This window comes from Mesobacillus sp., from assembly GCF_057785455.1.
The window spans coordinates 1-57671 of sequence record NZ_JBYNSB010000020.1; the positions used below are offsets into that span (position 1 = coordinate 1).

The window sequence follows — 57671 nt, forward strand, 5'->3', positions numbered from 1 at the left end:
AAGTAGGGGGCAAACTGTTTAGCTGACGGGATCCAGGTCCCACGGGCAGTTACGTTTTACCCCGGCTACCGTTATAATAAGACCATATAAAAAAAGGTCAACCAGAAATATTTGCATATCTGGATGACCTTATAATACGAACAGGGCAGGTTAGTTGAAGGAGTTTAAGCTAAATAGATGTAAAAAACATTCTTGAAGGAGTTTACCCATGTTTGAAATAAGAACGTTCTTAGAGTTACATAGTTATAACTATACAGATCCTTATTATTCAAAAAATCCTGAAGCAAAATATGTATCCTTGAATGACTCCATAAAATTTAGGGAGTATATTCAGCATAGAAAATTCACCCCAAGACATATTCAAATGCTTATTACCATTACATATAAGAATGAAATTATTGTAGGAACAGATGGTCTAAGTGGTTTAGATTTATGGGAGGATTATATGGCTGCAATTGAGACCTATATAGACGGTGAAAAGGTAGAGATTATGTATGGTATTGACCCCATTTTCATTAAAATGAAATCATTAGACAGTCATTTTTTAACGTTTTCCATCGAAGATGAATGGGCACCTAATAAGGTTCATAGTCATGCTGTACTACCTAAAAGAGAGTTCCTTCAAGCCATTTTAGATGGGGCAGAACATTTTTGGAATACATTGAACGATTATAAGGTATTTGAAGAAGAGGCAGGAGGAAAAGTATCAAAAGAATATCCAATAGTAATGATTAAAAAAGTTGGTGGTCTAAGGGAGAAAGTTGAAATTTTGTTTAACTAACAGGTGTGTTGATCCTGGAAGGATTAACCACCTTTTTTGTTGAACTTCTTATTGAACAAACGGGGCAGGTTAGTTAAATAAGGATTGTTGCATGAAGGTCGTCATTTAAAGGCAATCCTTTGATTTAACTAAAAAAGCCCCTAAAACCATTACAGTCTTAGGGGTTTTTTTGTTCGATTAAGAACCCTGGTTAGGTTTATAAGCTTTATAATTACTCGGAATTTCTTTAGATAAATCTTTCACTTTTAGGTCGTCATTAATTTTGATATCCACTGTTTCTAGCTTATCCGTTACAGCACCTTTTTCATCATAAAGTTCATATTTAAGTAATATGCCGGTATTCTTATCCATCCAAAGGCTAAAAAGAAAAGCACCCAGCTTTTCCTGATAGTAATTTGCGAATTTTCCTCGAATAACTACCGCTTCTCTGTCTAGAAGTTTTTCTGTGCCAGTTACATTCCAAAGTTCATGGTCTTCTAGGAAACCAACAGCTATCTCCTTAGCATGAAGGGATTTCTCAGCCAAACCAAGGTTGATATTCGTTAATGGATAATAGTACTCTTTTGTTCCGTCAGAGTTGAGAACATAAACATCTTCAATTTCCTTGAATTCTCCCTTATTAGGAATATCCCATTTGAACGATTCGAAGGATTTTCCTCCATGATCTACACTAGTAAACTGTGCATTTGAGAAGCCTAGTTCGTGACCAATCTGACCATCAACATCAGCGACTTTGGTATGGTATTGCAATTTTTTGTCATTCCACTTTAGGTGATAATCTACTTTGACATTCATCCCACTATTTTTCGTGAAGAAAGTAAAAGTACCTTTGGCTTTATCAAAGAAGTGGTAGCTGTTAAGCAATCTTTCCTGAACATCTTTTTTGCTTTCTAAATTAAGTGGGTTTTCAATTTCTTTGGTCTTTGGTTCAAGATTTGTGCTTTGAGCACTCACCTTATAGCTTTCTTTTTTTACGATTGGTTCGCTTTCCTGCCATACGGCAGCACCTAAGATACCAACGATTCCAACAATACCTGTCAGAGCGACTCCAGCAAGAATTTTTCGCATTTAATTTCCCCCTTAGTTTGTACTATAATAAACCTTTGCAGCATCTGCTCCAATTCCGCCGGATCCATAAGAAGCTGAAGAATAAACTTGGATTTCTAAGTGGCCTGTTTTAGCTTGTGAGCTCTTACCAACTACATTCCATCCTCCTGGAGCGGTACCTTGATCTAAATAAGCATTCATTACAATTGTTCTATCATAAGTGGTTGCTCCAGTAGCATACCAATATGAGTTGCGGTAGTGGACATTTGGGTTGTAAAACTTTGTGTTCCAAATATAAACAGACATTTTCCCGTATAAAGAAGCGCAATCTTTAAATTGCCATTCGTAATTGGAAGTCGATGGAGCTGGAGCGACAATATAGCGGTGATCCCCGTTGTATGAGTTACTTCCACTTTCGTAAGTCCACGGACCATTATACCTGTTATATGTTGAATTAATAGCCCCGTGGTCGTTATCCATAATGTAAGTTGCGCCACTCGTGCAGGATCCAAACTGTGGGTGTGTGCCATGATCCTGAGCTCCAACTGGAGAGGATACTCCAAGTAAGGGTAGAATCATAAGTATTGCTAATAATCTTTTCATACATATCCTCCTAGATGGTTGGAAATTTAACAAAAATTTTCCACCATCAAAAATTTGTCGTAAATAAATTACAAAAGGTTACAGAAACAAGTTTTAGTTTTTTGGCTCAGGCATGTTAGATGTGAGTTTACTAATCCTCAATGTCTATTCAGTATTCTTTATAGATTGACCATAGACTGATAAGAAGGATAAGTTCCTGGATATAGTCAGGAGATTCCACGTTTGTAATGCTTAAGAATAAGAACATTTACCCGTACTGTTTATTAACACTCCTCACTTTCACAGATTACCCTAATTATACTAATTTTGTAACTTTATACCAATTATTTTCTTATTATACCAAACAGATAATCTTGTACTGAGTTAAAGCCTTCACTTATCGAAGATATTAAGAGTAAAATCTCTTGAAGATCTTTATTATAAAACTGGACCTTTCCTAAAGAATTGGCTACTTATTACGGTAGCATTTTCTTTTGAACTAAAGGGGCAGGTTAGTGGAAGAAGAAATATTATAATAACAGTTTTTTTGGGGGGGAATTCCTTTGAAGCATATATATCTTTTACAACATAGATATGAATATCAATTTGAAGGTGAAATGTTTGAAGAAGTAAAAATAATAGGTATGTATTCCTCAAGAGAAAAAGCTAAAAAAGTGATGCAAGAATTTAAAAAACTGCCTGGATTTAAGGACCACCCAATTGATTGCTTTTATATTGATAAATACGAAATCGATAAGAGTTATTGGGAAGAAGGATTCGGTTTATGAAGCTAAAGGAGCAGGATTGTGAAACAAAGGGGTTGGTGTTGATGTCCTATAATATTGATTTTCAATATAAATACACTACTGGTGATACCTGGGCTTCAGGCTTTATTGCTACTGATAAAAATAAATTTGAGTTTGTATGCTCCTACCTATTCAATAATCCTTTAGAGGAATTACTAAATGCTGTTTATCAGATAGTACCGAATCTGTCTTTATTTCCGAGGAAGGACATTAATTTTGCTATGTTAGATGAACCCATTGAATACAGATGGGAATTTAAATTAATCGATGATAAAAACGTGACCATTAACATTTATGAAAAAGGGTACGATTTGAAAACAGAATTAATTTTTGAAGAAAGTTGCAAACTATACAATTTAATAAAAACCCTTGAACAATGCATTGGTAGCAATCCTAAACTCATATCTAATGGAAAGATTGAACATATTTATAAGGAATTTAAACTTTACCTGAAAAACCACTGAGATACACCCCTCTTCAACTAACAGGTACGTTGATCCAAGCAGGCTTAACGGCCTTTTTTGTTGAACTCCTTATTGAACAAACGGGGCAGGTTAGCTCAACAAGGAGGCTGATAATAATGCCTGTTCATGAATTTGGAATAATTGATCATGTTGTTAATATAAAAAGCGAATATGTTTATGAACCACTAAAACACAAATGTATTTCTGTTGATGATGAGATTATTGATTCCTTATATGACCAATTATCTAACGTAAGGACCTACTTTCATTCGCTTGATCGCCCAGGGAAAGGTTTAGCTTATTATGGAATTACAATCATCCCTCTAGAATCTTTATCATTATTCTATTACGTGGTTACATCCTCACCATTATATAAAAAGTCAGATGTACATGTTGAATTGGCTGCAAAGATAATACAGGCAAAGGAAGAAAATAAATACATGATACATTTTGGAGTATAATTCTTTTTGTGTTCATTTCTAATTTAACAACGATGCAGTATTGTTTCACTTTTACGATAACTACTAAAAATAGCTAATAAAGTAGGTGTGTGAATTGATTTCTTGGAGGGTAACTAAATATAATCCTTTAAACCGGGATGAAAGTGGTAATTATCTAGATGAGAAGGAATGGACTAGTTATTCAGAGGTAGGAACTAAAGTTAGTGAAGAAGACTACTTATTAACGGAATTAAACTACGTGAACGCCATTATTTCTTTTATGGAGGAGTTGGGAATTAACCGGGTTCACTTAAGTGATTTGGAGTTATGGTCCGAGGAGGTTCGAAATCAAAACGCTTCAAGTTTTTTAACCAAAGTGTGGGTGGGCAAAGGAGTATCAACTCATGAAATTAGAGAGTTAGCAAAATTAACATTGCGTAATGCAATTTGGTGCAAATTAAGCTATAAAAAAGATTTCTTTGTTCATTTTGGATACGATTATTATATGTACATTGGAGCATATAAGGATTGTCCTAGAGCTCATAAAAAGGTTCAAGAAACTGGGTTATTCGTTGAGAAAGTCAAATCTCCTTACCTTGACTAACTAAGTTATAGGGATGAGACTCATAATCATTATAGTTGCTGTGTTAATCCAGGAGGATTAACGCTATTTTTTAGAATCATCTTCTTAAGCAAAACCAGCTAATAGTTTGTCAATATTTTTCATTAAAATAACGAAATTCAACGTGATATACTAAAAAAGGGTATACCAAATAACCTTCATATTCTTTGAATTGGAAGGTTTTTCGTTATTTAGTTAGATGTTGTTTCTAAGCTATATCTTGGAAAGTTGTTCTGTTTTTTAATAGGGCAAATATCCAGTGTAAGAGCTTATTTACACAAGCAATGACTGCTACTTTAAATGGTTTTCCTTCCTCGCGTTTCTTTTCATAGAACTGTCGTAATTTCTTATTTCGAGGAATGATTTCATCGCTTGTTTTGCTCTTGCGACAGTCGCGTATAGCACAACGAACAGCCATATATAAAGCGTGGCGCAGCCTGCTGGAACCTCTTTTGGTGATTCGATTTTTGGTGGCAGTAAACTTGCCAGATTCGAAAACACTAGGGTCTACTCCAGCGAAAGCCACGAGCTTTTTAGGGTCAGTAAATCGATCTATCTCACCAATTTCGGAAATAATCGTTGCCGCGATCTTTTCACCGATACCAGGGATAGATTTGATGATATTATATTCTTCAACTTCTTTAGCGAGGGCATCTATCTCAAACTCCAACGTGGATAGGTGCTCTTTGTATTGAAGAATAATGTCAATGTACAAACCTAAGCTTAAAATATGACTCTGATAGACTGTCTTTTCAAAGGGATTACGAGCTGCCGCCACTTTTAGTTGTAAGGCTTTTTCATTGGCCCATCTGATTGAGCGGCTTTTACATAATTCCTTGATCCTATTTGAGAGTGTGTCATCACTTGCCTCTAATATGTCCTCAGATGACGGAAACTCCTTTAATGTTAAGAGGGATACCACAGAATATAAATCACCGAAGACTCCTCTATATTCAGGAAATACTTGATCTAGAATAGCCTGGAACTGAAGCTTTGTCTGAATCATGACTCCTGAATATTCTTGTGTTGTCTTGTAAGGTTACGAAGGTTTAAAAGCTGAACCCCTCGCTTTTTATACGGCTCTAACTCCTCTTTGTAAAACAACTCACAGAGGTGGTAAGCATCCACGGCATCAGTCTTAACTTTCCTTAAGCTTGAACTCTTTGCCTTGTAAGAAATTAAAGGGTTAATAATGATTAATAAATACCCACGTTCCTCTAGATATTGGACAACTGGTGTTTGATAGTGCCCGGTTGCTTCTAGTATCACAGGAGGCTTCTTGCCTGTTTCATTTTGCACAAGTTCTAGAAATTCCACAAGTAACCCAAGCCCCTCAAGAGTATGAGATACTTTAAAGCTCTTACGAAATGGTTTGCCTTTATCTAAAAAAGCTTGAACCTGACTTTCCCCCTTTGAAATATCCAGACCTACGACTGGATTCATCCTGTATCATCTCCTAATCTCTTATTTTGCCGGTACCCCTTTTTCTTCTTGCAGTGTCACAGCTTCGCTTGTTATACGAGATCTATGTCCCAACCAGCCTCAATCATGTTTCTACAAGTAGGGGGCAAACTGTTTAGCTGACGGGATCCAGGTCCCACGGGCAGTTACGTTTTACCCGGCTACCGTTATAATAAGACCATATAGAAATAGGTCAACCAGAAATATTTTCTTTTCTGGATGACCTTATAATACGAACGGGGCAGGTTAGTTGAAGAAGGAGTTTACTTTAAATTGCTGAATATATAAAAAGTAGATATAAAACTAAGAACAAAGGAGACTTTGGATGTCTAATACGGGATTAAAGGTTGCAATTGAATATGGAAAAAAGCTTCGTCAATTCGAAGATATAATAGAAGCAGAGACCTTTTTTATTAATTATAAAGATGAATTATTAAAGCAACTCGAATTGATTAGCCGAGATTTCGGTATTTTCAAAGTTGATTATAAAGTTGAAAGCTTAAAAAGCTTAGAAAAATGGTACTTTGAGCTATACGAAAAGGATGAATTTATTAGGATTGGATTAGATAGAAATGAATTTGAAAAAGTAATGGCAATATATTTTGGAGAAGTAGTTGTGCAAAATAAGAAAGATGCAAAATGGGAAGTAGGGGAATTCCCTTTTGTCCCAGGAACATACACCTTTGGGGTAAGAGAGGGATTGGGGAGAATATCTTTAGATACCGGGTTCACAGACCATTATAAGGAACCAAGTAACAAAAGAAAAAACTCTTTGTTTAGAAGGTACAATTATCTCTATGGCAATTAACGGGTGCGTTGATCCAGAACGATTAACCGCCTTTTTTGTTGAAGTCTTTATTGAACAAACGCCCCAGTTTAGTGTCATAAGGTGGCAGGTAAATAAAGGTTGATTCTAGAATTTGGCAAGAAACGGAGGTCTTATTTATGAAACAATATGTGTATCATATGGTACCTAATGATATGGAAGGAGACAAATTGATCCCCTTAAATTCTTTGAAGAATCCGTATCCTCAATTGTATGAAGTATATATTAAAAAGTATTTTGACCATCCTGAGAGATCCAAACTGCTTAACAGACAAGTTCCTAAACTAAATTGTTTATGGAATGATGTTTTACATTTCCTGCCTTTGCATCCTCATTACGTTTATCAAGAAATTACAGCTTTAGGAATTAATACTAAAAAAAAACAGCCCTTTTTTAAAATTCCTATTCAAAATCTAAAAAACAATCAAAATGCTATCTATTTTTACTCCAAAGAAAAATATAAAGGTCCAGCGGAACCTATCGTGGAAGATCAAATTAAGATAGTGGATCTTGAAGATTATAAAGAACTTACCGGAGTACCATCAGCTACATCAGAATATTACAGAGAAGAAAGCAGAAAAGGCAAGAGATTCGGGTTGTTTCATTACGTACCACATTTTTTAAGCCTTGGAGAAGTTGAAATTGGTAATGTCGAAATAATAACTTGGAATGAACTCAAATAGTTAGATTGTGAATAATAGTACTTAAACTATAGGGTGCGAATGCTAAATAAAATATTGTACGAAAAATGCTTGGAGACAATCCAAGCATTTTCCTATGTTAAACCTACTTACTAAATTGATTGCGAGTTCAAATGTGAAATACTGTGTGAAAAGTAGTGTTAATACGAATTTATTAGTCCAAATTTGAACCCTTTATTGAGAGTTTTCATTGCCTTTATTGTGACACATGCAGGATTTTATATATGACACCATCGAAATCCTTTACATGTTCCAGGTCGTTTAAAAAATAAACCACATCATATTGCCATTTTTCAGGGTTGTAGATGACGACATTTTCAGCTTCAGCTATTTTTGGTATGTGCTCTTGGATGTATTCTCTGACTGTAGTCAGACTTTCATGAGGCTTTATGGTATTGGTTGTTTGAAGACAGTATTTCGCCTCAGAAATTTTAGCTGTTGTAGTGTCAAAAAGGGGGATTCCAACTTCAACGCGCTGCCAGCCGAATGAGCGGAGGACATTGTCATAATAGCCATTAAAAAGGAACTCATTAAGCCCCTCATTGCTCTCCCATAAATACAAAGGGCAATAGCTATTTTGCAAATTGCCGTTCAGACCTTTTTCCGTGATCAAATAGAGCTTAAACTTCAAATCTTTAAAACCATCCGTCTTATGGCCATTGTTCCTGACCCGTTCCCTGATGATTTCCATATCATAATCCGCTGGTAAACTGATTTTATACTGTGTCGCAATCATGTAATATCACTCCTATCCTTTTTACATAATACATAATATTCCTTAAAAGGTATATTTAGGTGATATAATTAAATTAATCACTACACGAATAGGGGGAAGTGAAGCTTAAACCCAGTTCATACCCTCATGGAAGAAAAATACTGAACAGTTGGTGAATCAGTTGTTTAAAATAAAGGCCGAATATCTAATATCTCTATTGTTTTTTTCGTCCATTATTTTTACCTCCTATAAAATGTGGATATTCGCTGTAATCATGCTTTCCTCAGTAATCTTAATCTACTTAAAAAAAGGGAATTCACGTTTTCTTTCTTCTATTCTTTTAGCATTTCTAATCAGTTTTTCGCTATTTCAAATCATGGATAGTGTGATAGACAAATTTGACATTACTAAGGAAATTAAGATTCTTTTAAACAGATGTTTGCTGCTTATAATTATTGTTTCATTAGTGGCAGCCCTTCGTTTGGGTAAAAAGGAGATTTCTATCTATCATCAAAAGCCCAAATGGAGGGAGAGGATTAAACTCCCTTTTCATACTGTGAGTGTCCTGAACTTTTGGTTAACAGGAATATTCGCTGCGGTACTCGTGTTTGCACCGTTTATTTTTCGCCAGGAGTTTGAAGAGTTAAAAGCTCTCTTGCTGTTTGGATTATTCTTTTCTCTGATTAATGCTTTATGTGAAGAAGTAATCTGGAGAGGGCTGTTATTATCAAGTCTGCAAAAATATGTATCTCTTCATTTTGCAGTGATTGTTACGAGTATCGGCTTCGGATTACTGCATCTTGCCATAGGAATGCCGATGATTGTGAGTCTTTCCTTTTCCTTTGCAGGATTATATTATGCACTTCTTGTCTTAAAGTCGAAGAGTATATACCCTGCAATCATCCACCATTATGTAATAAATATGGGGATGGTTTTAAGCGGCTGGATTGTTTAGTTTTTGCATAGTTAATTAGCGAACATTGAATGCATAACCAAATTAATGTAATGATATATCTCGTTTATTAATCACTCTAATGATTCCAATAATCGATCTGCAAATTAACAGCTTTAATACCAAGCTGAATAATGAGTGGTACCAGGTCCAGCCTTTTCTCCAAGTAATGAGCCGTGTTTTTTTCGCAGCCAAAGTTTCTAACAATATTTGCGGAAGGACGAAAGGAAAAAGCTTTAGAAGCATACCAGCAAAGTTGCTGTTCAATGTCCATTGATTATAATAAAGCAGCATTAATGGGTAATGGATAAAATCGAAGGGAAGATGGATTTTGTATTTCGGGAACAGCTTCTCTTTGTATTTTAAGTATCCCTTTGAAACAAGGTAATGATCCGCCATATAATTTCCAATAAAACTTACTAAATACACGATGACCCAGTCCTTGAAGGGACGCTTTACGATTGCAAAAGGAAGCAGAATAAGCCCTGTTATGGATGTTAGAATTAAAAAGTAAAATGGAATATTCTTTGTTCGCACATATACTCCCCCTTTGTCCTGAGTCAAAATCTATAATAATTTCCCCTGCTATTCCACAGCCTATTCGCCAAAATAAAAATAGCTAAGAAATGGATTTTTGAATCTGTTATGTAATTGAAACATAGATACCATTAAAAGGAGGGGGTTGGAATGAGAAGAACTCCAACCTTTATATTTTCGCTGCAAGGGTCGGATTTAAGAAAGGTGAAGAGAAAGAGAAAACAGCTAATGTAAAAGGTGAAGTCCGCCTTTCTGAAAAAGAAGAAGGTAAAATAGAGACATTTAAATAGATATTTTGAGGAAATAAGTAATCATTGATATAAATGAATGAATGCTTGGAGTGTATACTCCAAGCAGTTTTTTGTTTACTCAAACCAAAAAAATAAAGGACAATGTCAATTGCGTAAATTGCCATCCTGTTCCTACAGTATTATCTCTGTACTTTCATCTTGATTTTTGCAGTGAAAATCAATGATTTATATTTCGATGATATTTTCGTTATGTACATGACAGGTTCTGAGTGAATAATTTCTTTGAAATGGCAAAAATTATCTTTATTAGTTAAAGAGTGGGGTCTCCTATGAAATTTTCAAGGCTGCAAATATCTTTCTTGATTATATTATTTACAGGTATTTCAAACCATGTGATGATTCTTCCTCACCTTTTAAGAGTGGCGAAGCGTGATGCCTGGCTGAGTGTCATTGCTGCTTATGCAATCATTTTAATTTGGAGTTACTTGCTCATTTTCCTTTTCCGAAAGATGAATGGGGAGAAATTTTTTAAGTGGGTACAAGAAAGAGCGGGGAAGCTGATTTCAAGAGGGATCATCCTGATTTTTTCTCTTTATTTTTTGGTTTCTGGCACTCTTTCATCTTATGATTTTATTCTCATGATTAAAATATATTTTCTTCCTAATACTCCTGGTTGGATTGTCACTTTTTGCTTTCTTTTTCTTTGCATATGGGCCGCTTACAGTGGTTTTAGGACAATTTTGTTTTCAGCGGTTATCTTACTGCCAATTGTGTGGTGTTTGGGTTATTTTGTAGCATTATCGACATTATATAAGAAGGAATATTCGCTGCTTTTCCCGATAATGATGCATGGGTTGCATCCAGTTGTTGAGGGTACCGTTATAGTCCTTGGCGGAAGTATGGATTTGCTCGTATTGTTCCTGATACAGGATAAACTTCAAAAGCAATTTAAGTATTCGCATTTACTCATTTTAATGACGGTGGTTTTAATGCTTGTAGGTGGTCCTACAACTGGCTCGATTGCCTCTTTTGGCCCCCATGTAGCAGCGAATTTTCGTTTCCCGGCATTTGAGCAATGGAGGCTTGTTCAATTGGGAAGACAAGTTTCACATCTGGATTTCTTGGCAGTTTTTCAATTTTTATCAGGTTCGTTCGTTAAAGTTTCCTTAAGTTTGTTTTTGTTGATTGATATATTGAATATTAAATCTGGAAAAATAAAAATGTTTTCTTTATTTGCCAGTGGAGGTCTATTTTCGGTTATTTCAATCGTTCCAATGAGCGATCTATTGCTTCAAAGGATTGTCGGCAGTTATTACTACCCTGTAATGTTCGTAAGTGGATTGGTCCTATCTGCTATTTTCCTAATTATTGGGTTTTTGCCGAAAAGGAAGAAGGTGTCTATGTAATGGAGCTGGATCAGCAGTTATCTGAAAAAATATGTATTGCCGAAAAAGCATTGGCCTCGGAAAAAATGGATGGAATTTTCCTTCAGGAATTCTTGAAAAGTTATTCTGATGTAAAGGTAACAAAATTTATGCAAATTGAGCAATCCTTCACGGTTATGTATTGTGAAGGAATGGTAGATGGAAGCCAGTTAAATGATTATTTTAATAGTGTCTACACCTTTTTGTTGGATAAGGGGAAACCGCTGGATCAACAAAGGGATTTGCCTCCAGTATTGGCGATTTACAGTGTGTCGGCAATGATTGAAAAAGTATTTTCAGGCTTCCTTGTTTTCTTTCAGGAGAGAAAAAAGCACTTTTGGGCAATTGACATCGCCAATATTCCAAAGAGAACCCCTGAGGAATCTAAAACAGAAACTTCAATCAAAGGACCTAAGGATGCTTTCACAGAGGAGATTAACACAAATATTTCTCTTATTAGAAAAAGGATTAAAAGCCCCAGGCTTTACAACGAATCTTTTTTAATAGGAACATTGACGCAAACAAAGGTTTCGCTTCTATATTTGACTAACAAAGTAAACCAGGATGTATTAATGGAAGTAAGAGAACGCTTGAGTAATATTGACACTGAAAGTGTGTTAAGTGCAGGACAGCTGGAGCAATGGCTTTCGGATCGTACTCTTTCCTTATTTCCATTATTCGATTACATATCTCGTCCGGATTTTGCAATCGAATCCATGCTTCGGGGAAGGTTTATTATCGCAGTTGATGGTTCACCAATTGTCTTGATAGGACCGGTTAATCTAACAGAATTAACAAAGTCACCTGAGGATCTTCATTTTCCGTATTATTTTGTTTTATTCCAGAGAATGTTGCGGTTGGTAGGGCTTCTTATTGCGATTTTCCTTCCAGGATTTTGGATTGCCATTGCAAGTGTTAATTTAGATCAGCTGCCTTTTCCGCTTTTGGCGACCGTGGTTGTTTCTAGACAGGGATTACCTTTGCCAGGAGGATTGGAAGCATTTTTAATTCTGATTTTATTTGAAATACTAAGAGAGGCGGGAGTCCGGATGCCCACAGCAGTCGGACAAACTATTTCAATTGTAGGCGGTCTTGTAATTGGAGACGCTTCCATCAGGGCTGGCTTGGCTTCACCAACCGTGATTGTGATCATTGCGCTAACCGCGGTAGCGACATACACTCTCGTCAATCAGTCATTATCAGGGACTGTAACAATTCTTCGTTTCTTTACTTTGATGATTTCCACCTTTTTAGGAGTTTATGGGCTATTTATCAGTGCTTTTGGAGTCCTGATTTATCTGTGTCAGTTAGAGTCGTTTAAGCTTTATTATATGGAGCCGCTTGTCTCCCTAAAGCCAAAAGAGATTCTATCCGCTTTACTGATCAACCCATTCAAAACACACAATTTCACTGCATCAATGCTAAAAAGAGGGAGAAAGTGATATTGGCCATGCGCAGACCTATTGTTCTTACGTTTGTATGTCTGATTATTTTCCTGCAGACAGGATGTACTGATATAAAAGAAACCCAGGATATGAACTATGCTACTGCAATAGGCGTAGATTATAAAGATGGGAAGTATTACACCTATATACAATTGGTAGACTTAATGAAAGTTGCGAAAACAGAAGGTTCGGATACATCTCCAGCTAAGATGTGGGTTTCTGAGTCTGAAGGGGAAATATTTATTGATTCCTTTTTTGAAATATACAGGACAGCTCAGGAAAGGTTTGTATGGGCACACGTAACAGCAATTGTTCTTACTGAAGAGGCATTAAAGCAGGGATTTCAGGAAATTTTCGATGGACTGACCCGTTATCATGAGTTTCGATTGACACCATGGGTTTATGGTACGAAGGAACCGATAGAGGATATCCTCTCAGCCAAAGGATTTTTTGGACAGACTTCTTTGAATACTATATTGCATAATCCAGAATCGATTTTTCAGCAAAGTTCCAGACTCTCCCCTAAACAGTTTTATAAATTTTCGAGAGAGCTTTATGAAACCGCGTATACTGCCTATCTTCCTTCATTATCAATTAATGAAACCCAATGGAAAGAAAGTAAAAAAAACGAACCAAAGTTATATTTAAATGGTGCATATTTTATAAAAAATGATCAATACAAAGGCTTTTATTCGACTGAAGATTTGAGGGGCATAAGGTGGACTCTTCCAAGAATGCAAAGGATTCAAGTATTGATTCCCGATGAACAGGGCCCATCATTTTTAACCGTTTTTGAAGACCCGAAAGTGACATTTAAAACTAAGGGTTCAATGGTTGATGTGTTTGTGCATGTAAAAGGAAATCTGGCGAATAGGGACAAGAACAAGGACATTAAACTGGATAGGATGAAGCAGTTGTGTGAAACAGTTATCAAAGAAGAAATAGAGGGCCAGTTTGAATTAGGGTTAAAAGAGAATACAGATTTCTTGAATCTGGAGCATGTTCTATTTCGTGAAAATTGGAGGGATTGGAATAAAAACCCTGTTCTTTCTAAGGCAACTTTGCATGATGTAAAAGTAGATGTTGAAATCAATCATTCAGGGGCCCTGAAAAACAGGATGATTGAAATGGATGACTTGGATTGAATCTTTGTCTGGCTGTCGTTGACAGTTAGAATTGCCACATAGTAAGGAGAGCAAGTGAGAAAGGATAGGTTTTTACGATAATTGTAAAGGGTTTTTGCTTTCCTTTGAATCAGTGTTTTCTGGAAAAAATCCGCCTGAATTTCCTATTCGTCGATATAATTGAAAATTCGCCGATAAGCGGGTGGTTTTCGTCGATATAATTTAAAAATCGTCGATATAATTCGTTTTTCGTCGATATGTATACCAGATTCGTCGATATAATAAAAACACAGCTCGATGTGCACTAGTTTTCACATCAGCAGACGAGATATCCTAAAGGACTGAGAACGAAATGAGGAAAATTTAAGAGAAAAGGGAAAAAATTGGAGTCAAACTGTCATAATTGTGATCCTTATTATTCCAAGAAAAAACGGGTATGAATTCAGTGTGAATTCATACCCGTTTTTATTTTTCCCGCATAGAACGGGCGCACTTTTTAGGCCAACATTGTATTTACTGGCGGATTAACATAGATAAGTCTGGGTTTAACCATTCTGCCATCTCTTCAAAGGCATTCTTCGCATCCTCATACCCAAGTTCAAACAACTGTGTAAGCTTAACTGGATTCCGCTCTGTCCGGCCAACCTTCATGATCTGGGAAGGCCTGATGACAAGCACCTCTTTTTTCGCTTCTAGTTCTTCAATATAGTCCAATGTATCATTGTATAGCTGATAGCGTGTTTCTAGCGCTCTTGTCAATCCTGGATATTGTTTAAAAGCGTACCTCGGTATCCAGCCAAATGAGGATTTCTTTTTACGGTATCCTCTCGGCTTGGTCAGGACGATCACAGGCTTTTCAATGCCATCGCTTATTGTTTTCCTGATTGGGATAGGGTCAGCGATTCCGCCGTCCATCAGGATTCTGCCCTCGAATTCAATAGCCGGTGCCATGAATGGAAGGGTACTGGATGCCCTGATCAGCTTTAGGTTCTCCTCAGGATAATCGCTTTTATCAAAGTAAACCGGCTCGCCAGTGAAGCAATCTGTTGTTCCAATCAAAAATCGGTCGGTAGAGCTGTTAAAGGTATCAAAATCGAAGGGTACTAATTCCTTTGGCAGCTTATCGAAAATAAAATCCATTCCAAAAAGTTCTTTTTTCAAAAGAAGGTTGCGATAGGAGATGTAATCGCGATGTCCCACATAATCAATGGTCACCTGGCGGTTGCGTCCATGCTGCCTTGCAACGTAAGAAGAGCCATGGCACGCGCCTGCAGAGACACCTATGACATAGGGGAAATATAATTCTTTCTCTAAAAAATAATCCAAAACGCCAGCAGTATAGACACCTCTCATACCGCCGCCTTCAAGAACCAGACCGCTGTTTATCATCCTCAATCCCCCCGATAAAAAATTCTTTGTATACAAATGAATTGAATAAAGAACAGTTTAACACAAGTCAGCGAAAAAAAAGAGGCAAATGCTTAAAAATGGAAGTTAAAATGAATAATGGTTCATTCTCTCGATATTTGTGGTATATTTTGGTGTAAAGGGGGAGAGGCATTGTTAGTAAAGAAAAACGCAGTTGAAGGACAGGTAAATGGCGTTTCCTATTTGAACGGGCAAGTGAGTTTCCAAAAAGTCCACTTGAATGTGTACAGTTTTTTAATTGACGGAGTTTTGATCGACACAGGATCGCACTCTTTAAAAAAATATTTCAAACCCTTTATATCTGAAGCAGACTTTGATCAGGTCATGCTGACGCATCATCATGAAGACCACACAGGCTGTGCCGCCTATATTGAAAACAATGGGAAAGCCCCCATATACTTAGATGAAAAATCAATACAGTATTGCCAGCAGTCCGCAGATTACCCCCTCTATCGCCAGCTTTTCTGGGGAAGGAGGAAGCCTTTTTCTGCCCAGCCAATTCCTGATACTTTTACATCAAGGAATGCCAGTTGGGAAGTGATCGATACTCCCGGTCATGCACATGATCAAAAGGCATTTTTGAATAAGGAAACAGGCCAATTGTTTACAGGGGATCTCTTTGTGAATGAGAAAATCAAAGTGGCACTGGCAGAGGAAAGCATTCCGGAAACCATTAAATCCCTGCAGCGGGTGCTGGCATTTGATTTTGCCGAGGTATTCTGCAATCATGCCGGATTTGTAGAAGAGGGCCGAGCTGCATTGAGAAGGAAGCTTGAGAATTTATTAACGATTCAGGATCAAGTTCTCACCCTACACAAGCAAGGTGACCCAGCTAAGGAAATCAGGGCTAAACTATTCCCGAAAAATTACCCGATCCACAAATTTTCAGGCGGGGAGTGGGATTCGCTTCACATCATCACTTCAATCTTGAATGGAAATTTGAAGGGATTTTAATTTAGCTCTATATGAGCTTAGAAGATTTTTTCTAAGTTATACTGTTACCATATGTTAAATTCTGAAATCGTTGATTGTAGTGGAAGGCGCGCAGACTCCTTCGGGATGTAGCGGGACAGGTGAGACCCCGCAGGAGCAAAGCGACGAGGAGGCTCACCGCACGCCCCGAGGAAAGCGAAGCGCCTGGAACGGAAATCAACAGTCTAATTAATAAAAATTTTTATTAATGAAGTTAATAGTTGTATAAATCTTCATTCTCCTATATTATCTATTAATATAACACGATATATTGTGTTACATTCGTATCTAATAACTACATATTGAATATGCCGGTAAGCATGGTGCCTGAATAAGGCTTAATAGGGAATCTGGTGAGAATCCAGGACTGTTCCCGCAACTGTAAGTGCTGACGAAATAAGCAAGGACCACTGTCTAACAAATAGATGGGAAGGGCTTAAAGTAGAGTGATGCACAAGTCAGGAGACCTGCCATGTTTATGCGTATTATCTTCTTCGGGAATTGGGAAGGTAAAGCGAGGATCATTTGGTAGACTCAGCAATCTATATGTCTATTAAGTGTATCAGCGTTTATGGAACCCATCCTTTGCGATGGGTTTTTTTATACCCAATTTTTCACCTGAAGCAGCATTTACTAGAAAAGGAGCAGAAAAAATGGATGCAATATCTTCAAATGTTTCAAGAACAATTCAGACTCATTTAGTTTTACCGCCGGATACAAACCATATGGGCACGATTTTTGGAGGAACGGTATTGGCTTATGTGGATGAAATTGCCGCAATCGCCGCGATGAAGCACAGCAGGAAGGTTGTCGTCACTGCTTCGATCGACCGGGTCAATTTTCTATCTTCTGCAGAGGTCGGAGATATTTTAACGCTGGAAGCTGTGGTCATCTCCACAGGCCGGACATCGATGGAGGTTTTTGTGAAAGTAGAATCTGAGAATCTGGACACTGGTAAAAAAACGTTAACGACTACATCGATTTTAACTATGGTGGCGAAGGATGCCGCAGGCAAGCCTGTAGCCGTTCCAGGAGTGATACCACAAACAGAGGAAGAAAAAGATTTATTTCTGCGAGCAGGAGAGAGAAGGCAGCGCCGTCTGGAAATGAGAAACCCATAAAAAATAGGAGGGGAATTAAATAATGATCACCATGCAAAAAGAATTCATAACAAAAGCAATGAATGAAGCTGAAAAAGAATATCAAAAGATTGATTTTACAGATTTTAAAGAAAAAGTTATTAATACACTAAAGGTCAAAGAGCTGTCAATCGACCAGGCCGAGAACCTGTTGATTTTATCTGCGGTGGAAAGAATCAGCAGCTTTGAACCAGATTGGACTTATGTTGCGGCTAAATTTTATTTGAACAGGCTCTATAGACTGAGCTCAATTTCACGAGGGACTGACAGGGAACGTGGCTATGGTTCTTTTTATGAGTTAATAAATACACTTGTATCCATGGGGATTTATGATCAGCAGCTGCTGGAGTTATACTCAAAGGAGGAAATTAACTCTATTGAAAAATTGATAGATCCCGAGAAGGACTCATTATTCACATACATAGGTTTGCTGACGATGGCAGAACGATACCTGGCCAGGTCACATCAGGGTGAATTCCTTGAATTGCCGCAGGAGAGGTTTATGATCATCGCGATGACCTTACTGGCGAAAGAGCCGAAGAAAAAGCGAATCGGCTTGATAAAGGAAGCATACTGGGCACTTTCCAATCTGTATATGACCGTGGCAACTCCGACACTTGCAAACGCAGGGAAAAGCTATGGCCAGCTGTCGAGCTGTTTCATCGATACAGTAGAGGATGATTTAAGGAGTATTTATGATTCCAATACCGATGTTTCAACGTTAAGCAAAAATGGCGGCGGGATCGGCATTTACCTTGGGAAAATCAGGAGCCGCGGCAGCGATATAAAAGGCTTCAAAGGAATCAGCTCTGGAGTGATTCCATGGATGAAGCAGCTGAATAATACCGCAGTATCTGTTGACCAATTAGGGCAGCGACAGGGAGCGATTGCCGTTTATCTGGATATTTGGCATAAAGATATTTTCCCTTTTCTCGATGCAAAGCTGAACAATGGCGATGAAAGGCAAAGGACGCATGATTTATTCACTGGCGTATGCATTCCGGATCTTTTCATGGAACAAGTCGAGAAACGGGGAGACTGGTACTTATTTGATCCGCATGAGGTAAGGAATGTGATGGGATACTCACTTGAGGATTTTTATGATGAAGAATCTGGTGCTGGATCTTTCAGAGATAGGTATTGGGAATGTGTTTACCATCCGGATTTGTCACGTGACGTGGTACCCGCAATCGAGATTTTTAAATCAATAATGGTTTCTCAGCTTGAGACAGGCACACCGTATATGTTTTATCGTGACACGGTTAACCGGTTCAACGCAAATCAGCATAAAGGGATGATCTACTGCAGCAACCTTTGTACAGAGATCGCACAGAATATGAGTCCCACAACACTTGAAGAGGAAATAGTCGAAGACGGAAGAATTGTTATTTATAAAAAGCCAGGGGATTTCGTCGTGTGCAATCTATCGTCCATTTCATTGGCTAAAAGTGTGACGGATGGCGTTCTCGAGAGGTTAATAAATATTCAGGTCAGGCTGCTCGACAATGTCATTGATATGAATGAAATCCCCGTTCTGCAGGCGCAGCTGACCAATAAGAATTACCGCGGGATCGGGCTTGGCACCTTTGGCTGGCACCATCTGCTCGCGATAAAGGGCATTAAGTGGGAAAGTAACGAGGCGGTTTCATACTGTGACGAATTATATGAAGAGATTGCTTACTTAACAATTAAGGCCAGTAATGAGTTAGCCGCGGAGAAAGGCAGTTACCCATTTTTCGAGGGTTCGGACTGGTCTACTGGTGCCTATTTTGATAAACGGGGTTATTATTCCGAAAAATGGTCTGAGATGAAGGAGCGAGTAAAGCAAAATGGCGTGAGGAATGGGTATTTAATGGCGGTTGCACCGAACTCCTCGACATCTATTTTGGCTGGATCGACAGCAAGCATCGATCCGATTTTTAGGCTGGAGTACTCGGAGGAAAAAAAGGATTATAAAATCCCGGTCACCGCACCGGATTTATCGCCTCATACAACCTGGTACTACAAGTCCGCTTACAATATCGACCAGCATTGGAGCATTAAACAGAATGCGATGCGTCAGCGGCATATTGATCAGTCAATTTCTTTCAACATTTATGTAAGGAACGATATTAAAGCGAAGGCTCTCCTTGATCTTCATTTGGATGCCTGGAAATCCGGGTTAAAGACGACGTACTATATCCGTTCTACTTCTGGAAGTATCATAGATGAGTGTGAAAGCTGCCATAGTTAAGAGAGGAGGTTTAAATAATGATTACGAAACGTTCAATTATTGATGTTGAAGCACCAAATGCCTCCACTGGCATTATTAACGGGAGAAGCTCGAATATCCTGAACTGGGATGATGTCCGGTTCCCATGGGCCTATCCAAAATACAAAAGAATGCTCGCGAATTTTTGGACACCTTTTGAAATAAATATGTCAAAAGACATCAAGCAATTTCCGAGCCTTTCCGAAGCTGAAAAAGACGCTTTCTTGAAAACCATCGGGCTATTGGCATTGCTGGATAGCATCCAAACGGATTATGCCGGAAAAGTAGCCGATTATTTGACGGATTCCAGCCTGAATGCACTGATGATCATACTGGCACAGCAGGAGGTAGTCCACAATCATTCCTATAGCTATGTGCTATCAAGTATCGTACCAAAGGCGAAGCAGGATGAGGTTTTCGACTATTGGCGAACTGAGCCGATTTTAAGAAAAAGAAATGATTTCATCACAGACGGCTATAAAGGCTTTGCCGAGAATCCAACAGCCGAAAATTTGCTGCGTTCTATCATTTATGACGTCATTTTGGAAGGGTTGTTCTTCTACTCCGGATTCGCGTTCTTTTATAACCTGGCCCGGAATCAAAAAATGGTCGGCACCAGTACGATGATCAATTACATCAATCGTGATGAACAGCTGCATGTCAGCCTGTTTGAAAAGATATTCAAGGAGATTTTAAAAGAGAATCCATCGTACGACACCAAGGAATTAAAAGAGTTTGGAACAGCCACCTTCCGCAAAGCGGCAGAATTGGAGATCGAATGGGCAGGCCAAATCATTGGCAATCAAATGGAAGGATTGTTCATGCCTGACCTGGAGGCTTATATTAAGTTCATGGCTAATAAAAGGGCGGAGCAGCTTGGGTTCTCAGCACCATTTGAAGGGTACCGCACCAATCCGCTTCGCTGGATCATCGCCTATCAGGAGGTCGACCTCGGCAAGACGGATTTCTTCGAGCAAAAATCAAGGCAGTATACGAAAACTTCAGATGTTAATGGGTTTGATGAGCTGTAGTGGCTGGCTTTTTTGATGACGATTCAAAATGGGTTATTGAAAAAATAATGTTAGTGATTTTAATCAGGCCCCTTCATGGAAGAAATTTTTTAATGGAGGGCTTTAATGACTATTATTAGGACCATCCAGGGTGGGATTTTTGGTGAAGAAAGGTCTTAATAGGCGTTATTAGGACCATCCAGGGTGGGATTTTTGGTGGAGAAAGGTCTTAATAGGCGTTATTAGGACCATCCAGGAGGGGATTTTTGGTGGAGGAAGGTCTTAATAGGCTTTATTAGGACCATCCAGGAGGGGATTTTTGGTGGAGGAAGGTCTTAATAGGCTTTATTAGGACCATCCACATCAGGTTTTTAATGGCTGAGGGTCTTAATTGTTTGAAAAAAACGGTATTTTAAAACAACGAACAGACAGAAATACTATCTGTCTGTTCGTTTTGTTAGAATGTATAGGACTCGCCATCTTCAGGTACAAAAACATTTTCGGAGATTCCTTTTTCGTTAATATAGCTCTTTAACTCTTCACGTGATAATGTCCAATGATTGACTGCCTCCAAATGGCTGGCGATAATTTTTGCCTTTGGTGCAGCTTTATAGACTTCATAAACATCTTCTTTTCCCATAACGAGAGAACCGCCCTGCAGGAATTGGTTGTCTCCTGCATTAACTACAATGATTTCTGGTTTGTGTGTGCTAATTTCTTCTTGTATACCCTCATACCAAACAGAATCTCCGGCGATATATAAAGTTTTTTCTGAGGGATGGTTGAAAACAACTCCACAAACTAGACCTAAGTTTTTTAGGATTTCACCTCTGCCATGCTCACCTCTTGTTTTCGTGAGCCTGATGTCTCCAAAGATAGTATATTCATTTAATACTTCTACATTTGTAAAGCCATCATCTTTTACAGCCGATGCATCATCTTCGTTTTGTACAAACATTTTTATGTTTTTTGGCAAGGATTCTTTTGCTGCCTCATCATAGTGATCCAAATGTAAGTGGGTTACAATGACAGCATCAACATTTCGAATGATATCTTCAACGGGCAAGGGTAAGTTGACGAGAGGGTTTTTTTGGTCTTGCCTTAAAGAATTGCGAAAAGGCGGGTAAGTACCTTTCTCAGCTAAAAATGGATCAATCAAGAACTTTTTACCTGCATAGTGGATAATTAAAGTGGCATTTCGGATTTGTTGTATTTTCATAGTATCGGCTCCTTTTTTTCAATCTATAATTATTTTATAATGAGCCATTTTTAACTTACATAGATTAAATCAAGTCTTTTGTGCGTTTCACTTGATTAATGAAAGGATTTGAAAAAATGCTGGATCAAACTGATTTGCTTATCATCGAAGAGCTGTCCAAGAACAGCCGGATCAAAATGAAGGAATTGGGAGAGAAGGTCCACCTCACTGGCCAGGCTGCATCAGCAAGGGTGGCAAAGCTTGAAGACCAAGGTATCATTGAAGGATATACCATAAAAATCAATCAGGAAAAAGTAGGGTTAGTCGTTCATGCTTTCATCCAGGTATTTACTAAAACCACCAATCATCAATATTATTATTCGTTCATTAAAAAGCATGGAGAATATGTTCTCCATAATTATAAAATCAGCGGAGAAAGCTGTTTCTTGCTTGAATGCAAATTTCCCTCAAATGAAAAATTGGACGAATTTCTAACGGGATTGAGCAATTATGTAGGCTATAAGCTATCGATAGTGATTAATAAATAACGAATATATAGAAATTACTGATGTAAACAGCAAAGATGGGGAATATGCATGCTTCTTGTTGAAGAGTAGCTTTATTGAATATTTAAAAAAATACTCAGTGCAAATGCCCTGAGCATTTTTTTACTTCGAAAGTCATCACACATTCTCACTTTTAGAGCCAGCGATTGTCTTCGGCTTTTTCGGCCAAATAAAATAACTTGCCGTGATGTACAGGTCAATGGCGAGGATGAAACCCCAGACTTTCATGATGCCAGTTAAAGCCTTTGTCCTGGATTCATCACCGATATAGTAAATCATCGACGCTAAAATCGCGTACCCAATCACATAAGCGATGATATGCCGTACAAAGCCTTTGGCATAGTTCTTTGCATGAGGGATTCCTGATAACTTTTCCTGTTTAATTGAGGTGGATTTCAGGATAAACCTCTGGAAACGGACATCCATCCATGCGATCATATTTTTCCCGAAGGCAAGCGAAACAGCGATATAAACAGCTGCCAGTCCATGTGCCACGGTTGCAGTTGCTCCCTGATATAAGTCAAGCGAGGTAATTGCAATCAAAATGATGTCAATCAGGGGTGTTAAGGCGAGAAAAAAGAATCCCAGCTTTTTAAGTTTGAATACATATCTTAGTGACAATCCAATTAAAATGACAACCCAGAACGCGATTTCACAAACTACAATCATCCATGCGATAAAATTCATAAATACCTGCCATAAATATTTTTTGTAATTCAATTTTACTATTATTTGTTAAATTTTGGTATTATTTTTTTGAAGGAAAATAGAGACTCAGTAAAAGTCGGGAGGCAAAAAATTGAAAATTCTTATTACCATTTTTGCATTCATTACAATTTCTTCAATCGCGATTCTAAGCCTGAAAAACAGACACAAACAGAATGGGAGGCCGACCATCATCTCACTAATCATGCTTTCAAGTTCCTCTGTTTTGATTGCCTTGGTGTTAAAGTCGATGTTTTCTCTGGTCTTTTTTGCCTTGCAGCTTATTTTGCTTGTAATGGCTCTGGGGTTTGCGATTAATGCTGCAAAAGCAGAGGGAGTTAAAAAGGGGTGAACCAGGTGTTGGTTCACCCCTTCTCATTACGAGGGAATAACTTGTTCTTAAACCTGGTACAGAAGAACCGTCCCCATGTTCCAAAGTGGAACACAAGAACCGTCCCCATGTTCCACCCTTCCTGCGTTTTTCCTATTGACTTATTTAACTGTAAATATTAATATTACAGTATCAGCAAATAAAATTTTTTATTCCAACTGTAATTTTAAATGTTACAGTTTGGCTTCAACCATAAATTAAGGAGTTGTAGACCTATGGTAACTCTATATGTAACAGCAAGCTGTACGTCTTGCCGGAAAGCAAAAGCGTGGCTGCAGGAGCACGGGATTGATTTTATCGAAAGAAATATCGTCAATGAGCCGCTTACAGTAGGTGAGATTAAGTCGATTCTTCGGCTTACAGAGGACGGTACTGAGGAAATAATTTCTACAAATTCTAAGACATTTAAGCAGCTTAATGTAGATATTGATTCTCTGCCGCTTAATCAATTATATGAACTGATCATCGACAATCCGCAAATGCTGCGCCGCCCAATTATCCAGGACCATAAGAGATTGCAGGTTGGCTATAACGAAGAAGAAATTCGCAGCTTCCTGCCTCGAAAACTTCGTGCTTTTTCTGGTTATGGGCTTGGTGAACTGGCTAATTAACCAGGAACGTGTAAAAGGAGGGAAAGTTATGAGGGAGGTATTTTTTACTGTAAAGTTTAAAGGGAAAAATTATCATACCAATGTGATTGCACAGAAAGATATGACATGGGAAACAATAAAAACGATGGCAGAACAACAAGTGGCGAAGCAATGGGGCGTTTGATTTGACTGCTTAATCTGTAATGTATACTATTACAGTATAAAAGAGGATCACACATAATCCTTTGTTAGGAGGCAGGCTATGAATAGTGATTTTACCCTTGCCATTCACAGTTTAACTTTTTTGGCACTGCAGCCTGACCGAATGTCGACAAGCGATGCGATTTCCGAGAGTGCAGGTGTGCACCCTGTACGTATTCGCAAAGTGCTGAGTTTGCTGAAAAAACATCGATTCATAAAATCGAAAGAAGGCACAGGCGGCGGGTTTATTTTTGCCACGGAGCTCGATCAAGTGAACCTCTGGGATATTTACAAGCTAACATCCGAGGGAGCGCTCCAGCCAAAATGTCCGGAATCGAATGAGCAATGCCTTGTAGGGGCCAATATGCATAAGGTTCTGTTTGCCATTTTCTTAGGGGCGGAAGAACATTTGGGAGAATTTTTGAAGCATTATACGATAAAAGAAGTGATCGACCTCATCAAAAATGAGGAGAAATAAGGTCTCTTCTGATGTAAGTGTAATAAAAAATGTTACAGTTTAGAAAAGAAGGTGAAGAACATGAATAACAATATTATAAAAGTTGGAGATTGGGTGAAAGGAAAATCCCGCGATGGTGAGCTGATTATTGGTTACGTTGATTCACTGGATATTTTGGAAGACATCATAAATGTGACTGTGACCTCAAGCGATCAGGAAGGGCTTGCTGGCAAGTCGATTCCATTGTTAAGAACCCTTGTGAAAAAACTCCCCGACCCGCAGGTGAAAAATAAAGAACAAATCCAATTCTTGATTGACCTGGCACTGGCAACTGGGGATGAAGACTGGTTCATGGAGCTATCCGCCAAGCTGAAATCGATGAGAGAGCTAGTAACCAGTGTAAAATCGTTAGGTTAAAATTGATGTCATTAAAATAAAAATATACGGTTCAACTTCTGCTCTTTTTCCCATAATGAGAGTGAAGGAGTGGAAGAAGTGAATCATTACGCATCAATTGCCCTGGAGCTAACTTGTGGTTTTGCATTCTTGTTCATTGTCACGAAAATGCAGGGGAAAACACAGTTTTCCCAGATCACCCCGTTTGACTTTGTTTCTGCAATCATATTGGGAGAGCTAGTCGGGAATGCGATATTCGACCATGAAGTGAAGCTGGGAGAGATCGCCTTTGCAGTAGGTATATGGGGAGTCCTTGTCTACGTGGTTGAACTCATTACCCAAAAATTCATAGGTACGAGGAAATTTTTAGAGGGTGAGCCGAACATTGTCATTCGGAAGGGTCAAATTAAATATGATGCCTTAAAAAGTGCGAAGCTGGATATCAATCAGTTACAGAGTCTCGTGAGGCAGCAAGGATATTTCTCCCTGCGTGAAGTAGAATACGCAATCATTGAAACAAATGGTATGGTGAGTGTCCTTCCGAAGCCGGATTACGATACACCCAAAAACAGCGATCTGAAAATCAAAGCAGAAACACCAAATTTACCCGTCAACTTGATTATCGATGGGGAAATCATCACGGCAAACTTAAAGGAAGCAGGCTTTGATGAGCAATGGCTGAAGAGGCAGCTGGCCAAGCAAAAAATCAATGATTATAAAGATGTCCTGTTTGCCGAGTGGATGCAGGACGAGCCGATTTATGTGATTAAACATGAACATAAGGCATGAGCGGGAAAAAGCATGGAATGCACCTTAAATAGTTCGTCTCATAGGCAGTAAATTAAGCAAGCGAATTGAATAAATTCCGCTTGCTTTTTTATTGCGATTGCAAGGAATGTTGATTTTTAACAACAAAAACAGCAATAGATTTAGCATATGTTTTAACCAAAGGCTTTGTTAATGCCGAATGTTGATTTTTAAACCCTGTTGATTGTAAAGGAAGGCGCGCAGACTCCTTCGGGATGAAGCGGGCAGGTGAGACCTAGGTAGAAATGGCACGAGAATATGGGGCCATTTTACCCCGCAGGAGCAAAGCGCCGAGGAGGCTCAGCGCACGCCCCAAGAAAAATTGCTCTTGAAAAAGCCGGCAATTGGGCTTTTTCATAATTTTTCAGAGGAAAGCGAAGCGCCTGGAACGAAAATCAACAGCCTAGTTTAACAGAAACTAGCCAAAAGACCAATAGCTTTTGCCCAAACTACGAAATATCAAAACCTGTGTTAATTAGGTATTTAGGAAAATAATGGGTTATGTTAAACTGTACTAAAAGAGCATAGGGTGTTGGAAAATATGAAACAATTGGGGACGCTTTATTTTTTCTGTGGAAAAATGGGTGCAGGAAAATCAACAAAATCAAAACAACTGGCGTTAGATCATCATGCTGTACTGTTGTCTGAGGATGAATGGCTTTCATCTCTATATCCCCATCAGATCACATCATTTGAGGACTATCTAAAATTCTCAGCCCTGCTAAAGCCGTTAGTGAAAAAGCATGTCCAAAACATATTAAGTGTCGGTACAAATGTAGTGATGGATTTTCCAGCTAACACTCAGAAACTGCGAAAGTGGTTTTTGGATATGGCGTCAGAGGTAAATGCAAGCCATCAACTAATTTTCCTTAATCTAAATAACGAGCAATGCTTACGTCAAATTGCACAAAGGCGTGATGAACAACCCGAAAGAGCAGCTTTTGACACGGAAGCTGTGTTTATTCAGGTTACTAAATTTTTTGAAGCCCCAGAAGCATCTGAGGGTTTAAATATTTTAAAGCTTAGTGGAAATGAATAAGAAGTTTTATGCAATATTAAGAACCAGAAAGAATGATTAAAAACGCAGAGGATGCTAGAACCTCTGCGTTTTTCTATGTGATTTCATGTCTAAAAGTATGTGGTTTACCTTGATGACTTAGAAATTCCTAGAAAAGTGTTCTGTTCATTTTTATAAAAAGAGATGTATAATTATCACATTGAAAGATATTTTTATAAGATGATAGTTTGCAGGGAATCTTAGGGGGCAATGTGCAATGACAGTAATAAATGACCACTTAATAAAGCAGGCAGTGAAGGATCGCCGCTATCTTCATCAGAATCCGGAGCTGTCCGGACAGGAATACGAAACGAGTAAATTTATCCGAAACAGGCTAGAAACTTTGATGATTGAAATAAAAGATTATCAGTTGCCCAGTGTGGTAGGTTTTATAAAAGGACAGGTAGGGAAGAAAACGATAGCTTTGCGGGCAGACATAGATGCACTGCCTATGCAGGAGGAAGGAGAGAAACCGTACCTTTCTAAGAATCCAGGTGTCGCACATACTTGCGGACATGACGGACACACCGCAGTGCTTCTGGCTGTGGCTGAATGGATTGTGAATAACAGAGAAGATGTCGACCATAACATCTTGCTTATTTTTCAATCATCAGAGGAAATTACACCAAGCGGAGCGGAGAGTCTTGTTAACCAGGGAGTGCTCGAGGGAGTGGATGCGATTTTTGGGATCCATTTGTGGCAGGGAATGAAACTCGGTATGCTTGGACTTGCGCATGGACCGATGATGGCATCATGCGATGACTTTGAAATCACTATTGAAGGGTATGGAGGACACGGAGCATCGCCGCATGAAACCGTCGATCCCATTTATGTCGCTTCACATGTCATGCAGGCCTTGCACGGAATTGTCAGCAGAAAACTCAACCCTATAACCCCAGGAGTCATTACGATTGGAAAAATGGAAGCCGGCACCACCTACAATATAATTCCAGGCTCAGCCTCGCTTCATGGAACGGTCCGAGGTCTTACTCTTGAAGCAGTCGAGACAATGAGAACCCAAATTTCAATGCTTACAGAAGGGATCTGTTCAGCTTTCGGTGCAAAGGGAACGGTTGAATTCATTTTAGGAACCCCTCCGCTTGTGAATGATACAACCGAAAGCGGGTTTGTTGAAGAGGTAATAAGAGCGTCATTTGGAAATGAACACTTTGAAATCGTTCCGCCGGGAATGGGAGCAGAGGATTTCTCCCATTATCTGCTTCACAAACCAGGAGCATTCGTTTTCGTTGGAATGGGCGGCAAAAAAAGCACGTACCCGCATCACCATCCAAAGTTTGATATTGATGAAGAGGCATTGCCAATTGGAATCAGGTTATTTATTGAATTGATTAAAGGCTATAAGTGAGGGGTTTATTTTAAAAAAAATACCGCTTAATTAGAATCGAAATAAATGTAAGGAGAAATTAGCAAATACCCTGGCCATTGAGTTAAGGTGTTGAATTCGAATATTAATATAAAAGTAGGAATTATAAGTCTGAAACCTTTTGCCTGTAGTTTCGTATTAATGTTAAAAGCAGAAAAAGGCGGTGGAAGTGATGAGTTTCGCTTCATGGTTTGCTGTTGGTATTGGGGTAGCAGTAGCAATAGGCCTTTTCGATAAAAAATCCAAAATGAAGAATAGAAAATGATTGCAAGCAAGCAACGAGTAAGCCGTTCCTTCTGGAGCACCCGCTAAGGAATACACAAATATAAAAAAGTATTAAAGCAGTGCATTTCACTTCGGAAATAGCACTGCTTTATCATTTTATACGAGTAAGTATATGGTAAAATTTATGAAGCGACTAATAAAGGCGCTTTTTTGTTAAAAGGGTTTTCTTTTAAGTGAAACACTATAGCTGGGGAACAGTGGAAGAAGGTTTCTAGCAATTTGCAGAACACATTAGTAAAGTCATAAAGGAAGTAAGGAGAATAATATATTGGGGAAACTTGAAGATTTAATTACCTGGGTTGAGGATATAAAAGAAAAAAATAAGAGTAGTGCTGCATCATTATATATCCTTAAAGATAATAAAGTAATTCTAGAACATTATAGTGGTTTTCATTCTAGTTCTCATGACGCTGCTCCAATCACTTCATCCTCTCAGTTTAACGTAGCGTCTGCAAGAAAAAGCTATCTTGGTCTGGCGATAGCCTACGCCCTTTATGAGGGTAAAATCAAAAGCCTGGATGACTATGCTGTTGATTATTTTGATGACATGGAAGCACAAATACTTGGGAAAACAACAATCCGGCATTTAGTTACTCATTCACACGGCTTACACGAAAAAGAAGATGGCACTGTTTTCAGGGAGTTTGAACCGGGACATGGATGGGCTTATAGAGGGATAAATGTACTAATGATGGCCACGTTAGTTAATCGGCTTTTTAAAAAGAATTTCCCGGAACTTTTGGCAGAAAGAGTTTTTGAACCAATGGGAATAAAAGAAACAGCCTGGCAAACTAATGAAGATGAATCATTAGTGAAAGAAATTATAAATCCTGATAATGAAGGATCCTATAAATTGGGACGTAATGACGACGGAACTGAGTCAAACCTGCATACTTCAGCAAGAGATTTTGCACAATGGGGAAATCTCCATTTAAACAATGGTTTTATGGATGGAAAACAAATTGTCCCTAAAGAAGTGATTGAAATAGCAACCCAAATGCAGAGTCCAGTTTACAAAGACGAAAAACTTCCACGCAATGGATTGTTTTGGTTTGTTCAAGATACCCCGGTTGCTTACAGTGAGATTGGGGAAAGGGTACCAAAAGGGGCTTATCAAATACTAGGAATAACAGGACCAGCCCTGCTGGTGATACCGGAGTATAATGTTGTTGTAGCAAAAATGTATAACAAGCGATACAACTATGGGGGAGACAATTACCTTTACTATTTAAGAGAATTCAGTAATTTGGTGGCTGATACTTTTCGAGGGTGAAGATTGCAGAGCCGTGTGCGTTGGTCCGAGGATTAACGCTTTTTTATTGTTGAGCTTATATAATGGACAATACACTAATACATACTATAGGTAATTTATGGGGAATGTATTTTTAGAATATCTTTCTTGGAGGTTACTTATGGAGGGAAAGCGGAACCAGATCAGGCTTACAGCGGGTGAGCTTGCTCAACTGTGGGTTCAATACTTAAATGATAGCTCAAGCATATGTATTCTTTCGTATTTTTTAGAAAAAGCTGAGGATGATGAAATTAAGCCTCTAGTCAAATTTGCTTTGGAGTTATCTCAATCACATATTCAAAAAATTACTGCTATTCTAACTGAGGAAAAAAATGTTGTTCCACATGGTTTTAGTATAGAAGAGGATGTTGACTTAACTGCGCCCAGGCTCTATACTGATGGATTCGTTCTTAATTTTCTTAATCAAATGGCCAAGGTTGGACTTACAGCATATGCTGGCAGTGTTTCAGCATCTGTACGAGACGACATAAAAGCCTATTATATGGATTGTCTAACTGAAACGATGGAATTGTATAAAAAATCGACCGATTTATTATTGTCAAAAGGATTGTTCATCAGGTCTCCTAGTTTGCCGAATTTGGAAAAGGTCGAATTTGTGAAAAAGCAATGGTTCATGTTAGATGTGTTTGGCGAAAAGAGACCATTATTAGCATCTGAAGTTGATAATTTATATTCCAATCTCCAAAGAAACGCATTGGGTGTTGCTGCTCTTACTGGATTTAGTCAGGTGGCACAAAATAAGGATGTTAAAAAATTCTTTATAAAAGGAATTGAAATAGGGAATAAACATAAACAATTATTCAGAGCTAAATTAGAAGAAAGTAAACTCCCTGCACCAATGGGATGGGATTCAGAAATAACAAATAGTACAGCACATACATTTTCAGATAAACTTATGATGTTCTTCACATCTGGTTTGATTTCTTTGAGCATAGGATATTACGGCACAGCCGTCAGCCAAAGTCCTCGAGGTGATATTGGGGCAATGTATAACAGGCTATCGGTAGAAGTTCAGTTGTATTCGGAAGACGGAGCCAATATTATGATAAATAATGGATGGATGGAACAGCCTCCAATGGCTTCAGATAGAGATGAATTGATTAGAGAATAGAGCCGCTAATAAATATTTAAAAGGTCCTAATGTATGTAGGAATTAGGACTTTATATATGTATTAAATCGATCAATTTATGTAACTTACAAGAGGTTGCAGGAACCCTAGAAGTTCCTGCAGCCTATATTCATTTTGTGGTCCTGCTACTGTTAAAAGTTAAGTGTGTGCTCTTGTGCTGAAAATTAAAGCGGAAAAATCATCTTTCCAGCCAGTTCCGGGAAATCAATAAACGGATTTCGGTTTCCCTGGATATAGTAGATAGCCTGATTCCGGTGTTTTTCGTAAAGCGAAGGCGGGAACTCCTCATGCCAGCGGACAAGCAGCGGAATATCTACCTTCACTCTGAATTCCTTTTTCACGGCTTTCGGATATCGCAAGAAAAAATAAAGCATGGCCCGCGCCGCTGTACCTTTTCCGTGTTCAGGCTCGAACTGGAATCCCGTGCTGACTCCGCAATGATTCTGGACCGGTTCATCGTGTGACTCCGGTCTGTAAAAATCAAAGTCGGCAAATGGAAAATTGGAACGCGTGATATTGCATTCGGGCTGGCAGACAAAGAGATGGTGCAAATCGCCCTTCATTGGTTCACTGCCGCCAAACCAGGATTGCGGTACAATGTGCTCCGTATTCATTTTAAAATTAGCCTCGAAGGCTTTCAGCTCTTTCAATGATTGAAAGCCATGCTGCTGCAGCTTCCTTGAGCGCCTCCTGAATTCATCATACCTTTGCCTGAGGGTTTCCTGATCCTCAAGCAGAAGTGATTCAGGATCCTTTTTTTCACTGGAATAGATGCTTTTTGCCGAGCCATCAGGATACAAATCGACCCATGTATATAAGTAAAGGTCCTTACTAAGAAAGTAGGGGATCTGATTCCGATGATTTTGTAGGGTCAGGGTGTGAAACTTATAAAAAAGGGCAAGGCCGGTAAAATCGAGGTTTATTGCTCCTTTGTAATAATCCCTAACATCCGCTTGGTCCTGTTGTTCATCATAGTAAAGTTGCTGGTTATTTGATATTTTTCGCTTATTATCCCGAAGGACGGTAAGCAGCTTTTTTATGTCAATGGAATCATGCTGATTTTTCCATTGTTTATTTTGTCTTAGCTTAAATTTTGACATTGGATTCTCCTCATCCACGTTGTATTACATATAGTTTACTCCCACTGCGTCGTGGTCTTCAAACATCATTTACAAAGCAGGCAATACACGCTTGGGTTGACGGTGATGCTCTCAAGCTTGCTAGTTACTGAAAAATCTTCATTCAGGGCCTCAATGAGACTTTCAGGTGACCTCTATCCTTAAAAACCTCTTGTGAAGTAATCTAAGCTTTTTAAATAATCACTTTCCGCAAAAATTTCTCACCCAGATTCTGCAGTACCCATTTTCAAAGTGAAATAACATCTCATTAATTCATAAATGAATGTTTTTCAAGAGTTAAGGACATATGTCCTAACGGGAGAACCTGAATTTATCATTTAATGAATTTATATTTTATTTATTGAGGAGAGCGTAAATGAAGGGAATTATTTTTGCGTTATTGGGCGGGGCTTTTATCACCCTGCAGGGGGTTGCGAATTCGAAGATCAGTCAGGATATTGGTACGTGGCAGACCGCGACGATTACACAGCTCACTGGGTTTGTTGCTGCGTTCATCATCATGGTGCTCGCAGGGGATGCTAAATGGCAAGGGTTGAAGAAGGTGAATCCGCTCTATTTAATTGGCGGTACGTTTGGGGCAATCGTCGTCTTTGGTAATGTGACAGCGATCCATTTTATTGGTGTAACACTTACGGTTTCGGCTATGCTGATTGCACAGCTTGCGATGACGGTGATTATTGACCAGAATGGCTGGTTCGGCGTAGCGAAGCAAAAGATGCAGGCGCCGCAGATCATTGGAATTACCATGATGATAGCAGGAGTCGTCATCCTTGGATTATAATGATCTGTAATGTTCTACTAGTCACAGAGGGGATTAAATATGAAGGAAATAAATGACCTGGACACAATTAAGGAATTTTTGCGCCAATACGATATAGAAGAGGTTTTTAATGAGGAAATCATGGCGTACTTGTCGCTATATTCCTTTGAACAGGGAGAATTGATCTGTTCCCAGGGAGAAGCGACGCATTATTTATACGTCCTTGTAAAGGGCAAAGTGAAAATTTTTACTACATCAGAAGAAGGCAAGACCTTGATCCTGAATTTCAAGACGCCGCTTGAGGTAATTGGCGATATTGAATATGTACAGCAAATCGATACGATCAATACAGTGGAAGCAGTTTCTCCTGTTGTGATGATCGGTGTCCGTCAGAGTGTGCTAAGAAGGATTTCAAATAACCATGCTCCGTTTCTGCAATTTTTGCTTGATATTATTACGAAGAAATTTTACGTGAAATCGGAGTCGATGCGCATTAATCTGATGTACCCGGTTGAAGTCCGGCTGGCCAGCTATTTACTTTCGGTCGTTTACGATGAGAACGAAGCGGTGGTAAGCAGTCAGCTGACAGCCAGTATCACTGATACAGCTAATTTAATCGGAACAAGCTACAGGCATTTGAATCGGGTCATCCAGGAGTTTTGCCGTGAGGGTTTGGTAGAGCGATGCAAGGGCGGCATCCTGATCAAGGATTTGGATGGCCTTAAGTCCATTGCCAGGGATAGTTTATATTCATAGAATTTGGAGGGGATAAAATGATCCTCGGATTATTATTCGCGATTATTGCGGGTGCGCTTGTCAGTCTGCAGAATATTTTTAACAGCAATGTAAATCAAAAAGTGGGGTCTTGGACTACAACCGCATTAGTGTTGGGTCTGGGATTTTCCGCATCATTCATTCTTGGCCTTTTCTTTGAAGGAAGGCAAATATTCAACTTTCAAAACATGCAGCCATGGTACTGGTTCAGCGGGTTGCTTGGAATCGGTGTGATAACCGGCATCGTCCAGGGAATCCGATATCTTGGTCCAACATTCGCGATCTCAGTTGTGCTGACATCGCAGCTGGCGTTTGCCGTTATCGGGGACTCATTGGGGTTAATGGGACTGGAGAAAGTTCCATTCACCTTGAAGCAGTTTATTGGTGTGATGGTCATTCTCGGGGGTGTCATTGTTTTTAAATGGAGCGAGATCCGCAAAAAAGAAGATCCAGTGGAACTTCAGCAAAAGGTTGAGCAAGCAGGATAACATCAACTGCTTCTTGTCATGTATAAAAACTAGATTTACAGTGTTTCCATGGTATAATTTATCATAAGCCTTTTACTGTAAATTCATAGATTTATGACATAGGAGCTGGAAGAGTGAACCCAATCGAGAGATTCTCACAATATTTGATTGATCATGCTGAATCAATCAGCAAAGATATTACTGCTTATAATCTGGAGAAGCTTGCAATGAAGCTGCCTGACGAAATCATTGAGCAGTCAATTAAAACTAACATTAAATTTCTCACATTCCTTGGTACGACATTGAATGAAGATGATGAGGAAGTAGCCGACAAGTTTATCAAATGGCATAAAGAACAGCAGTCCATACAAAGGAATTATCAATTCAGCTATGAGGAAATGGTCAACATCCTGAAACCGTATCCTCAGACAAGGCTGCAATTAATCAATATGCTGACTAAGATAGCGGTGGCAGAAGGCCTTTCTACTGAGGATGCAGTCTACGCTAACAACCGGCTTAGCTATCTTCTTGATTTAAGCATCATGGAAACGATGCTTGAACGGGAAAAAATGGCCCATGAAATGAACCGGAAAAATGAAAAAATCATCACTGAATTGTCTTCACCTGTAGTCCCGATCCAAAAGGGAATGGCAATCCTTCCGTTAATTGGCGAGTTCGATTATGAGCGCAGTGAACACATCATGAACGATGTGATCCCGAAAATTGCGGAACTGAAAATCAAGAATCTGATTATCGATTTCTCCGGTATCGCAAATATAGATGCGGAAATCGCTTCAAGGATTTTCAATGTTAATAAGGTACTTGGATTGATCGGCATTAAAACCATGCTGACAGGCATCAGGCCTGACCTCGCTATCAATGTCATCAATGCAGGCCTTGATTTTTCTAAATTGAATACTTACGGAACCGTACAGCAGGCAATTTTGGAGAATGCTGAAGTATAGGATGATTTTGAAAGACAGCAGTTTGGTGACTGCTGTCTTTTTGTTGTTTACAGGCTTCATAGCGGGGTATGTCTATTAAGTGAAATGCAAAAAGGAAGGAGATATTATAAATGAAACAAAACGAAGTGAAAGCGAAAAACATTATCCTTCCGATTCTCCTCGTTTTGACTGGTTTAGGAACTTCGATTATATTCATCTTCTTATTCGCTGAGCTTGCTGAAGACATGCTCGAAACCGAGGTCAAAATATTTGATGATAAAATAATTGAATTCTTCCATCATATTGCAAGTGGCACGCTGGGCCAGATCATGTTTATTTTTACGGAGTTGGGTTCCATTTGGATTGTAACAATCCTATCTCTTCTCTTGATTCTTGTTCTCTGGTGGAAAAAGAAAGATAAATGGGGAATCCTTTTTTTCATTATAGGGATCGGCGGAGGCGGCCTGCTCACAAAATTGCTCAAATATTATTATGGACGGGAGCGTCCCTCTATTAATGAAGAAATCGATGCGATTGGGTACAGCTTCCCAAGCGGGCATTCAATGGGTTCATTGATTTTTTATGGATTCCTGACCTATTTTATGATTCGCTCAGCTTACAGTAAAAAGCTGAAGGTGGCAGCAATCTTCCTTTGTGGACTTTTAGTTGTATCTATCGGAATTAGCAGGATCTATCTTGGTGCCCATTATCCCAGCGATGTAATCGCAGGTTACTTAGCAGGAGCCATCTGGCTGATCCTGTGTATTCTTGCATTAGAATATGTCAAATGGAGAAGCGTAAGGTCTGTTAAGCCAATCAAAGCTTTCCGGAAATACCTTGAGCATCAATTTAAGTAGTAATTAATAATCATTCTCCAAAATAGTGAATAAGCATCCTTCATCCTGTAAAATAAACTCATAACATTTTTGTAGGTCTATATAGAAGGAAAGTGGTTATATATGATCCAATCACCTATTGAGACAATGAAAGAACGCAAATCCATCAGGGCTTACGAAACAAAGAAGCTATCGGGCACTGATCTCAATAAAATAATCGAATACTTATCCAACGAAGAAAATTTAATAGGTCCTTTTGGCAATAAAGGGAGAATTGAGCTTGTTCAAGTCTCGAATAATGTTTCAGAAAAGGGGATCAAACTTGGAACCTATGGTTTTATTAAAAATCCCCAAATTTATTTTATCGGAATATGTGAAAATACAAAGTATGCCTTGCTGGAATTCGCTTTTGTTTTTCATCAACTTGTCCTCTATTTAACAGAGCTTGGTTTAGGAACATGCTGGATGGGTGGTACTTTCAGCCGAAATTCTTTTGAAAGGGAAATTGAGCTGCCAGAAGGGGGATTTATTCCTTGTATCACTCCATCAGGTTACCCTCTGGAAAAGCAGCGTGTATTTGATAAAGCGCTTAGGTATGTCGTGAAGGCAGATAATAAAAAGGCCTGGGACCAACTGTTTTATGAATCTTCTTTCAGCAAACTGCTGAAAAAGGAAAATGCGGGAGTTTATAGAGTTCCAATAGAAATGATTCGGCTTGGACCGTCCGCTTCCAACAAACAGCCATGGAGAATTGTCTTATCAGAAGACCGCCAGGCTTGCCATTTCTATATTGAGCATACCCCGAATTATAGCTCAAGATTAGGCTACGATATGCAAATTTTAGATATTGGGATTGCGATGGCTCAGTTCGAACTGGCGTGCCGGGAACTGAACATTCAAGGAAGTTGGCAAATCCAGGAGCCTTCTCTTCCGCTTCCTAATGAGGAAACAGAGTATTTAGTGAGCTGGATCCATGGTGAGGAAATAATAGGTTGAAATTTAAAGCTGCCAGCTCAGGCAGCTTTTTTAACACCTGTTGATTGTAGTGGAAGGCGCGAAGACTCCTGCGGGCGCAGCTGGACAGGTGAGACCCCGCAGGAGCGAGGCGACGAGGAGGCTCAGCGCCAGCCCCGCGGAAAGCGAAGCGCCTGGAACGGAAATCAACAGCCTTGTTTAACAGATTCCAATAATTATTCAGTTTCTAATAAAAACTCTCAAAATCAAAAGATAAATGACATATACACCCAAGTATGCACCAGTTATAAGAAATAAGGGATTGAGAAATACACCGTGGACATTCGTCATAAACACGGTTTGGTCCTTTATGATTTCATAAATGGCGAAAGCTGCTATATTGCCGAAGACCAGGGCAGATAGAAGAGCTGCCAGATTATATGCCAACTCGATTTTTGGCCATTTTCTTTTAAGTGCGACCATTGCGAGAGGGACAGCCAGACTGCCTATAAACAAAAATAGTTTCATCTTCTCACTCCATCATTTTTTCGTAGCGTATATTTTACTATTTTAACCTTTTTGGCAGCAGGATAATCTTCGTAAAACCGGCGTCTTATGAACTGTCCTATCTATTTTATAAAAGAATTCAAGCTCCGGCTTTCTGGCTGGAGTTTTTTGCATCCTCAGATTAGACGATTCCCCATGCAAAATAGGCTTTTGCAACAGTAGCAACACCCACCCAGTTGACATAAATTGTTGGGGAGTATTCACATTCTGTAGATGTACAGAATTCATGCGAAGAAAGCTCAATTGTTTTTGTCTCTGGTTGCGAGAGCCATTGGGTAAATTGTTTGGGAGGGAATGCAGATGAATAATTTTCATAATGAACTGCAAAGTTTGAATGTTGGTGATTTCCATGCATCACAGCCAGTCAGCTGGGACCAAAATATATATGATCCAGGCGACGAACGACTTTTCCTGGGATTTGGCGGATGCTTTGGCTTCGGTTTCTCTTGCTTCTTCAGCTGTTTTGGCTGCGGCGGCTTTTTCCGGTGTGGAGGGTGCTTCCGTTGCGGCGGCTGTGGAGGATGCTTCCGTTGTGGAGGATGTGGCCGCTGCGGAGGATGCGGACGCTGCCACCGTTAATAGTGTCGATAAACTTTTAAAAAAATCATTAGTAAGGAACTGCCCCTGCAGAAATCGAATGCAGGGGTTCTTTTATTTCCTTGCGCCAGATAACATAAGGGACAAATTAAGATTCATAAAATAATAATGACAGTCATAAACAAGGGATTTGAGTGGGGGAAGGAGGAGCAAGATGGAAAAATTGGACCCTTCTATGCGTTTAAAGGTGAATCGGGATACATTTTACCTCCCTGAACCGAATAGCAGTGTTTATTTCAGGAATAACCAATGTTCTTTTCGGATCGAAGGGAGCGGAATTGACCAATGGGTTGAGAAGCTGCTGCCAATGTTTAATGGAGAGCATTCGCTCGAGTATTTGACGAATGGCTTGCCTGGACCGTACATGAACCGGGTCATGGAAATTGCAGAAGTTTTACATCGGAATGGATTTGTTCGGGATGTAAGCAAGGACCTTCCGCACCAGCTGCCAGAAAGTATTTTAAAAAAGTTTGCTTCGCAGATTGAATTTGTGGACAGTTTGGCTGAATCAGGAGCATCTCGATTTGAGACTTACCGCAGTGCCAATGTCCTGGCAGTAGGTTCTGGGCCGTTTTTGACATCATTGGTTTCATCGTTGATTGAAACGGGCGTTTGTAAGCTGCAGGTGCTCATTACGGATGAGGGTCCAACAAATCGAGGGCGTTTGATGGAACTTGTTGAGCATGCGCGTAAAACAGACCCCGAGATTGAGCTTCATGAGGTTACCTTCAGTGAAAACGGGTGGAGAGAGACCCTGGCACCATACGATTCGATACTATATGTAACACAAAAGGAGAACCTGGGGGAGCTGGATCTAATCCATGCAATTTGCAGAACGGATAAGAAACTATTTTTGCCAGCGATATTCCATAAGCAGAAAGGGATAGCAGGACCAATCATCCATCCTGAATCAGAGGCTGGATGGGATTCCGCATGGCGGCGGCTGCACTCTCCTCTTTTATCAGAAGAGCAGCAGCTTGATTGCGAATCGTCAACCCCTGGTGCCATGCTGGCGAATATGATTGTCTTTGAACATTTTAAAGAGCTGACAGGTGTAACGAAGCCAAACGAGAGGAATCGGATCTTTCTGCTAGATGCAGAAACCCTTGAAGGAAGCTGGCAGTCATTTTTGCCGCATCCACTGGAAACCGGGTCATTAACGGCTGAATCAGTTGAAAATGTTGATAGCCGGCTCGATGAGGGTTTTGAAAGAACTGATCCTGAAAAATTGCTGTATTTCTTTAGCATGCTGACCTCGAAAGAAACGGGGATATTTCATACCTGGGAGGAAGGAGATACAAAGCAGCTTCCGCTGGCTCAATGCCGAGTTCAGCCGGTCGATGCTCTGTCAGATGGTCCGGCTGCGCTGCTGGATGAGGTAATCTGCAGTGGGCTGACCCATGAAGAAGCGCGGCGGGAAGCAGGATTGGCAGGAATAGAGGAATACACTTTAAGGCTGGGGAATTTGCTTGTCCCTCATCAGCCGGATGAAGTAGTCGCCATCGGGACGGGAGCAACGTTTGCCGAATCCATAGGCCGCGGTCTCCAGAAGTGCTTGACTCAACAGTTAAGAAATAAACAGGGTGAACAAAAAATTACCGTTTCGCGTATTGAATTAGCTGGTGTTGATGATGAAAGGTGCCGTTTTTATTACAATGCACTGACGACAATGCGAGCAGAGCCAATCATCGCTTTAGGCGAAGAAGAGGCCGGATTCCCGGTCGTTTATGTCGGTATGGGAAATGTATGGTATGGATGTGTCGAACTGAATTTTACATTGGCGCTAAGAAAGTCGCTGCAGCATGCACTTTTTAAAGCCCAAAACGGAAAAGAGGCATTCGGTGCAAATCCAATATCGGACAGTTCTGTTGTTTTAGAGGATAGAAGTGGGCAGAGAATAGGCATCCCGGCTTGTGAAGACAGGATCCAGCCGGATATGATGAAGGATGCACTCGAAACCCTGAGAAGGAATCAAAAGCAGTTAAAGATATACGAGTTAGCTCTTGAGCCAGCTTTCAAACAGGAGCTTGCAGGAGTGTTTGGTGTGTTGCTGGGAGAGGAGGAGATCCAATGAGTTCCTTCGTGGTGATTGTCGGTGAAGGCTGGCTGGCTGACAAAGTATGCGCAGAATTATCAGCACGCCATCCAGTATTCCGGCAAAAGGATTTTGAAAAAAGGTTCCCGGCGAGTACAGATTTGGTGCTGGCATTGGATGATACATGGAATCCGGCTGTCCACCAGCAAGCGGAAGAAGTGATGAGAGACACTTCGATTCCATGGCTCAGAGGCTTTGTAGCATTTGGAGAGGGTGTTGTCGGGCCCCTGGTGCAGCCAAATGCACCGGGATGCTCGCAATGTGCAGATTTGCGGCGCATCCTTGGCGGACAGGAACGGCATGAAATGCTTGAGGTACAGGGAAAACTGGCTGAAGTCGGCGGTATTGCCAAAGATCCGTGGGCTTCGAGTCCCGGTTTATTGCATTTGACCCACATTATCGTGGCTGAAGCGGGAAGAATCCTTGATGGCAAGCGTGGCCAATCAGAAGGGCGTGTGTGTTTAACTAATTTAAAAACATTGAGTAGCACCTGGCATTCCTTTGTACCCGATTCACTGTGCCCAGTTTGCAGCCAGGTTCCTGAAGATTCGCCAGAGCTGGCAGCAATTTCCCTTCAGCCAAGCCGGAAAATCGCTGCCGGAAGTTATCGCTGTACTCCGCTGGATGAGTTGAAAAATGTGCTGGTAAAAGACTATTTGGATGATCGTATGGGACTTTTCAATAGCAAAATGTATGATTTGGTTACTCCTTTTGCCGATGCGAGTGTCAATATGCCAATGTTCTCCGGAGATGAAGGGACCGCTGGACGGACGCAGGCATATTCAGATAGTGAGCTGACAGCCATTCTCGAAGGACTGGAACGACACTGCGGTTTGCAGCCGCGCGGGAAACGGACGTCCGTCCATGACAGCTATCGCAATCTGGAGGAGCATGCACTGAATCCTTTAAAGGTAGGAGTGCATACAGACGAACAGTACGGGATGCCTGGTTACCCGTTTGCAAAATTTGATCCGGACCGCAAAATTGATTGGGTTTGGGGTTACTCCCTCACCGAAGAGCGGCCGATTCTTGTGCCAGAGCTGCTTGCCTATTATAGTCTTGGCTGCGGGCCTTCTGGATTTGTCTATGAAACTTCAAATGGCTGCGCGCTTGGCGGCAGCAGGGAGGAAGCGATTTTTTACGGTATCATGGAAGTGGTCGAGCGGGATTCGTTCCTGTTGACCTGGTATGCTCAGCTCAATCTGCCGCAGCTTGATCCCCGTACTGCTGAGGATGAAGAGCTGCAGCTAATGATTGAGAGGATGCGTGCAGTTGCCGGGTATGATTTATATTTATTTAACTCTACGATGGAGCACGGAATTCCTAGTGTCTGGGCGATGGCGAAAAACAGGAAGGATAAGGGATTGAATCTGATCCTTGCGGCCGGTGCCCATCTCGATCCTGTCAGGGCGGCAAAAAGCGCCATCCAGGAGCTTGCCGGCATGATGCTGAATCTTGATGAAAAATTGGAGAACAACAGGGCGAAATATGAAAAAATGCTTTATGATGATTCCCTTGTAAGGCAAATGGATGATCATGGCATGCTTTATGGTTTGCCGCAGGCAGAAGAGCGATTCAAGTTCCTGCTTGAGGACAGCCGGCCAATGCGGAGTTTCCAGGAGGAATTCAACAATTGGAGGTCTGAACACAGTGACCTGACGGATGATCTGAGGGAAATACTTGAAAGGTTTCAAAGCCGGAATCTTGATGTCATCGTTGTTGACCAAACGGCACCGGAACTGGAAAAGAACGGGCTGTACTGCGTGAAGGTATTGATTCCTGGCATGCTCCCGATGACATTCGGGCATCATCTGACCCGCCTGACTGGATTGGAGAGGGTTCTAAAAGTACCAGCGGAACTGGGTTATGCCGATGAGCCACTGACATTTGAGCAGCTGAATCACAAGCCGCATCCGTTCCCGTAAGTTTAGGAGGTAAGGAGGATGAGTCTGGAAGAATTTCTTTATAATTTGCAATTTGATATAAATCGGGCCAATCAGCCAAACTGGGAAGTAGATTGGGAGGATGCGCCTCTTTCCTATAAACTTTACAAGGGTCAGCCGACAGTATCTTTATCTGCAGAAGCACCGCTTACATTGACGGGGAGCCACCCGCCGGTAAAACCCAATTCAGATAGGATGGGCCATTTTCTCTGGTTTGTCTATGGAATCACCCAGGTTAGCCAGTCTGTCTATCCTGACGATTCCGCAGAGCAGGAGTCATACCCGATTCACTCCTATCGGAGGTTCGCACCATCGGGAGGGGCGCTGTATCCAAATGAACTATATGTCTATTTAAAATTAGATGATTTGCCGGTTGGAGTCTATCATTATGATGCCGCCCACCATCGGCTGGTTTTGCTCCGGGAAGGGAACTTCGATTCGTACTTAGAAAGGGCGCTCGGCAACCGATGTGATGTTTCTTCGTGTTTTGGTACAGCTTTTGTTTCAACAAGGTTCTGGAAAAACTTTTTCAAATACAATAATTTTGCATATCGGCTTCAGGGACTGGACGGCGGGGTCCTTATGGGGCAGCTGCTCGAAACCTCTAAACGGTTTGGATACGAATCAGGTGTATATTTTGAGTTTTTGGATACGCCGGTTAACCATCTACTCGGACTCACAGAGGTAGAGGAAAGCGTGTATTCAGTCATCCCATTGTCAGTTGAGCCGACAAACTGGGCCGGTTGTGGGAGCGGCTTAGAAGGGGATATTACGGCGGAAAAATTATGCCGGGAGCTGCCTGCTATTTTTCCGCAGCAGCTTGAACGTTCTGAAAGAGTTCGAGAGTTTCCTATGATAATAGCGATGAACGAAGCTTCCAAAATAAAGTCAGCAAGCGAATTTAAGAAAGTCAGGAATCAAACAGTAATACCAAACGTGGAAAAAGAAATCCCATTGCCAGACATCGAATTCAACTCCATTGATTTTGCGGAAGCCTGCAACAACCGCTATTCCCCCGAAATGGATTTTGTCATGGGGAAGGTCAGCCAGCAGCAGCTGGCTGTGTTATTGAAGGAGGCAGCAAATTCTTATTCGTATCGCAGTGATTTAGACGAAATATATTGCAGCCAAGATTCACGGGTTTCTATCTATGCCTGCTTATATAATGTAGAGGGCATCCCTAATGGAGCTTACTTTTATGACAGTTACCGCCATTCGCTCCGGGAAATCAGCCCGGGGGACTACCGCCTTAAGCTGCAGTCGGGACTGTCACTTGATAACGTCAATTTGCTTCAGGTACCTATTTGCCTCCATATCGCAGGAAACAAAGATTACTATAAAGAGACCCTGGGATACAGAGGCTACAGAACGATGCAAATGGAAGCCGGAATGCTTGTCCAGCGCTTGCTCCTGGCTTCATCCGCCATTGGGTTCGGAGGGCACCCGCTGCTAGGATTTGACACTAACTTGACTGATGAGATTTATAGATTGGGAACTGTTGGGAAGACCAGTTTGATTCAAATTCCGATTGGACCTTATCGGGAGCGTGCTTGGGTTAAGGGGAGTTTGCGGAGTTAGGATAATATTTTTGGAGAGTGGATCTAGAATCCGCTCTCCTTTTTGCTTCAGGCTGTTTTCGTAAAGATTGTTGCTTACACCTATGTTGAATTAAGATCCTGTTGCTCTTCGTTCCAGGCGCGCAGACTCCTTCGGGATGAAGCGGGCAGGTGAGACCACGGAAGAAATGATCCGAAAAGAAGGGATCATTTTTCCCCGCAGGAGCAAAGCGACGAGGAGGCTCACCGCACGCCCCAAGAAAAATTTGCTCTTGAAAAAGCCGGCAATTGGACTTTTTCATAATTTTTCAGAGAAAAGCGAAGCGCCTGGAACGGAAATAAACAGCTTTTTATTGCAAAGCCTTCTTGAAAAAAACATTTAGAAGAAGATTTCAAAATCATATAGAATAGCAACAAAGCATTAGAAAAGAGCCTTGCTTTAACAATAGAATGAATGGAAGCAGAAGGTACGTCCCCGTGAGTCTTATGCTTCCTTCCCGAAAGTAGATTTCATTCTTAATTCGGGATTGTCGTTTATTGTCTTATCCCATTCTAGAATTTGCCCGGATTTTAGTAGAATTTCCTTCAAATCTTCGTATGGAACATCTTGAACAGTTGTTTGATTTTTATGGGCCAGAGCTGCAGCAGCACCAGATGATTGCCCCAGGATCATGAACACAGGCTCCATTCGGATGGAACCGTATGCAATATGCGAACTTGATAAACAAATTGGAACAAGTAAATTTGAACATTCGTCAGCCTTTGGGCGCAACGAGCGATAAGAAATTGGATAGGGAGATATCGGGATTTCAACATCGCCTTCATTATATACACGCCCATCGATTACTAACCTTCTGCAATGGTGGGAATCCATTTGATATGAGGCCAGGCCGATGGAATCTTCTGCTGTTACCATTCCTAAACAATTGTTGTCAGTCATTACATAATCAGCAACCATTCTTCTTGCTTCGCGAATATAGAGTTGATGTGGCCAGTGTCCGGTTTCTTCAAATTCATCGCGGGCTAATCCCCATTCTCCAACCTGTTCGCGAATCGACTGAGGGATGTGTGAATCATTGGCTAAGAAATAGAGCAGACCAAGGTTATATGAAAAATGATCCTGAAAAATTCTTTCCCGAGTTTTATAGTCTCCTTCAGGCCACTCGTAATTCATGCCAATATTGTCAGTTGAAAAACCTCCATAATTATTTAAGTCTGTTTTTCCGTTTGGAAGCATGGTATGAAGGTTCATCGCATCCCATACTCCCTTATTGATATAACGCAATAACAAAGAGTATCGAGCAGGATTATATAAAGGTGGCTTAGGAAATGGCACGCGATTTTCAGGATTTTGAGTTAAGCAGATGCGGAAATTATAGGCTTGTATCCGGTGGTCACCTTGGCCTTGACACCCTATACTCCCAGAGGTGGATTCTGTTATCCCTGGCAACACTCCACTTGAAGGATCCCCCTCAATATAATACGGGTCGACAAATTCTTCAAACTGATGATGGGGTTGTCCGAATTGAATTCCATTATAGGTTTCCCCATATGTTTCATTAGCTTCTCTGCCGACAAAATATGTAACACCTGCCTTGGCCATCAGGTCTCCTTCATAACTGGCATCAATAAAAAAGCTCCCTCTATATGCAGTTCCATCCTCCATGATTAATTCTAGTATTTTATTAGTCTCTGTTTTTACTGCTTCCAAATGCTGATTGAATACCACCTCGATATCGTATTTCTTGAGCCATTTTTCAAATACATAACTGGCAGCCTTTGGTTCAAAAGTCCATTGTTCTTCAGTATTGTAATACTTCCCTAACTCGCGGAAGAATTCCCTTGATAAACCGCCTATTGCTTCTTTTGCACCAATATCCGAGGCACCTAAACCACTGGCGGTTATTCCGCCAATATGATTTCCGAATTCAGCAATGATTACAGACAGGCCCATTTTTTTTGCCTGGATAGCAGCTGTAATTCCAGCTGGGGTTGCTCCATAAATGATTAAATCCCTGTTCATTACCTTGGGTTCAAGAGCTCGGGGAGTAGGGACATAATAATGTAAATGACTGAAATCCATTTAACAGCCTCCTTTAGATAAGGTACTACTTAGAAAAAATTGTACAAACTTAAATAAAAGTTTAAAACAATGAATTGGATATTCAAGACTTTTAATCGTCTTTAAATACGTTACTGAACATTCCAACAAACAAACTGCCAAATGGTAAAAAGGAGTGCTCACAGGGACGAGCACTCCTAAGGTACTTTATTGATAAATGATCTTTTTACGGCTGCTAATTTTGTGAAGTGCGCGGTTGCTCGACCAGGTAATGACTACAGCCAGAACACTTCCTGTAAAGAAGGGGATGATCCCCGGTATAAGTCTTATAAGAATCAGCAATACGACACAAGATGTAATGATAAGAACTGTTTCTTTTATGGAGCTGGCACCGACTAAAAAAGATTGTTTTAGGTATTGAAAAAAAGTCATTTCAAATTGGGTGTATACAGGAAAGAAATATAACAGGGTCAGAAAATAGGAGATTGCTATAAATCCGATTATAGGAATCAAATAAAGTAATTTGTCACTATTCAATTGTAAAAACATAAAGTCATAAACCAAAAAATAGCCAAATAGGAAAAAAAACAAACCGAATTTATTTAGGGAGATGAACTCGGCTTTATAGGTGTTCCAAAATGTTCCGAAGATTTTTTCGACCGGTTCTTTTCTAAGCCACTTTTGAACAATCGTGTACATCGCACCAGTAGAAGGAAATAAACCGAATATCCCTAGCCCAGTAAATGAAAATAAAATCCACAGCATATTTAAGTAAGCGACCCGCAGCATCCATATAGCAAAGATGTTGAATCTATCCCAGCCTCCCATACGATCACCTCTTTATAAAAATAATAAATAATTATTTTGTTAGGGATATAAAGACATTTAACAGACCTGTCACTTTAAAATAAAATAGGAGATAAGAAATGAAGATTACTTGTATTATAGCATGACTCTAAATTCCAAAGTTTACTTTTTTTGGGGATTAAGAAAATCAAAAAAGAATACCTGAGGTGACCCTGATGGAGGAGTTCCGTTTAGTCCAAGGTGAAGAATTTCAACAGGCAATTAATTTAGCCGACCAAGTTTTTCGAAAAGAAGGTCACTTATCAATGGGTGTTTCCTTCCCGCAAGTTTTTTCAGCAGCATTAAATCAAGCTTATGGTGCATTTATCAATGGTAAATTAGTCTCGTTCATCGGTTTGGTTCCATCAACCCTGATTATTGAAGGTGCTGAGGTACAGGCTTTTTCAATTGGTGCGGTTTGTACCCAGGCTGAATATCGGAGGAAAGGTTTAGCTAATAAACTTCTCCAAATGGTATTTGATCATGTCAATAAATCTGGAGGTTCGGTTTTATTTGTTTCTGGGGATTTACCGTTATATCTCAAACAGGGTTGTACCTATTATGGAAAAATGAATAATTATGTCATATATCCGGATGATTTACCAAGGGATAAGCCATATACAGTCCGCGAATTGCAGCCTTATGATTGGTTTCAAATGAGAAAGTTGATTAATAAACAAAAGTTTCGATATGAACAAAGTATTTTTGATCTAGCTCTTCTTAATGACGCAGCAGGTTTTGCCAGTATCTTTAAAATGAAGCATAAAATCCTGGTAGCAGAAGACAGCAAGGAACTGCAGGCATTTTTAGTGTTTGGTGTCCCATACCATGAAAAAAAAGTGGTGGATTCCCGTGTAATAGAATGGGGTGGAGACGAAGAGGCAATTCCATGTTTACTGAGAGCAGCATTTACATATGGACTGGATTCAGTAATCTTCAATATACCTAGCTTTCAAACTGCTCTTACGCAACAGCTGGTTTCACTTGAAAATACAGTGCAGCGATACCCAGGAACAATAAAGATCATGAATCTAGATTTATTGCTGGAACAGCTTACCCCATATTTAGAAGATAAAATTGAATTTTCCCGAATAGATGAGAGTCACATAAAACTAACCTCTAAAGATGTTTCTGGAATTTTCAGCAATCAGGAGTTAGAGGAATTTATTTTAACTGGTAACACTAATGGACAGATTTCCTGTCCGGATGTTTTTCCAATTCCTTTCCCTTTTCCACAAGGTTTGAATTATGTATAACCAATGGAAAATGAAAGCTTGTGATATCAGCAGAACAGGTAAATATTGCCTATTCCAAAACCTTAAATGGCAAAATAAATGACTGAAAGAACTAGTTTAAAAATACTAAATTATCGGAATTGTTTATTAAAGACACTTTATAGACTTGTCACAATATTTAAAAAAAACTAAAATAAGCATATCAAGAAATAAAAATGCTAATTTTTAGCATTTGATGTGAACGCTTTCAAAACTGGTGTTGAGGAGGGGGATTTTTAATAAGACTCTGTTAAAGCATAATTTTAACGCTTGTTGATTGTAGTGGAAGGTGCGCAGACTCCTCCGAAAATACTAACGCATTTCCATCATGCGCGGGCCCATTCGTGGAAGCTTTTCAGAGTCCTGCGGAAAGCGAAGCGCCTGGAATGAAAATCAACAGCCTTGGTAACAGAGCCGGTAATAAGAAAACTTTAAAAGTGTAGATTAAGTATTTTTTTAAACTTAAATGGGGGGAATTCCGTACATGAAAAAGAAAAGTCTTTGGTTAATGATCTTAATGCTTGCATTTGCCTTAATTCTTTCAGGTTGTAAAGAGAAAGCTGGCACATCACCAAAGGATGATAAAGTAGATGGAGAAATCACTGTATGGGTACATCCATACACTGGTGATGCAAAGAAAGAAGAGGAAATGTGGAAGGAAATTATTGCGAATTATAATAAAGATTTTCCGGATGTAAAGGTGAACATTGAAACAATTCCATGGTCAAACCGCGATCAGAAAGTGTTAACTGCGCTGGCAGCGAACAATGGCCCAGATGTATTTTACGCCATTCCTGACCAGATGCCCCAATATGCTGATGTAGGAATGCTGCTTGAATTGGATCCATACCTGAAGGATTCTGACCTTGACGGGTTTGTTGAATCTTCTTTAGTCTCTACGACATGGAAAGGCAAAAAATATGGGCTGCCAATTCTTCAGGAAGCTTACACATTCTTCTACAATAAAAATGTTATTGAAGCAATCGGTGAAGATCCATCAAAACTTCCAACTAACTGGGAAGAATTTGAAGCTTGGGCAGCAAAAGCGAAAGAAAAAGGTTTCTATGCACTTTCTTATGCTGGCGGCGGTTCCATGAACGGTACGATTTATCCATGGATTTGGCAAGCAGGCGGAGATGTGGTAACACAGGATAATGAAGTATTAATCAATAACTCTGATAGCGTGAAGGCATTCGAAATGATCAACAATATGTATCAAAAAGGGCAGCTTCCAGAAGATTCTATTACTGCAAGCAATCACAATGACTTATGGTTTGGCGGAAAGATTATGGCCATCCTAGGTTCAGGAATTGATATAACAATGCTGCAAAAAGAAAATAAATTTGATTTCGTCATTGCAGAACCAATGAAGAATAAAGAGCAATTAACATATGGCACAACTGGAATGTTTGTTGTTCCTTCAAACAGCGATAATCCTAATGCAGCAGCAGAATTTGTAAAGGCGGTTACAAATCCGGAAAATCAGCGGATTTTCAATACTGTCACTCAATATATCCCTACTCAAGAGGAATCAAAGGATATTTTTGACTCAAATGAGTACATGAAACAGCTTTCACAATACACTCAATATGCTTTACCGGGTGTGATCCATCCGAAAGGCCGTGCGATTATGCCATTCATCCAGGCTGAAGTACAATCTATGATGGCAGGCGATAAAACTCCTCAAGAAGCAGCAGATGCAGCAGCAGAAGCGATCAAAGCTGAGTTAGCGAAGCCGTAAACGAATAGCTTCTTACTTAAGAGAGTTTTATTCCACTGTGAATAAAACTCTCTGTTACTTACTAAATGGTTTGCTAATCTAAAATTGAAATAAGGTGATTACTTGGAAAAGGTCGTAGTCGACAATCATAAGATGCCTTTGAAAAATATGCAGAAAGAAAAGACTCCCCTTGTAAAAAAGATCAAGAATGAATGGAATAAAAATGGCCTGGTGTATATTGTACTAGTCCCGGTACTGATTCATTTTTTGATCTTTCAAATCTTCCCGTTTATTTACAGTTTTGTATTAACGTTTCTGAATTACAGAATTATCGGGACTTCAGAATTTGTTGGGTTAAGAAACTGGCAGCAATTATTCCAGGATAAGATTGCAATGAAATCAATCTGGAATACAATTTTATTTTCCTTCTATTATATTGCTCCCACAATGGCAGTTGGTTTACTGTTGGCGCTGATTATAAATTCAGGTATTCGATTCACGAAGTTCATTAAGGGGATATTCTTCCTGCCGGTTGTGACTTCGTTTGTCGTAATAGCTGGCATTTGGGAATGGCTGTTTTCCGGAACGGAATCCGGGCTTATTAATTACATGTTAAGTTTTTTTGGGATAGACACCCAATTGTTCTTGTCAGATTCATCCCAGGCTCTGATGGTACTCGCTGGACTGAGTATTTTTAAGGTTTCAGGAAGTACAATGATTTATTATTTTGCAGGCTTGCAGTCAATTCCAAGGGATATGTATGAAGCAGCAAAAATAGACGGGGCCACACCATTCAAATCTTTTTGGATGATTACGTTCCCATTGCTAAAACCCATTCATTTTTATGTCTTAATCATCACAACAATTGGATCTTTCCAGATTTTTGATTCTGCGTTTCTATTGACCGGCGGAGGACCAAACTTCTCGACAAGTACGATTGTTTACTATTTATATTCAATCGGATTTACTAATTTGAATTTCAGCTATGCTGCGGTTTTATCTTATGTTTTATTTGCGATAATCTTAATCATTTCGCTTATTCAAAAAAAATATTTTGGAAAAGACCAGGGTATTTATTAATGAGCCAGCGTGATAGTAAGGGAGATGAAATACATTGTTAAAAAAAGTCGTAAAATATGTTGTCGTGTTCTTCTTAGCATTTTGCTTTCTCCTTCCATTTTTAATAATGGCCTTAAGCTCGCTGAAAGAAACGACTTTTGCAGCGCTGGATCCTTTATTCTGGATTCCGACGGATCCTTCATTGAATAATTTTGCTTATCTCTTTAGGAACGACAACTTTCTGCGTTGGATTTATAACTCAGTTGTAATAACCGTGATTCCTGTTTTTTCCCAAATGTTTTTTGCCGGATTATTAGGCTATATTTTTGCCAGGAAGCAGTTTTTCGGAAGGGAATTTATTTTTTGGACATTCATGGCAGTCATCATGATTCCATCGCAATTGCTGATCATTCCTAAGTTCATCATGTTTTCGAAATTTGGCTGGATAAATGAATATGAAGCTTTAATTGTTCCAGAACTGTGGGGCATTATGGGAGTATTTTTAGTCCGCCAATTCATGCAAGGGATTCCTATGGAACTAGATGAAGCCGCACGGATGGATGGAGCAAATGATTTCCAGGTTTTCAGGAAGATTTATATTCCTTTGGCATTTCCTTCGATTGCAACTGTAGGGACGTTTTCATTTGTAAGTAACTGGAATGATTTATTCCAGCCTTTGATTTACATGACGAATGAAAAAATGTTTCCAATTACAGTAGGTCTTGCTTCTACGTTAAATAAAGAAGGGAACTTTGGAATTGAGATGGCAGGTGCCACATTATCATTTATCCCGACGTTTTTAATCTTCTTGTTCTTCCAGAAATATTTTACTGAAGGCATACAATTATCAGGTCTAAAATAAAGATCTTGTTTGTTCATAAGGAGCTATGTTATGGCGGATTTGAAAATTGGAATCATCGGTCTTGATACCTCACATGCTGCTGCTTTTACAAAATTATTGAATGATTCGAAAAACCCATATCAGGTTAAAGGCGGAAAGGTTGTAATGGCCTTTCCGGCAGGATCAGCAGATTTTGATTTAAGCTATTCTCGAATCGGCAAGATCACAGAAGAAGTTAAACAGTATGGAGTAAAAATCGTTAATAGTATGGAGGAAGTAGGAGAGCATTGTGATGCGATATTGGTAGAGTCTGTGGATGGCCGGGTTCATTTGGAACAAGTAAGGATACTGGCTCGATTCAAAAAACCTATTTTCATCGATAAACCGCTTTGCTTACATTCTTCAGATGCCCAAAAAATTGAAGAAGAATCAAGGCGATACAATACACCCATCATGAGTTCATCAGCACTTCGGTTTGCTGAACCCTTAAAAAGGGCTCTCTCGATAAAGGAAAGAGGCAATATAATAGGTGCTGACTGTTTTGGACCAATTGAAATGGCTGAAACCCAGCCAGGTTATTTTTGGTACGGAATCCATACGATCGAAATGCTTTTTACGATCATGGGGTGTGGTGCGAAAAATGTTAGGACTGTTTCCAACCAAGATTCAGATCTGATCATTTCTCTATGGGAGGATGGCAGAATAGGAACGGTCAGGGGAAATAGAAAAGGGAATTACAACTTTAGTGCAGTCATTCATTATGAAAAAGGAACTGAATTTGTGCTGATTGATTCTACGGGAAAACCTTTTTATGCAAGTTTATTAGAACAAATCATGCTATTTTTTAAGACTGGCAGAGCGATTGTGCCTATAAGTGAAACAAAGGAAATCATCCAGTTTATTGAGGCAGCCAATGAGAGCATGCAAACAGGGGAAATGGTTAACGTATAGAATGGATTTGGCTGGCAGGGGATTGTGGGAATGAAACAGCGGGTTTACAGGAATCCCGCCGTTTCATCAATCAGCTTACGATAAAAGTGATGGCTCTTTTAAATCCTCTATGATAAAGGTAAGTCGATAAATTCTTCGAGGCCTTCCTTTATAGGTGATTTTTTCTTCTCCTACGATATCGACCAAATTTGCATCCATCCATTTTAACAGGATTCGATGAGCGCTTCTTGTTGTAATGTTCAGTGTTGTAGCTAATTCCTGGGCTGTATAATCATATTTTTTGTGGCGCGCTACTCTGGCCATCAACTTCGTCATATAGGCAGCTGACATACCAGCCTTTTCAGCCTTATTAAGCAATTCAGCATCTGTTATGGAGAGATCGTATTTTTCATATTGTGTGTCCGTAATAATATCAACCGGCCCAATTACACTTTGATCTTCACGGACAATGTAACAAACATTGCCGCCCAGCTCCTTTGATTGGCGGAGGGCAAGTCTCGCATGGCTGCCAGCTTCAGCTGCAGAACGGCCAAAGCCAACACCGATACTGATGGAAACACCAAGTTCTGTTTTTGCGGAATTCAATAATGGAATAAATTTATAGCCGCGTGTTTCTCTTTCAAATATGCCCCGGGTGGTGATAAATGAAAATTCTTCTCCGCCAGAATTGATCAGGTGCCCATCCAGCAGCTTTGTATAGTTTAGCATCATTTGCTGGAATTTCAGTTTAAACAATTGTACTTCATGTTCGGTTTCATATTTTTCAGTTGCCTTCTCAAACTTATCAATATCGATAATACCAAAAACGATTTGAGATTCTTTATTCTTTCTGGCTTCGGTAGCAAGCAGTGCACGTTCGAGAGAAACAATTAAATCTTGATAAGTCGGCGTAACCCATTCATTAGGAATGTTTAATTGTGACAGCTGCAGTGATACCTCCTGGATGCCGGTAATGGCGATGGAACCCATTTGTTCATAGTTTTCCTGGTGAAATTGAACAATCGCTTGAATATCACTGAACTCATTATAGTGTGGAAAGGATTTACATTCGTATGTGTCTTCACCTAATTCATAGAGGATCCGATGAATGTATTTTTCTTCAATACTATCAATGGAGAAAGTTTTTGAGTCATAATGGTTCTTTATTAAAAATAAGGATCGATAAAGACCTGTGCCCATTAGAGGGACATAATGAACCGGTATTGAATAGTTTAGCACCTGTTTTGATTTTAAATAGGTAGGAAATTCGGTGAATAACAGTACTTCTACTTTATTAATCAAACTAGTTATAATGTCAATTTCGATGGTGGATGGGGTTGCATGAATAAAAATGGGCTGGAAATTAGGGAATGCCTCAAGCGCTTTCATAATTTCCGATTCAAGTGGTTCTGGACCTACTATGCCAATAATAATTTCAGTTCCGTTACCCTGATTAATTTTCATCCTATCATCTCCAATAAAAGACAGTATAAAGAAATGTCTTTAAATAATCTTATTAATAGATTAAGATGAAACATTTCCAATTGTCAAACTGAATTTTTATAAAGATCCCCCTTGTTTATTAAAAGACACTTAAGTGACTTGTCTTTTAAAAATCGCGATTATAAAATGGAAATAATTTAAAACCCTTAGTTTACCAATTAGAATTTCTATAGGAGGATTTAAAATGAAAACGATTGCAGAATTAGAAGACTTTATGTCTGTGCCAAGTGAAGAGTTAATCCGAGACCTGCAGCAGCTTGATGGGGACATCATGATATTGGGCGTAAGCGGGAAAATGGGACCTACTTTAGCAAAGATGACGAAAAGAGCTGTCGATCGGGCTGGCCTGACTAAACGAGTAATTGGTGTTGCAAGATTCACAGACGAAAGATTAATAGAGGAATTAGAGGCTGCTGGAATCGAGACAATTAAAGCGGATCTTTTGAAAGAGGAAGAACTGGATAGCCTTCCTTTCGTAAAAAACATCATCTACATGGCGGGTAATAAATTCGGTACAGTCGGAAACGAGCATTATACATGGGCGATGAATGCCTATCTTCCGGGCAGAGTGGCAGAAAAATTTAAAGATTCCCGAATTGTTGCTTTTTCAACAGGAAATGTGTATCCATTAACAAATGTTTTAAGTAATGGCTGTACAGAGGATGTTACACCAAATCCAATAGGGGAGTATGCACAATCCTGCTTAGGCAGAGAGAGAATCCTGACATATTTCTCTAAGAAAAATGAAACACCAATGGTCCTGTTTAGATTGAATTATGCAATTGATTTGCGCTATGGAGTGCTGCTGGAAATCGCCAAGCAGGTATTCAACGGAAATCCTATTGATCTCACCATGGGAAATGTGAATGTAATTTGGCAGGGGGATGCCAATGAGTATGCGGTTCGCTCGTTATTACATACAAACAATCCGCCGACAATTTTAAATGCCACGGGACCAGAAACATTATCCATGAGATGGATCGCTAAAGAGTTCGGAAAAAGAATGGATAAAGATCCAGTGTTCATAAATGCCGAGAGTCCTACTGCATTGCTGAATAACTCGTCAAATGCACATAAACTATTTGGCTATCCAAAAGTAACGATTCAGCAAATGATTGATCTGATTTCTGAATGGGTTATCAATGATGGCCACACCATCAACAAACCAACACACTTCCAGGAGAGGGAAGGTGCATTTTAATGCTAAAAGAGGCTGTTAAGAAAAAGCTTCATGAAGGTGTGGTGATCCCGGCCCACCCGCTGGCATTGACAGAGGATCGGCAGCTGGATGAGGCAGGCCAAAGAGCATTAACACGATATTATATTGATGCCGGCGTCGGCGGAATTGCTGTTGGCGTCCATACAACACAGTTTGAAATTCGTAATCCCGAATTCAATCTTTATGAAAAAGTGTTAAAGATCGCAATTGAAGAAACAGAACGCGCCAATGTCCCTGAAGGTTTTATAAAGATTGCAGGGATTTGCGGACCTGCGGAGCAGGCTCTTGCGGAAGCGAAATTCAGTAAAGAAGCAGGATATGATTTAGGGCTTTTGAGTATGGGAGGTTTAAATCACTTATCTGAAGATGAATTAATTGACCGTGCTGAAAAAATTGCAGATGTTATTCCTCTATTTGGTTTTTATTTGCAGCCAGCAGTGGGCGGCAGGATTTTCTCTTATGAATTCTGGCAGCGCTTTGCTTCTATACCAAATTTGCATGGTATCAAAATCGCACCTTTTGATCGATATTGTTCAATAGATGTTGTCCGTGCTGTATGCGAATCTCCGCGAAAAGAAGAAATTGCCTTGTACACTGGGAATGACGATAATATCATGAATGATTTACTTACGACCTTCCAATTCAATATTGCAGGTGAAAAGGTGAATAAGAATATCGCAGGGGGTCTGCTTGGCCACTGGGCAGTTTGGACAAAAAGAGTGGTGGAGATCTTTAATGAAACAAAAGATCTGCAAAATAGAGATGCTGTTCCAAGCGAATACCTGACTCTTGGCCAGGAAATTACGGATGCCAATGCAGCAATTTTCGACGCTCGTAATGGTTTTAAAGGAAGTATTGCCGGGATTAACGAAATATTAAAAAGACAAGGACTGCTGAAAGGGAATTGGTGCTTGATGGACAATGAAGTATTAAGTCCTGGCCAGGCAGAAGAGCTGGATCGAGTTTATTCGAGCTATCCGCACCTGCACGACGATGAATTTGTTAAATCCAATTTATCCAAGTGGTTCGCTAAATAATGGATGGAAGAAGGCCTGTAAATGAAAAGAATTGTAGCAAACAACAAGAAGATTGAAATCATTGAAGATGAAGTACCGAAACTAGAAGGGAAACCATCTTACATCTTGATCAAAACGATGTATTCAGTTATTTCACCAGGAACCGAACTTACGATCCTTGCAAATAGTGAAAATAAGCAAATCAATCTAGGTTACAGTGCTATGGGGGAAGTGGTTGAATGCGGAAGTGCGATTACGGATGTGAAAAAAGGTGATTTGGTTGCTTGCTATGGCGCTCCGTATGTACACCATGATGAGTATTTGCTTGTTCCCAAGACATTGTACGCAAAAGTTCCTGAATCAGTTGATCCAAAAGAAGCTGCTTTAGGCGGGCTGGGCGCTATTGCCATTCATGCACTGCGCGTAGCAAATCTTCAATTTGGTGAGACAACGGTCATTATAGGGTTAGGAGTTTTAGGACAATTAATCGCCAAGATAGCCAATGCTGCTGCCTACAATGTCATTGCCTATGACCTGCATGAAAGCCGGGTTGAAATGTTCAAAACAGAAAATAGCAAAACCTTTGCAAAAATCGAAGAGTTGGAAGAGGCAATTCGAATTGAAACTAAAGGACATGGAGCTGATGCTGTCCTATTGTGTGCGGGTGGGAAACGCTCCCCACTAACACAGGATTGCTTGAAATGGATTCGCAATAAAGGGAAGGCAGTCATTGTTGGAGATATCGAACCAGACTTTCCAAGAAATCTGATGTTCGCGAAAGAAGCAGAGCTGCTCATTTCCCGAGCAGGCGGTCCCGGCAGATACGACAGTGTATATGAAAAAGAAGCCATCGATTATCCATATGAATTTGTCAGGTGGACAGAAGGCAGGAATGTGGAAGAGTATATCAGGCTAATCAAAGAAAAGCGGATTGATGTCCAGCCATTTATTTCAGAAGTGATTGAGGTTGACGACGCCCCGCAGGAATTTGAAAAGCTGCTAGACAAGGAATCTGCTACTCTTACGATGCTTATTCACTATTAATAGGGACACCAAGCTTTTAGTAACCGGCCATATGTAAAAGCTCATTGAGGTTCTTTTGTGACTTCAAT

Annotated in this window: 56 protein-coding genes, 1 pseudogene and 1 riboswitch; of the genes and pseudogenes, 44 read left to right on the forward strand and 13 right to left on the reverse strand. The window is 39.8% G+C overall.

Translation table 11 applies throughout. From position 1 onward, the window contains the following. Positions 1-208: 208 nt before the first annotated feature. Positions 209-781 carry a hypothetical protein gene (locus AC3EBE_RS06730; RefSeq protein ID WP_488594251.1) on the forward strand — a complete coding sequence of 191 codons (573 nt, stop codon included), beginning with the start codon at positions 209-211 and terminating at the stop codon, positions 779-781. 177 nt (positions 782-958) lie between these two features. Here AC3EBE_RS06730 and AC3EBE_RS06735 read toward each other — a convergent pair whose 3' ends face one another. Together AC3EBE_RS06735 and AC3EBE_RS06740 are read right to left on the reverse strand one after the other, a co-directional pair. Next, a complete protein-coding gene (locus AC3EBE_RS06735; protein WP_488594252.1) occupies positions 959-1849 on the reverse strand; it encodes a sigma-E factor regulatory protein RseB domain-containing protein in 891 nt (296 codons plus the stop codon). 12 nt (positions 1850-1861) lie between these two features. After that, positions 1862-2431, reverse strand: a complete 570-nt coding sequence (locus AC3EBE_RS06740) for a hypothetical protein (RefSeq protein ID WP_488594253.1) — start codon at positions 2429-2431, stop codon at positions 1862-1864. 542 nt (positions 2432-2973) lie between these two features. Here AC3EBE_RS06740 and AC3EBE_RS06745 point away from each other — a divergent pair. From AC3EBE_RS06745 to AC3EBE_RS06760, 4 genes are all read left to right on the forward strand, one after another. Continuing rightward, complete coding sequence (locus tag AC3EBE_RS06745; protein WP_488594254.1) at positions 2974-3198, forward strand: DUF7336 domain-containing protein; 225 nt, start codon at positions 2974-2976, stop codon at positions 3196-3198. Then, entirely contained in the window at positions 3195-3680 is a 486-nt protein-coding gene (locus AC3EBE_RS06750) for a hypothetical protein (RefSeq protein ID WP_488594255.1), read from the forward strand. The genes AC3EBE_RS06745 and AC3EBE_RS06750 overlap by 4 nt, the downstream gene beginning before the upstream one ends. A 116-nt stretch (positions 3681-3796) precedes the next feature. Then, positions 3797-4141 carry a short-chain dehydrogenase gene (locus AC3EBE_RS06755; RefSeq protein ID WP_488594256.1) on the forward strand — a complete coding sequence of 115 codons (345 nt, stop codon included), beginning with the start codon at positions 3797-3799 and terminating at the stop codon, positions 4139-4141. Between the two features lie 94 nt (positions 4142-4235). Continuing rightward, on the forward strand, positions 4236-4724 hold the full coding sequence (locus tag AC3EBE_RS06760) for a hypothetical protein (protein WP_488594257.1): 489 nt from the start codon (positions 4236-4238) through the stop codon (positions 4722-4724). A gap of 226 nt (positions 4725-4950) precedes the next feature. Here AC3EBE_RS06760 and AC3EBE_RS06765 read toward each other — a convergent pair. Further along, positions 4951-6185: pseudogene (locus AC3EBE_RS06765) on the reverse strand (IS110 family RNA-guided transposase). A gap of 343 nt (positions 6186-6528) precedes the next feature. Here AC3EBE_RS06765 and AC3EBE_RS06770 point away from each other — a divergent pair. Beyond that, on the forward strand, positions 6529-7011 hold the full coding sequence (locus AC3EBE_RS06770; protein WP_488594258.1) for a hypothetical protein: 483 nt from the start codon (positions 6529-6531) through the stop codon (positions 7009-7011). A gap of 137 nt (positions 7012-7148) precedes the next feature. Continuing rightward, positions 7149-7712 (forward strand): group-specific protein, encoded by a 564-nt coding sequence (locus AC3EBE_RS06775; RefSeq protein ID WP_488594259.1) that lies wholly within the window; start codon positions 7149-7151, stop codon positions 7710-7712. 214 nt (positions 7713-7926) lie between these two features. Here AC3EBE_RS06775 and AC3EBE_RS06780 read toward each other — a convergent pair whose 3' ends face one another. Continuing rightward, on the reverse strand, positions 7927-8466 hold the full coding sequence (locus AC3EBE_RS06780) for a DUF4865 family protein (RefSeq protein ID WP_488594260.1): 540 nt from the start codon (positions 8464-8466) through the stop codon (positions 7927-7929). 160 nt (positions 8467-8626) lie between these two features. On the opposite strand from AC3EBE_RS06780, the gene AC3EBE_RS06785 reads away from it, so the two are divergent. Beyond that, a complete protein-coding gene (locus AC3EBE_RS06785) occupies positions 8627-9400 on the forward strand; it encodes a CPBP family intramembrane glutamic endopeptidase (protein WP_488594261.1) in 774 nt (257 codons plus the stop codon). 42 nt (positions 9401-9442) lie between these two features. On the opposite strand, the gene AC3EBE_RS06790 is transcribed toward AC3EBE_RS06785, so the two are convergent. Continuing rightward, a complete protein-coding gene (locus AC3EBE_RS06790; protein ID WP_488594262.1) occupies positions 9443-9934 on the reverse strand; it encodes a CBO0543 family protein in 492 nt (163 codons plus the stop codon). Between the two features lie 580 nt (positions 9935-10514). Here AC3EBE_RS06790 and AC3EBE_RS06795 point away from each other — a divergent pair. Genes AC3EBE_RS06795 through AC3EBE_RS06805 form a run of 3 tightly spaced genes read left to right on the forward strand, consistent with a single transcriptional unit; the run spans position 10515 to position 14199 of the window. Next, the gene (locus AC3EBE_RS06795) at positions 10515-11591 is read left to right on the forward strand and encodes a GerAB/ArcD/ProY family transporter (protein ID WP_488594263.1); all 1077 of its coding nucleotides are present in this window, start codon (positions 10515-10517) and stop codon (positions 11589-11591) included. After that, positions 11591-13051: a spore germination protein gene (locus AC3EBE_RS06800; RefSeq protein WP_488594264.1), complete on the forward strand. Its 1461-nt coding sequence runs from the start codon at positions 11591-11593 to the stop codon at positions 13049-13051. The genes AC3EBE_RS06795 and AC3EBE_RS06800 overlap by 1 nt, the downstream gene beginning before the upstream one ends. 8 nt (positions 13052-13059) lie before the next feature. Next, positions 13060-14199, forward strand: coding sequence for a Ger(x)C family spore germination protein (locus AC3EBE_RS06805; protein WP_488594496.1), 1140 nt, complete (start codon positions 13060-13062; stop codon positions 14197-14199). Between the two features lie 492 nt (positions 14200-14691). Here the strand turns inward: AC3EBE_RS06805 and AC3EBE_RS06810 are convergent, their stop codons facing one another. Then, on the reverse strand, positions 14692-15567 hold the full coding sequence (locus AC3EBE_RS06810; RefSeq protein WP_488594265.1) for a patatin-like phospholipase family protein: 876 nt from the start codon (positions 15565-15567) through the stop codon (positions 14692-14694). Positions 15568-15738: 171 nt separating this feature from the next. On the opposite strand from AC3EBE_RS06810, the gene AC3EBE_RS06815 reads away from it, so the two are divergent. The 4 genes from AC3EBE_RS06815 to AC3EBE_RS06830 all read left to right on the forward strand — a co-directional run bounded on the left by AC3EBE_RS06815 (position 15739) and on the right by AC3EBE_RS06830 (position 20999). Next, positions 15739-16560: an MBL fold metallo-hydrolase gene (locus AC3EBE_RS06815; protein ID WP_488594266.1), complete on the forward strand. Its 822-nt coding sequence runs from the start codon at positions 15739-15741 to the stop codon at positions 16558-16560. A 322-nt stretch (positions 16561-16882) separates the two neighbouring features. Continuing rightward, a riboswitch (cobalamin riboswitch) is annotated at positions 16883-17067 on the forward strand. A gap of 164 nt (positions 17068-17231) precedes the next feature. Then, entirely contained in the window at positions 17232-17699 is a 468-nt protein-coding gene (locus AC3EBE_RS06820) for an acyl-CoA thioesterase (RefSeq protein ID WP_488594267.1), read from the forward strand. 22 nt (positions 17700-17721) lie between these two features. After that, positions 17722-19950 carry a ribonucleoside-diphosphate reductase subunit alpha gene (locus AC3EBE_RS06825; protein ID WP_488594268.1) on the forward strand — a complete coding sequence of 743 codons (2229 nt, stop codon included), beginning with the start codon at positions 17722-17724 and terminating at the stop codon, positions 19948-19950. Positions 19951-19967: 17 nt separating this feature from the next. After that, complete coding sequence (locus AC3EBE_RS06830) at positions 19968-20999, forward strand: ribonucleotide-diphosphate reductase subunit beta (RefSeq protein WP_488594269.1); 1032 nt, start codon at positions 19968-19970, stop codon at positions 20997-20999. A 436-nt stretch (positions 21000-21435) separates the two neighbouring features. Here the strand turns inward: AC3EBE_RS06830 and AC3EBE_RS06835 are convergent, their stop codons facing one another. Then, positions 21436-22197 (reverse strand): MBL fold metallo-hydrolase, encoded by a 762-nt coding sequence (locus AC3EBE_RS06835; protein ID WP_488594270.1) that lies wholly within the window; start codon positions 22195-22197, stop codon positions 21436-21438. 116 nt (positions 22198-22313) lie between these two features. On the opposite strand from AC3EBE_RS06835, the gene AC3EBE_RS06840 reads away from it, so the two are divergent. After that, entirely contained in the window at positions 22314-22724 is a 411-nt protein-coding gene (locus AC3EBE_RS06840; RefSeq protein ID WP_488594271.1) for an Lrp/AsnC family transcriptional regulator, read from the forward strand. Positions 22725-22859: 135 nt separating this feature from the next. On the opposite strand, the gene AC3EBE_RS06845 is transcribed toward AC3EBE_RS06840, so the two are convergent. Then, a complete protein-coding gene (locus AC3EBE_RS06845; protein WP_488594272.1) occupies positions 22860-23429 on the reverse strand; it encodes a hypothetical protein in 570 nt (189 codons plus the stop codon). A 112-nt stretch (positions 23430-23541) separates the two neighbouring features. Here AC3EBE_RS06845 and AC3EBE_RS06850 point away from each other — a divergent pair, with 112 nt between their 5' ends. The 10 genes from AC3EBE_RS06850 (at position 23542) to AC3EBE_RS06895 (ending at position 31438) form a co-directional block, all read left to right on the forward strand. Then, a complete protein-coding gene (locus AC3EBE_RS06850) occupies positions 23542-23799 on the forward strand; it encodes a hypothetical protein (protein ID WP_488594273.1) in 258 nt (85 codons plus the stop codon). A 254-nt stretch (positions 23800-24053) separates the two neighbouring features. Further along, positions 24054-24449 carry a transcriptional regulator SpxA gene (spxA, locus tag AC3EBE_RS06855; protein WP_488594274.1) on the forward strand — a complete coding sequence of 132 codons (396 nt, stop codon included), beginning with the start codon at positions 24054-24056 and terminating at the stop codon, positions 24447-24449. A gap of 28 nt (positions 24450-24477) precedes the next feature. Beyond that, on the forward strand, positions 24478-24612 hold the full coding sequence (locus AC3EBE_RS06860; RefSeq protein WP_488594275.1) for a BA3454 family stress response protein: 135 nt from the start codon (positions 24478-24480) through the stop codon (positions 24610-24612). Between the two features lie 78 nt (positions 24613-24690). Further along, positions 24691-25107: an RrF2 family transcriptional regulator gene (locus AC3EBE_RS06865; protein WP_488594276.1), complete on the forward strand. Its 417-nt coding sequence runs from the start codon at positions 24691-24693 to the stop codon at positions 25105-25107. Between the two features lie 60 nt (positions 25108-25167). Beyond that, the gene (locus tag AC3EBE_RS06870) at positions 25168-25503 is read left to right on the forward strand and encodes an IDEAL domain-containing protein (protein WP_488594277.1); all 336 of its coding nucleotides are present in this window, start codon (positions 25168-25170) and stop codon (positions 25501-25503) included. A 78-nt stretch (positions 25504-25581) separates the two neighbouring features. Next, on the forward strand, positions 25582-26271 hold the full coding sequence (locus AC3EBE_RS06875) for a DUF421 domain-containing protein (RefSeq protein ID WP_488594278.1): 690 nt from the start codon (positions 25582-25584) through the stop codon (positions 26269-26271). A gap of 559 nt (positions 26272-26830) precedes the next feature. After that, positions 26831-27328, forward strand: coding sequence for a P-loop nucleotide/nucleoside kinase family protein (locus tag AC3EBE_RS06880; RefSeq protein ID WP_488594279.1), 498 nt, complete (start codon positions 26831-26833; stop codon positions 27326-27328). 235 nt (positions 27329-27563) lie between these two features. Next, positions 27564-28712 (forward strand): M20 metallopeptidase family protein, encoded by a 1149-nt coding sequence (locus AC3EBE_RS06885; RefSeq protein ID WP_488594280.1) that lies wholly within the window; start codon positions 27564-27566, stop codon positions 28710-28712. Between the two features lie 571 nt (positions 28713-29283). Further along, positions 29284-30288, forward strand: a complete 1005-nt coding sequence (locus AC3EBE_RS06890) for a serine hydrolase domain-containing protein (RefSeq protein ID WP_488594281.1) — start codon at positions 29284-29286, stop codon at positions 30286-30288. Positions 30289-30427: 139 nt separating this feature from the next. After that, positions 30428-31438, forward strand: coding sequence for a DUF3231 family protein (locus tag AC3EBE_RS06895; protein WP_488594282.1), 1011 nt, complete (start codon positions 30428-30430; stop codon positions 31436-31438). 183 nt (positions 31439-31621) lie between these two features. Here the strand turns inward: AC3EBE_RS06895 and AC3EBE_RS06900 are convergent, their stop codons facing one another. After that, positions 31622-32557, reverse strand: a complete 936-nt coding sequence (locus AC3EBE_RS06900) for an endonuclease I family protein (protein WP_488594283.1) — start codon at positions 32555-32557, stop codon at positions 31622-31624. 394 nt (positions 32558-32951) lie between these two features. Here AC3EBE_RS06900 and AC3EBE_RS06905 point away from each other — a divergent pair, with 394 nt between their 5' ends. From AC3EBE_RS06905 to AC3EBE_RS06930, 6 genes are all read left to right on the forward strand, one after another. Further along, the gene (locus AC3EBE_RS06905) at positions 32952-33377 is read left to right on the forward strand and encodes a DMT family transporter (protein ID WP_488594284.1); all 426 of its coding nucleotides are present in this window, start codon (positions 32952-32954) and stop codon (positions 33375-33377) included. 39 nt (positions 33378-33416) lie between these two features. Beyond that, positions 33417-34112, forward strand: a complete 696-nt coding sequence (locus AC3EBE_RS06910) for a Crp/Fnr family transcriptional regulator (RefSeq protein WP_488594285.1) — start codon at positions 33417-33419, stop codon at positions 34110-34112. 17 nt (positions 34113-34129) lie between these two features. After that, positions 34130-34618, forward strand: coding sequence for a DMT family transporter (locus tag AC3EBE_RS06915; protein ID WP_488594286.1), 489 nt, complete (start codon positions 34130-34132; stop codon positions 34616-34618). 113 nt (positions 34619-34731) lie between these two features. Beyond that, a complete protein-coding gene (locus AC3EBE_RS06920; protein WP_488594287.1) occupies positions 34732-35562 on the forward strand; it encodes an STAS domain-containing protein in 831 nt (276 codons plus the stop codon). A 110-nt stretch (positions 35563-35672) separates the two neighbouring features. Further along, positions 35673-36398, forward strand: a complete 726-nt coding sequence (locus tag AC3EBE_RS06925) for a phosphatase PAP2 family protein (RefSeq protein ID WP_488594288.1) — start codon at positions 35673-35675, stop codon at positions 36396-36398. Positions 36399-36500: 102 nt separating this feature from the next. Then, complete coding sequence (locus tag AC3EBE_RS06930) at positions 36501-37373, forward strand: nitroreductase family protein (RefSeq protein WP_488594289.1); 873 nt, start codon at positions 36501-36503, stop codon at positions 37371-37373. Between the two features lie 198 nt (positions 37374-37571). On the opposite strand, the gene AC3EBE_RS06935 is transcribed toward AC3EBE_RS06930, so the two are convergent. Then, the gene (locus tag AC3EBE_RS06935; protein WP_488594290.1) at positions 37572-37859 is read right to left on the reverse strand and encodes a transposase; all 288 of its coding nucleotides are present in this window, start codon (positions 37857-37859) and stop codon (positions 37572-37574) included. Positions 37860-38198: 339 nt separating this feature from the next. Here AC3EBE_RS06935 and AC3EBE_RS06940 point away from each other — a divergent pair, with 339 nt between their 5' ends. From AC3EBE_RS06940 to AC3EBE_RS06955, 4 genes are all read left to right on the forward strand, one after another. Next, positions 38199-38477 carry a heterocycloanthracin/sonorensin family bacteriocin gene (locus tag AC3EBE_RS06940; RefSeq protein ID WP_488594291.1) on the forward strand — a complete coding sequence of 93 codons (279 nt, stop codon included), beginning with the start codon at positions 38199-38201 and terminating at the stop codon, positions 38475-38477. A 172-nt stretch (positions 38478-38649) separates the two neighbouring features. Further along, the gene (locus AC3EBE_RS06945; protein ID WP_488594292.1) at positions 38650-40569 is read left to right on the forward strand and encodes a putative thiazole-containing bacteriocin maturation protein; all 1920 of its coding nucleotides are present in this window, start codon (positions 38650-38652) and stop codon (positions 40567-40569) included. Next, positions 40566-42515, forward strand: a complete 1950-nt coding sequence (locus AC3EBE_RS06950; RefSeq protein WP_488594293.1) for a TOMM precursor leader peptide-binding protein — start codon at positions 40566-40568, stop codon at positions 42513-42515. The genes AC3EBE_RS06945 and AC3EBE_RS06950 overlap by 4 nt, the downstream gene beginning before the upstream one ends. A gap of 18 nt (positions 42516-42533) precedes the next feature. After that, the gene (locus tag AC3EBE_RS06955) at positions 42534-44111 is read left to right on the forward strand and encodes a SagB family peptide dehydrogenase (protein WP_488594294.1); all 1578 of its coding nucleotides are present in this window, start codon (positions 42534-42536) and stop codon (positions 44109-44111) included. Positions 44112-44573: 462 nt separating this feature from the next. On the opposite strand, the gene AC3EBE_RS06960 is transcribed toward AC3EBE_RS06955, so the two are convergent. Then, entirely contained in the window at positions 44574-46172 is a 1599-nt protein-coding gene (locus tag AC3EBE_RS06960; protein ID WP_488594295.1) for an FAD-dependent oxidoreductase, read from the reverse strand. Positions 46173-46358: 186 nt separating this feature from the next. Then, a complete protein-coding gene (locus AC3EBE_RS06965; protein WP_488594296.1) occupies positions 46359-46979 on the reverse strand; it encodes a YesL family protein in 621 nt (206 codons plus the stop codon). A gap of 194 nt (positions 46980-47173) precedes the next feature. On the opposite strand from AC3EBE_RS06965, the gene AC3EBE_RS06970 reads away from it, so the two are divergent. The 5 genes from AC3EBE_RS06970 to AC3EBE_RS06990 all read left to right on the forward strand — a co-directional run bounded on the left by AC3EBE_RS06970 (position 47174) and on the right by AC3EBE_RS06990 (position 52842). Beyond that, positions 47174-48253, forward strand: a complete 1080-nt coding sequence (locus AC3EBE_RS06970; RefSeq protein ID WP_488594297.1) for a GNAT family N-acetyltransferase — start codon at positions 47174-47176, stop codon at positions 48251-48253. Between the two features lie 502 nt (positions 48254-48755). Beyond that, a complete protein-coding gene (locus AC3EBE_RS06975; protein WP_488594298.1) occupies positions 48756-50012 on the forward strand; it encodes a sugar ABC transporter substrate-binding protein in 1257 nt (418 codons plus the stop codon). Positions 50013-50159: 147 nt separating this feature from the next. After that, positions 50160-51071 (forward strand): carbohydrate ABC transporter permease, encoded by a 912-nt coding sequence (locus AC3EBE_RS06980; RefSeq protein WP_488594497.1) that lies wholly within the window; start codon positions 50160-50162, stop codon positions 51069-51071. Positions 51072-51105: 34 nt separating this feature from the next. Beyond that, complete coding sequence (locus AC3EBE_RS06985; RefSeq protein ID WP_488594299.1) at positions 51106-51912, forward strand: carbohydrate ABC transporter permease; 807 nt, start codon at positions 51106-51108, stop codon at positions 51910-51912. Between the two features lie 30 nt (positions 51913-51942). Beyond that, the gene (locus AC3EBE_RS06990; RefSeq protein ID WP_488594300.1) at positions 51943-52842 is read left to right on the forward strand and encodes a Gfo/Idh/MocA family protein; all 900 of its coding nucleotides are present in this window, start codon (positions 51943-51945) and stop codon (positions 52840-52842) included. A 75-nt stretch (positions 52843-52917) separates the two neighbouring features. On the opposite strand, the gene AC3EBE_RS06995 is transcribed toward AC3EBE_RS06990, so the two are convergent. Beyond that, on the reverse strand, positions 52918-54285 hold the full coding sequence (locus tag AC3EBE_RS06995) for a nucleotidyl cyclase domain-containing protein (protein ID WP_488594301.1): 1368 nt from the start codon (positions 54283-54285) through the stop codon (positions 52918-52920). 223 nt (positions 54286-54508) lie between these two features. Here AC3EBE_RS06995 and AC3EBE_RS07000 point away from each other — a divergent pair, with 223 nt between their 5' ends. The 3 genes from AC3EBE_RS07000 to AC3EBE_RS07010 are packed head-to-tail and all read left to right on the forward strand — an operon-like array spanning position 54509 to position 57603. Continuing rightward, positions 54509-55525: an NAD-dependent epimerase/dehydratase family protein gene (locus AC3EBE_RS07000; protein WP_488594302.1), complete on the forward strand. Its 1017-nt coding sequence runs from the start codon at positions 54509-54511 to the stop codon at positions 55523-55525. Then, the gene (locus AC3EBE_RS07005) at positions 55525-56580 is read left to right on the forward strand and encodes a dihydrodipicolinate synthase family protein (protein WP_488594303.1); all 1056 of its coding nucleotides are present in this window, start codon (positions 55525-55527) and stop codon (positions 56578-56580) included. Before AC3EBE_RS07000 ends, AC3EBE_RS07005 begins: the two co-directional genes overlap by 1 nt. Positions 56581-56601: 21 nt before the next feature. Beyond that, positions 56602-57603 carry a zinc-dependent alcohol dehydrogenase gene (locus AC3EBE_RS07010; RefSeq protein WP_488594304.1) on the forward strand — a complete coding sequence of 334 codons (1002 nt, stop codon included), beginning with the start codon at positions 56602-56604 and terminating at the stop codon, positions 57601-57603. Positions 57604-57671 lie beyond the last annotated feature (68 nt).

Coding starts and splice junctions, on each gene's coding strand:
- AC3EBE_RS06910 (WP_488594285.1), top strand. CDS start 33,417: ATGAAGGAAATAAATGACCTGGACACAATTAAGGAATTTTTGCGCCAA.
- AC3EBE_RS06775 (WP_488594259.1), top strand. CDS start 7,149: ATGAAACAATATGTGTATCATATGGTACCTAATGATATGGAAGGAGAC.
- AC3EBE_RS06980 (WP_488594497.1), top strand. CDS start 50,160: ATGCAGAAAGAAAAGACTCCCCTTGTAAAAAAGATCAAGAATGAATGG.
- AC3EBE_RS06805 (WP_488594496.1), top strand. CDS start 13,060: ATGCGCAGACCTATTGTTCTTACGTTTGTATGTCTGATTATTTTCCTG.
- AC3EBE_RS06865 (WP_488594276.1), top strand. CDS start 24,691: ATGAATAGTGATTTTACCCTTGCCATTCACAGTTTAACTTTTTTGGCA.
- AC3EBE_RS06895 (WP_488594282.1), top strand. CDS start 30,428: ATGGAGGGAAAGCGGAACCAGATCAGGCTTACAGCGGGTGAGCTTGCT.
- AC3EBE_RS07005 (WP_488594303.1), top strand. CDS start 55,525: ATGCTAAAAGAGGCTGTTAAGAAAAAGCTTCATGAAGGTGTGGTGATC.
- AC3EBE_RS06755 (WP_488594256.1), top strand. CDS start 3,797: ATGCCTGTTCATGAATTTGGAATAATTGATCATGTTGTTAATATAAAA.
- AC3EBE_RS06860 (WP_488594275.1), top strand. CDS start 24,478: ATGAGGGAGGTATTTTTTACTGTAAAGTTTAAAGGGAAAAATTATCAT.
- AC3EBE_RS06975 (WP_488594298.1), top strand. CDS start 48,756: ATGAAAAAGAAAAGTCTTTGGTTAATGATCTTAATGCTTGCATTTGCC.
- AC3EBE_RS06915 (WP_488594286.1), top strand. CDS start 34,130: ATGATCCTCGGATTATTATTCGCGATTATTGCGGGTGCGCTTGTCAGT.
- AC3EBE_RS06990 (WP_488594300.1), top strand. CDS start 51,943: ATGGCGGATTTGAAAATTGGAATCATCGGTCTTGATACCTCACATGCT.
- AC3EBE_RS06965 (WP_488594296.1), bottom strand. CDS start 46,979: ATGGGAGGCTGGGATAGATTCAACATCTTTGCTATATGGATGCTGCGG.
- AC3EBE_RS06900 (WP_488594283.1), bottom strand. CDS start 32,557: ATGTCAAAATTTAAGCTAAGACAAAATAAACAATGGAAAAATCAGCAT.
- AC3EBE_RS06935 (WP_488594290.1), bottom strand. CDS start 37,859: ATGAAACTATTTTTGTTTATAGGCAGTCTGGCTGTCCCTCTCGCAATG.
- AC3EBE_RS06970 (WP_488594297.1), top strand. CDS start 47,174: ATGGAGGAGTTCCGTTTAGTCCAAGGTGAAGAATTTCAACAGGCAATT.
- AC3EBE_RS06825 (WP_488594268.1), top strand. CDS start 17,722: ATGATCACCATGCAAAAAGAATTCATAACAAAAGCAATGAATGAAGCT.
- AC3EBE_RS06950 (WP_488594293.1), top strand. CDS start 40,566: ATGAGTTCCTTCGTGGTGATTGTCGGTGAAGGCTGGCTGGCTGACAAA.
- AC3EBE_RS06955 (WP_488594294.1), top strand. CDS start 42,534: ATGAGTCTGGAAGAATTTCTTTATAATTTGCAATTTGATATAAATCGG.
- AC3EBE_RS06995 (WP_488594301.1), bottom strand. CDS start 54,285: ATGAAAATTAATCAGGGTAACGGAACTGAAATTATTATTGGCATAGTA.
- AC3EBE_RS06905 (WP_488594284.1), top strand. CDS start 32,952: ATGAAGGGAATTATTTTTGCGTTATTGGGCGGGGCTTTTATCACCCTG.
- AC3EBE_RS06880 (WP_488594279.1), top strand. CDS start 26,831: ATGAAACAATTGGGGACGCTTTATTTTTTCTGTGGAAAAATGGGTGCA.
- AC3EBE_RS06870 (WP_488594277.1), top strand. CDS start 25,168: ATGAATAACAATATTATAAAAGTTGGAGATTGGGTGAAAGGAAAATCC.
- AC3EBE_RS06750 (WP_488594255.1), top strand. CDS start 3,195: ATGAAGCTAAAGGAGCAGGATTGTGAAACAAAGGGGTTGGTGTTGATG.
- AC3EBE_RS06770 (WP_488594258.1), top strand. CDS start 6,529: ATGTCTAATACGGGATTAAAGGTTGCAATTGAATATGGAAAAAAGCTT.
- AC3EBE_RS07010 (WP_488594304.1), top strand. CDS start 56,602: ATGAAAAGAATTGTAGCAAACAACAAGAAGATTGAAATCATTGAAGAT.
- AC3EBE_RS06930 (WP_488594289.1), top strand. CDS start 36,501: ATGATCCAATCACCTATTGAGACAATGAAAGAACGCAAATCCATCAGG.
- AC3EBE_RS06885 (WP_488594280.1), top strand. CDS start 27,564: ATGACAGTAATAAATGACCACTTAATAAAGCAGGCAGTGAAGGATCGC.
- AC3EBE_RS06730 (WP_488594251.1), top strand. CDS start 209: ATGTTTGAAATAAGAACGTTCTTAGAGTTACATAGTTATAACTATACA.
- AC3EBE_RS06940 (WP_488594291.1), top strand. CDS start 38,199: ATGAATAATTTTCATAATGAACTGCAAAGTTTGAATGTTGGTGATTTC.
- spxA (WP_488594274.1), top strand. CDS start 24,054: ATGGTAACTCTATATGTAACAGCAAGCTGTACGTCTTGCCGGAAAGCA.
- AC3EBE_RS06945 (WP_488594292.1), top strand. CDS start 38,650: ATGGAAAAATTGGACCCTTCTATGCGTTTAAAGGTGAATCGGGATACA.
- AC3EBE_RS06810 (WP_488594265.1), bottom strand. CDS start 15,567: ATGATAAACAGCGGTCTGGTTCTTGAAGGCGGCGGTATGAGAGGTGTC.
- AC3EBE_RS06735 (WP_488594252.1), bottom strand. CDS start 1,849: ATGCGAAAAATTCTTGCTGGAGTCGCTCTGACAGGTATTGTTGGAATC.
- AC3EBE_RS06800 (WP_488594264.1), top strand. CDS start 11,591: ATGGAGCTGGATCAGCAGTTATCTGAAAAAATATGTATTGCCGAAAAA.
- AC3EBE_RS06780 (WP_488594260.1), bottom strand. CDS start 8,466: ATGATTGCGACACAGTATAAAATCAGTTTACCAGCGGATTATGATATG.
- AC3EBE_RS06960 (WP_488594295.1), bottom strand. CDS start 46,172: ATGGATTTCAGTCATTTACATTATTATGTCCCTACTCCCCGAGCTCTT.
- AC3EBE_RS06840 (WP_488594271.1), top strand. CDS start 22,314: ATGCTGGATCAAACTGATTTGCTTATCATCGAAGAGCTGTCCAAGAAC.
- AC3EBE_RS06835 (WP_488594270.1), bottom strand. CDS start 22,197: ATGAAAATACAACAAATCCGAAATGCCACTTTAATTATCCACTATGCA.
- AC3EBE_RS06830 (WP_488594269.1), top strand. CDS start 19,968: ATGATTACGAAACGTTCAATTATTGATGTTGAAGCACCAAATGCCTCC.
- AC3EBE_RS06820 (WP_488594267.1), top strand. CDS start 17,232: ATGGATGCAATATCTTCAAATGTTTCAAGAACAATTCAGACTCATTTA.
- AC3EBE_RS07000 (WP_488594302.1), top strand. CDS start 54,509: ATGAAAACGATTGCAGAATTAGAAGACTTTATGTCTGTGCCAAGTGAA.
- AC3EBE_RS06845 (WP_488594272.1), bottom strand. CDS start 23,429: ATGAATTTTATCGCATGGATGATTGTAGTTTGTGAAATCGCGTTCTGG.
- AC3EBE_RS06795 (WP_488594263.1), top strand. CDS start 10,515: ATGAAATTTTCAAGGCTGCAAATATCTTTCTTGATTATATTATTTACA.
- AC3EBE_RS06925 (WP_488594288.1), top strand. CDS start 35,673: ATGAAACAAAACGAAGTGAAAGCGAAAAACATTATCCTTCCGATTCTC.
- AC3EBE_RS06740 (WP_488594253.1), bottom strand. CDS start 2,431: ATGAAAAGATTATTAGCAATACTTATGATTCTACCCTTACTTGGAGTA.